This is a genomic window from Rhizobium metallidurans (assembly GCF_014196505.1).
In the GTDB taxonomy this organism is placed as follows: domain Bacteria; phylum Pseudomonadota; class Alphaproteobacteria; order Rhizobiales; family Rhizobiaceae; genus Rhizobium; species Rhizobium metallidurans.
Map to the genome: position 1 here is coordinate 447,170 of NZ_JACIDW010000002.1, position 55,092 is coordinate 502,261.

Below are 55,092 nucleotides of genomic sequence, written 5' to 3' on the forward strand. Positions count from 1 at the left end.
GCCCGCTTGCGGTAGCCCGCATCGCGTTCGCGGAATTGAGCCGACGCTAGATCTAGCCACGCGGCGCGACCGCTTCGATCTCACCAGACGTCGGCCCCTCAAGGCAACCCAGCGAGCGCAGTGTCGCCTTCACGGCCTCATCGATCGGCGTGCGCGGCTCGACACCGAGTTCCGCCACCAGCCGGTCATTGCTCATCCGGACCGGCTCGCGCCAGAGATAGCGCATCTCCTTCAATTCGCGCATGAAGGTCACGAAGGGTGCCGCCAGCGGCACGACGAACCAGGGAAAGCTCCGCACCTTCACCCGCCCGCCAGCGGCGCGCCTGATCGCCTCGACCATCTCTTGCCCGTCGCGATCCCAGAAGCCGTCCATATGATAGACGGCGAAATCGGGCAGCCGGTCGCGGCGCTCGACCAATTGCACCATGGTTTCCGCGACATCGGGCAGATAGGCCCACTGATGCCCCACACCCTTGCGCGCCGGATTGGCCACGGTGGAAACGGGCTTGCCCGGCGTGATCATGCCCTGCGACAACCAGCTGCTCCCCGCGCCCGGCCCAAAGAAGTCGCCGGCCCTGACGATGATCACGGGAGCCCCATCCCGCGATGCCGCGTCCAGCCGCCTCTCCATCTCGACGCGGATAGCACCCTTCCTGGTCAGCGGATGCTGCGGGCTATCCTCGCGAAGCACGGGAAATGCATCCGGCCCGAAATTATAGACCGTCCCTGGAAGCACGACCGTTGCTCCGACCGCTTTGGCGGAAGCAATCGTATTGTCGAGCATCGGCAGCACCAGCTTTTCCCAATCGCGGTAGCCGGGTGGATTGACGGCGTGCACGATCAGGCTCGCCCCTTGCGCGGCGGCCATCACATCGGCCGCACGCATCGCATCTCCCTGCACCCAGTTCAAACAGGGCTCGGCGGCGCGCGCCTTCTCCACATTGCGGTTGAGCGCCCGGACATGCCAGCCGCCAGCCGAGAGCTTGCGGGCAACCGCGCCGCCGATGCCGCCGGTTGCTCCGAGAACAAGTGCGATCTGCTGTGTCATCATCGTCTCCATCGTTTGATGATGTGACGATGCGCTCAAGCACGGATAAACGAAATTGACGAAATTCCTATCTCCTCTATACATATTTGAATGACAACAGAGCCAAGCTGGGATTTCTACCGCACGCTTCTCGCCGTGCTCAACCACGGTTCGCTGTCGGCCGCCGCCCGCGAACTCGGGCTGACGCAACCGACCATCGGCCGCCATGTCGACGCATTGGAAGAGATCGTCGGCGTCCCCCTCTTCGTCCGCTCGCAAAGCGGGCTGATGCCGACCGAGGCCGCCCTTGAAATCAGGCCTTACGCCGAAACGCTGGCATCGACGTCCGCCGCCCTTCTGCGCACCGCCTCCGGCCACCGCGACCGCGTCGCCGGACCGGTCCGCATCAGCGCCAGCGAGGTGATCGGCGTCGAGGTTCTGCCCTCGATCCTGGCACCTTTGATGCGACGATACCCGGAACTCGAGATCGAACTTTCCGCCTCCGACGCCGTCGAGGATCTGCTCAGCCGCGAAGCCGACATCGCCGTGCGCATGAGCGAGCCGGCGCAGGACGCGCTCGTCGTGCGCCGCATCGGTGACATCCCGCTCGGCTTTCACGCCCATCGCCGCTATCTCGACCATCGCGGAACACCACAAACGCTAGCCGATCTCGAGGGCCACCGCCTGATCGGCTTCGACCGGCACACCGGCTATGTCAGAACGATGTTGAAACGCTATCCCGTCTTCGCCGACCTCTCATTCGACTTCAAGGCTGACAGCACGCTGGCGCAGCTGGCGGCGATACGCTCGGGTCTGGGGATCGGAATGTGCCAGACGGGGCTCATGGCGTCGGACCCGGATCTTGTCCACGTCCTGCCGCGGGCGTTTCAAATCCCGCTTGCGACCTGGGTGGTGATGCACGAGGCGATCAAGACCTCGCCGCGCTACCGCGTCACCTTCGATGCGCTGGTCGCGGGCCTGCTCGATTATATCGGGGAAAAAGCGCTCGTCCGCCGGGACTGACGGAACGCCTCATGAAGGGTGCGATCGGTCAGGCGCGCGGCGACGTGGCGGGCTGGTGGGTCTTCCAGTTGCCGTCGACCACCTCGGTCTCCGGACGGTCGCCACCTTCGGCATATTCCTCGTGCCACTTGCCCTTGTCGTCCTGCCAGCTGATCTCGGCGGAATCGCCGCCGACCTGCTGCTCGGCCGCGACGATACGGGCCGCCTCCAAAGCTTCGGAATGTGTCGGAAAGGCCTCCGAATACACGTCTCCAAGCCGGTAGGCCCAGCCGCCATCGTGCTGGACGACTTCATAGACCACCTTGACCATGCACTTCACTCCTCTTTTGCCTGTTGAACACCCGGAGCGACCGGATTGGATCCAGTCCCGCGCGGTGCCATCTGGCAAAAAGACGAGAGGCGCCGCGATATGCTTCCGGCTGACCGATGAGGCAGTATTCCATTAAATGTCCAAGACTGCAAACCTGCCCCGGGGGACCGCCGACTTGATATGTGAAATCATCGCCTTAGACTTGATACATGAATCAAGACCGGAGCCGGACCTTGGGGATCGCGTCACGCCTGAAAACCGAACGGTACCTGCTGATCGCCATTGCCGTCGGCCTCTTCGCCTTTCTGTCCGAACAGGCGATCATGGACATGGGCCGAGGGGCGGCGCTGATTGCCGCGGTCGCGCTGGTGGTGACCATCGTGCTCGCCTCCATGCGTGTCGCCCATCACGCCGAGATCCTCGCCATCAAGGTCGGCGATCCCTATGGCACGATGATCCTGACGCTTTCGGCGGTCGCCGTCGAAGTCATCATCCTCGCCATCATGGTGGCCGACGAAAGCTCGCCGACGCTGGTGCGCGACACGATCTACTCGGCGCTGATGCTCGATATCAACGGCATTCTCGGCCTCGCCGCCCTGCTCGGCGGATTGAAGCACGGCGAACAACCCTATAACGACAATTCCGGCAAGACCTATGGCGTCATGATCCTGACGGCCATCGGCATTTCCATGATCGTCCCGGAATTCGTGCCGTCGGACAAATGGCACTACTACTCGGCCTTCACCATCGTCGCGATGATCGCGCTCTACGCCCTCTTCCTGCGCATGCAGGTCGGCCAGCACAGCTATTTCTTCAGCTACAGCTACCCGCGCAGCGAGCGCAAGGCGGAGGCTTCGGCGCCTCATCCCGACGAAGGATCGACTGCCGCGTCGATCGCCACCATTCTCGCGGGCGTCGTCATCATCGGCGTGCTCGCCGAATTCATGTCGGCCTTCATGACCACGGGCCTCAAGGGCACAGGCGCGCCGATCGGCCTCACCGCCCTCGTCGTCGCCACCATATCGGCCGCGCCCGAGATCCTGACCGCGCTGCGCGCCGCCTTGAAGAACCGCATGCAGGCAACCGTGAACATCGCCATGGGCGCCTCGCTCTCGACGGTCATCCTGACCGTCCCGGTCATGGAGGCGATCGCGCTCTACACCGGCCAGCCCTTCATCATGGCGATGACGCCGGTGCAGACGGTGATGGTCACGATCACCCTGATCGCCGCCGCCATCAACCTCAACGACGGCGAAACCAATGCCATCGAGGGCATGACCCATTTCATTCTGTTCGCGACGTTCCTGATGCTGACCAGCCTGGGGTTATGAAGCGTTCAGGCCGGAACCATTCGAATACGTAAATCAACGGCTTGCGACGAGTGGATGAATCGTTTTGCGAACACCGCACCGCAGCCAACAAAAAACCCGCCGTCGCCGGCGGGTCGCCGTCGCCGGCGGGTTTCGAAGTTCAAAACGAGACTGCTTACTTGCAGGCGCCGCAGAAGCGCTGGATGCGCTTGCAGGCTTCTTCGAGCAGTTCTTCCGAGGTCGCGTAGGAGATGCGGAAGTTCGGGCCGAGGCCGAAGGCCGAACCGTGCACCACGGCGACGCCTTCCGATTCCAGAAGCTCGGACACGAAGTCCTCGTCCGTCTCGATGACCTTGCCCGTCGGCGCCGTCTTGCCGATCAGGCCGGCGCAGGACGGGTAGACGTAGAAGGCGCCTTCCGGGTTCGGGCAGGAAATGCCCTTGGCCAGGTTCAGCATCGACACGACGAGGTCGCGGCGGCCTTCGAAGATCTTCTTGTTCTCGGGAATGAACGCCTGCGTGCCGTTGAGCGCCTCGACGGCGGCCCACTGCGCGATCGACGATGCGCCCGAGGTCTGCTGGCCCTGGATCATGTCCATCGCCTTGATCAGCTGGATCGGGCCGGCCGCGTAGCCGATACGCCAGCCGGTCATCGCGTAGGCCTTGGAGACGCCGTTCATGGTGAGCGTGCGGTCGTAGAGCTTCGGCTCGACTTCGACAGGCGTGACGAACTTGAAGTCGCCATAGGTCAGGTGCTCGTACATGTCGTCGGTCAGAACCCAGACATGCGGATGCTTGAGCAGCACGTCGGTGAGCGCCTTGAGCTCGTCATGCGTATAGGCGGCACCCGACGGGTTGGACGGCGAGTTGAAGATGAACCACTTCGTCTTCGGCGTGATCGCCTTGTCGAGATCTTCAGCCTGGAGCTTGAAGTTGTTTTCCTGCGTCGTCATGACCGTGACCGGCGTGCCGCCGCACAGCGCCACCATCTCGGGATACGACACCCAGTAGGGCGCCGGGATGACGACTTCATCGCCGGCATTCAGCGTCGCCATGAAGGCGTTGAAAAGAATCTGCTTGCCGCCGGTGCCGACGATCGTCTGCTCCCAGGAGTAATCCAGGCCGTTCTCGCGCTTGAACTTCGCGGCGATCGCCTTGCGCAGTTCCGGGATACCCGAAACCGGCGTGTACTTCGTCTCGCCGCGGTTGATCGCGTCGATCGCCGCCTGCTTGATGTTGTCGGGCGTATCGAAGTCCGGCTCGCCGGCGCCGAGACCGATCACGTCACGGCCTTTTGCTTTCAACTCGCGCGCTTTCTGGGAAACGGCGATGGTGGCTGAAGGCTTCACACGGGAAAGAGCATCGGCAAGAAAGGCCATGATATCGGTCCTATACGGTTGATTTTAGCAGACGGCCGGGGCCAGAATTCTGCGCTACGGTCTATGTCCAATGTAGGCAGGCTTTTCAAGGCCAAACGCGTGATGAAAACGATGATTCTTCGTGATCATTCGCGTCATCGGGATCAAGATTCGCCGTGTCGAACTTCGCCTGCCCGGCACCATCCCGATTTACGCCCTGAAATCAAAACCTTCGCCCCATCGGCCCTTTCGCGAACGACCGGCGCGGTTCAGGCCGCAAACACAATGCCGTTATCCCCTACCCTTTAAGGCTTGAAGCCAGGCGCCCCACCCCCAAGTCTCAGGCAGCGGTGATGGATTTGCATTGGTGGGATGGACGATGACATCGGTTTCGACACTTCGGCTCGGTGTGATGCTGGCGGCGGTAGCGGCTGTCGCCCTGTCGATCCCCGCCATGGCGGCCGACACGGTCGACACCAAAAAGGTGCGGGTTCAGGTCGAAACGATAGCCGCGGGTTTGGAAAATCCATGGGCGGTGGCGGCCCTTCCCGATGGCGGCTATCTGGTGACCGAGCGCCCGGGGCGTTTGCGGATCGTCAGGGACGGCAAGCTCTCCGCGCCGATATCGGGCGTACCCAAGGTCAGCGCCAGAAGCCAGGGCGGCCTGCTGGATGTGGAACTGGCGCCCGATTTCGCAACGTCGCGCGTTCTCTATCTCACGGCCGCGACCATCGGCGACGGCGGCTCGGGCACCGAAGCCTTCAGTGCCACGCTTTCCGACGACGGAACGGCGCTTGAGAACGTCAAGTCGATCTTCAAGATGCGCAAGTTCACCAGCGCCGGCCTGCAGTATGGTTCGCGCATCGCCATCGCCAGGGATGGCTCGCTCTTCATCAGCGTCGGCGACCGCGGCGATCGCGACCGCTCCCAGGACTGGGGGGACGATGCCGGCTCGATCGTCCACATCAATGCCGATGGCAGCATCCCCGCCGACAATCCCTTCAAGGACGGAGGCCCCCTCAAGGACGGCGGGAAGCCGCTGCCGGAAATCTGGTCGAAGGGCCACAGAAACCCGCAGGGCATCGCCTTCGACGCCGCCGACGGCAAGCTCTACACCGTCGAGCACGGCGCGCGCGGCGGCGACGAGATCAACGGCATCGAGCCCGGCAAGAATTACGGCTGGCCGATCATCACCTACGGCCGCGACTATTCCGGCGTCGAGATCGGCGAAGGCACGGCCAAGAAGGGGCTGGAGCAGCCGCTCTATTATTGGGATCCCTCGATCGCGCCGGGCGCGCTCGCCATCTATCGCGGCAAGATGTTTCCGGAATGGGATGGCGATTTCCTGGTCGCCGCCCTGAAGTTCCAGATGCTGTCGCGCATGCAGCGCGATGACAGCGGCGCCTTCGTGGCCGAGGAGCGCATGTTCGACGGCGCCTATGGCCGCATGCGCGACGTCGTGGTCGCCCCCGACGGCGCGCTCCTGATCGTCACCGACGAGGATGACGGCGCGCTGCTGCGTGTCTCCAGGGCACCTGCCGACAACGGCTGATCTGTCGGGCGGCTGATCTATCGGGCGGCTGCCTTGCCCTCTTTAGAAGCAACTGCTAACGGTCGCGTCATATCAGACCGCTTGCCCTCTTCGTGAAGGTCAAGCCTCCCGACATCGAGATGATGATGACGCGCATACAGGCGAACCTTGTTCTATTGCTGGCTGGCGCCATCTGGGGCGGCGGCTTCGTCGCGCAGTCGACGGCGATGGACACGATCGGTCCGCTCTGGTTCGTCGGTCTCCGCTTCGCCATTGCCACCGTCGCCGTGCTCCCCTTCGCACTGCTCGAGGCGCGCAAGAGCGAGGTCAAGACCACCAGGCGGCATGGAATGCTCTATCTTCTGATCGGTCTGACCCTCTTCGGCGTCATGATCACCCAGCAGATCGGCCTCCAGACGACGACCGTCACCAATTCAAGTTTCCTCACCGGGCTCTACGTCGTGATCGTGCCGATCATCGCCGTGGTGTTCCTGCGCCGGGCGCCGCACTGGATCGTCTGGCCGGGCGCCTTGATGGCCCTGACCGGCATCTATCTGCTGTCGGGTGGCGACATGTCGGCCCTGTCGCGCGGCGACATCCTGACGATCTTCTGCGCCGTCTTCTCCGCCGGGCAGATCACGCTTGCCGGCATCATCGTCTCCGAGACCGGCCGGGCATTGACGCTCTCGATGGCGCAGTTTGCCGTCACCGCCGTCCTGGCGCTGGCCGCGGCCGTCATTGTCGAACCGATCAGCTGGGCTGCGATCCGGGACGCGGCGCCGGAGATCCTCTATGTCGGCATCTTCTCGTCTGGCATCGCCTTTTCGCTGCAGATCATCGGCCAGCGCTACACCACCTCCTCGCAAGCGGCGATCTTCCTGTCGTCGGAAGCGCTGTTCGGCGCGGCACTCGGCGCCGTGGTGCTGGGCGAGAAGATTTCCACTCTCGGCTATGTCGGCTGCGCGCTGATGTTCGCGGCAATGCTTCTAGTTGAAATCGTCCCCGAAATAGCGCGCCGACGTCGTCAGAACGGCCTGCTTATCAGCCAGAATCCGGGCTGAAACAGAAAAAGTGAAAAAAAGTTTAACATTCGCGAGGTCGCGCGCACGTTGTAATTTTGGCAAAATCTGCTCCTAAAATATATTGCTCACGATACAAAACGTTGATCAGCGGCGGCTGATGAGCGTTTTTTTTCGTCGGAGCGCAAAACCCACCCTGAATTGGCGCGTGGAGCTGCGTTGCGTCAGAAAACTTTTGCTTGCCAAAAGTGAATAATCGCAGCAATCTCGTGGCGTTCGGGCATTTTGCGAGCATGGGAAGTCCTTAAGAATGTGCGCGCCGGAGACGCTAATACTCCGGTCGGCTGGGTCCAGAAAGCAGGCGTAAGTTCTGCGGAGAACCGGGCTGATTTAGAGGGGACCTTTTTCTCAACATTCAATAATTGCCTGCTAGCGTCTCCGTGAGGAGGCAATATCAGTATGCTGCCCGTGTGGATGGCGGGCAGAGATCAAAGGACCTGACGCATGGCCGAGACTGGGACTGTAAAATTCTTCAACACCGACAAGGGCTTCGGCTTCATCAAGCCTGACAAGGGCGGCGCGGACATCTTCGTTCACATTTCCGCCGTTCAGGCTTCCGGATTGGCCGGGCTGACGGAGAACCAGAAGGTAAGCTTCGACACCGAACCGGACCGTCGCGGCAAGGGCCCGAAGGCCGTCAACCTGCAGATCGACGGCTGATAGAGCAAGCCTTCCAATCGCGTTGAAGCCCGGCGGGTCGCCGGGTTTTATCGTTCAGCCTGCATTCAGACGCCAGCCGCTAACTTGCCATCATCAAGGTGCAAAACCGGCTAAGAGTTTGAACAGGACAGAACACATGAATAGCCTTGCCAAGACCCTTTTTCTGACGGCAACCGCGGCTGCCATCACCTTCTCGTCGATCGGTGCCGCATCGGCTAACGACTGGCGCTATCGCGGCCACAACAACAACAACGACGCTTTGGTCGGTGGTGCCGTTGGCCTTGCAACCGGTTTGATCGTCGGCTCGGCGATCGCCAATGCGCCGCGTTACGACGAACCGCGCTATATCGATCCGCCCTACGCCTATGACGACGTGCCGGTCTATCGTGCGCCACCTCCCCGCTATTACAGACCCGCTCCGGTGCGCTACTACCAGCCGGCTCCGGTTCGCGTCGGCGTCGAGCCGTGGACCCCGCAGTGGGAGCGTTACTGCTCTTACCGTTACCGTTCCTTCGATCCGCGCAGCGGCACCTTCATCGGCAACGACGGTCGCAGCCACTTCTGCGTCGCCAACTGATCGAACTGAGATCGGGAATGAACGAAGCGCCGCTTTTCAGCGGCGCTTTTGTTTGCGCGATGTCTTTTGCCGGCCTGATCAAAGACCCTGCAGATAGGGATTGCCGCGCCGCTCGTCGCCGATCCGGCTGCCCGGGCCGTGGCCGCAGATGAAGCCGACCTCGTCGCCCAGCGGCAGCACCTTGTCGCGAATGGAATCGAGCAACTGCTGGTGGTTTCCGCCGGGAAGATCGGTCCGGCCGATCGAGCCGTTGAACAGGACGTCGCCGACATGCGCGAACTTCTGCGCCCGGTTGAAATAGATGACATGGCCCGGCGCGTGGCCCGGCGTGTGATAGACCTCGAACACATGTTCGCCGAAGGACACGGTGTCCCCATCCTTCAGCCAGCGGTCAGGCTCGACATTGCGCATGCCCCCGGCCGGCAGCCCGTACTTCTCCGCTTGCGTCTCGATCCGCTGCAGCAACGGCTGGTCGTCCTCGTGCGGGCCGATGATGTCGACACCAAGCGCTTCCTTGAGCTCCCTGGCGCCGCCGGCATGGTCGAGATGGCCGTGGGTGAGCCAGATGGCCTTGATCTTGAGCCCATTCTGCTCGATCCCCTGCAGGATATTCGCGACATCCCCGCCCGGATCGATCACCACCCCTTCCTTCGTGTCCTGATCGAAAAAGATCGTGCAGTTTTGCTGGAACGCTGTCACCGGAATGATCCCGGCCTGGAGCATGCTCATGGGGTGCCTCGCTTTATGTCTTGCGCAGTTCGTCGGTGTTGAACCGGGTATAGTCGCAAATTCCGGCGCATGCAGCCTCGATTTTCCGCAGGGGGCCGTCACGCTGCAACGACAAGTGTAATGTGCTGTGATCGCCTCCGGCGGAACCTCCCCTTTTCCCGGGCGTTACCAACCCGTCTATAAAAGGAGACCCACGATGACCATGAAGCGAAATCTTTTCCTGGCAGGCGCAATGGTTCTGGCTTCCGCCGGCCTCGCCCGCGCGGAAATGGCCGCAACGGCCATCAACGATCTGACCATTCACGCCGGCCCCGGCACCCAGTATCCCACCGTCGGCGTTGCGACGCGCGGTTCCGAAACCATCCTCGACGGCTGTGTCGCCGGCAGCCAGTGGTGCCGTGTCGATGTCAGCGGCATGCGCGGCTGGGTCTATGCGCAGTATCTGCAGATGGACCGTGGCGGCACCCAGGTGATCGTCGATCAGAACCAGGCCGATCTCGATATTCCCGTCGTGACCTATGAAACCACGGCCGCGACCGGCCCCGCCGAACCCGCTCCGGGCGACGAACTGCTCGGCCCGGTCGGATCGGTCGAGACGATCGAACCGCCGCAGACAGTCACCACCTACATCGAGAGCAACCCCGGCAGCACGGTCGAGGTCGGCGGTGACGTCGTCGTCGGCGCACAGGTTCCCGGTACCGTGACCTTCCAGGAGATCCCTGACTATCAGTACCGTTACGCCCGTATCAACGACCGTCCGGTTCTTGTCGATCCGGGTACGCGCCGTATCGTCTACGTCTACAACTAAGACGTGACGAGACCTGAATTAACCCCTGAGTTCACCACGCGAGGCGGCCACCCGGCCGCCTTTTCCACGCGCCCTTTTGGCCGACGTAACCCACCCCCACGCTTCTCCCGACAAGCAGCCGGATGCGACGCGATTGTGAACTCGCGGCCGCGCTTGCGTCATGCCTGTTGATTGTTGCCGCAAATATGCGTCTTAATCCGATCATGCAGGGGAATTGCGTATCGCATGGGGAATTTTGCGCGGGCGCAGCTCGGTTTTCGTAACAACGCCGATGTCTTTGCACGCGCGAAAGCCGGGCGCCGACGGGCACCGGAATATATGTCATGATTGCTGACATATATTCCCGCGTCCCGGCACGCGGCGACGAGCAGGAAAGGAAATGCCGAATTGGCACGACAGAGCAGCCCGAAAGCCGGCAGGCGGGAGCCCAGGCCGGAGCCTTTGACCAAGCCGTTGGAAAACACCGAAACCATCGACTTCGATATCATCGAGCTCCTGTTTTTCTCCTATCGGGACTTCGTCTCCGATCCTGATGCGATCCTCGCCAAGAGCGGTTTCGGACGCGCCCATCACCGCGTGGTGCATTTCGTTAACCGAAACCCCGGCATGACCGTTGCCGATCTCCTGGATACGTTGAAGATAACCAAACAGAGTCTCGCAAGGGTACTCAAACAGCTTATCGATTCGGGGTATATTCAACAAAAAGCGGGGCCTGAGGACCGGCGCCAGCGCAAGCTCTATCCCACCGCGACCGGGCGGGATCTTGCGCTTGCACTCGCCGAGCCGCAATCGCGCCGTATTGAGAGAGCATTCGACGGGGCCTCTGCGGAAGTAAGGGCCGGCGTCAAGGCCTTCCTTAGTGGCATGCAGAACAGACAAAACTCGAAAGCGGACTGAATGGCGGCGAAGATAGTGATTTCGGACGATGCGGCACACTTGCTCGTTGTGGATGACGACACGCGTATTCGCGCGCTGCTCAACCGCTATCTGAGCGAGAACGGCTTCCGCGTGACGGTCGCGGCCGATGGCGCCGAGGCACGCCGCAAGCTCGGCGGCCTCGATTTCGATCTGATCATCATGGACGTGATGATGCCCGGCGAATCCGGTATCGACGTCACCAGGGATCTGCGCATCATCAAGAACGTGCCGATCATCATGCTGACGGCGCTCGCCGAATCCGACAGCCGCATCGCCGGCCTCGAGGCCGGCGCCGACGACTACCTCCCCAAGCCCTTCGACCCGCGCGAGCTCGTTCTCCGCATCAACAATATCCTGCGCCGCAACGTCTCCGGCGACGCGCCGAAGATCGAGCAGGTGATGTTCGGGCCCTACACGTTTTCGCTGACCCGTCGCGAACTGAAGAAGGCGGCCGAAATCGTGCGCCTCACGGATCGCGAACAGGAAATCATGCTGCTCTTCGCCAAGCGCGCCGGCGACACCATTCCCCGCCATGAACTGATCGGCAACGATGTCGATGTCGGCGAACGCACCATCGACGTGCAGATCAACCGACTGCGCCGCAAAATCGAGGACGATCCGTCAAATCCGGTCTGGCTCCAAACGGTTCGTGGTATAGGATACCGGCTGAGCATCGATTGAAGATCCGGGACCCCGAAAGGCTCTAGATTAGATGGTGACATTCGACTCGTTGAGACGCGAGGACCGCTCGCCGGTTTCCGGCTGGCGTTGGTTTACCCGCCTGCTGCGCCGCCAGCTTCCCAAGGGCCTTTATGTCCGCTCGCTGATCATCATCATCATGCCGATGGTGCTGCTGCAGTCCGTCGTAGCCGCCGTCTTCATGGAACGTCACTGGCAGATGGTCACCCAGCGCCTGTCGATGGCGGTGACCGCCGATATCGCCGCGATCATCCAGATGATCGACACCTATCCGCAGGATACGGACTACAGCGAAATCACCCGCATCGCCCGCGACCAGCTCAGCCTGCAGATCTCGATCGAGCCCGACGGCGAGCTGCCGCCGCCCCGCATCAAGCCGTTCTTCTCCATTCTCGACGGCATTCTCAGCGACGAGATCCGCGATCAGATCAAGCGCCCCTTCTGGATCGACACGGTGGGCGATTCCAACCTCGTCGAGATCAGGGTCAAGCTCGACGGCAAGATCCTGCGCGTGCTCGCCAAGCGCAACCGGACCTACGCCTCCAACACCCATATCTTCATCGTCTGGATGGTCGGCGCGTCGCTGGTGCTGATCACCATTTCCATCCTGTTCCTCAGGGGCCAGATCAGACCGATCCAGAAACTCGCCGCCGCCGCCGAAAGCTTCGGCAAGGGCCAGAAGGCCGACAATTTCTATCCGCGCGGCGCCGACGAAGTCCGCCGCGCCGGCCTCGCCTTCATCCTCATGCGCGAACGCATCGAGCGCCAGATGGAGCAGCGGACGGCGATGCTCACGGGCGTCAGCCACGACCTGCGCACCATCCTGACCCGCTTCAAGCTGCAACTGGCGCTTGCCGGTGACAATCCCGATCTTCAGGGCATGAGCGACGACGTCAACGACATGCAGTCGATGCTGGAGGCCTACATGGCCTTTGCCCGCAGCGAGGTCGAGGAAGATGTCGGCGAGCTCAAGCTCAGCGAACTGCTGCTGAAGCTCGAGCCCGACTTCGCCCTGCACGGCAAGACGCTCACCCACTCGATCGAGGGCGACGACGACATCCAGGTCAGGCCGAACGCGTTCACCCGCCTCGTCACCAACCTCGCCTCCAATGCGCGCCGCTACGCCGGCACTCTCAACATCGAGGCCAAGCACGGCGCCAAGTGGCTGACCATCACCTTCGACGACGATGGCCCCGGCATTCCGGAGAAGAACCGCGAAGACGTCTTCAAGCCCTTCTTCCGCCTCGACGAAGCCCGCAATCTCGATGCGTCGGGCACCGGCCTCGGCCTCGCGATCGCCCGCGACATCGCCCGCAGCCACGGCGGCAACGTCACGCTTGGCGATAGCCCGCTCGGCGGCCTGCGCGCCATCATCCGCGTCCCGGCCTGAGATCACGATGGCGATCGATACCACCGACATGACCTGGCTCAACCCGCCGCCTTTCGACGAGCAGCGCGAAGACGGCCTGCATGTGCGCTCCGGCGAGAAGACCGACTTCTGGCAGGGCACCTATTACGGCTTTCACCGCGACGACGGCCATTTCCTTCATCGCCCCCGCCACGGCGACTTTACCGCCGAGGTCAGTTTTTCGGCGAATTACCGGGCGCTCTACGATCAGGCGGGCATCATGCTGCGCGCAGATGCGACGCACTGGATGAAGTGCGGGATCGAATATACCGACGGTGCCCGCCATTTCAGCGTCGTCGTCACCAACGGCAATTCCGATTGGTCGGCCTTTCGCATCGACCATGATTTTGTAAGGATCGCCGTGCGCGTGACGCGCAATGGCGATGCGCTGTTCGTCCAGTACAGGACGGACATGATGGCGGACTGGCGCATGGCGCGCCTCGCCTGGTCCGACCCGAAGCTTGAGGAATTGATGGTGGGTCCGGTCTTCTGCTCGCCGCAGCGCGCCGGCTTCGAAGCCACGTTTCACGATTTCAGCCTGTCGGACCCGCTCTCGCGCGACATTCACTGAAGACACCGGCACCGGGACACGAGGCCCCGGCGCTACGCCAATCACATGATCTTCTTGCCGTTCGGGACCGGCTTGTCCGGCGCCGCGAGCACGATGGCGCCGGCCTCGTCCTCGAAACCAAGCGTCAGCACCTCGGAGCGGAACGGCCCGATCTGTCGCGGCGGAAAATTGACGACGCACAGCACCTGTCGGCCGACGAGATCGTCGAGCGTGTAATGCACGGTGATCTGCGCCGAGGATTTCTTGACGCCGATCTCCGGCCCGAAGTCGATCAGGAGCTTGAAGGCCGGCTTGCGCGCCTCGGGAAACGGCTTGGCCTCGATCACGGTGCCGACACGGATGTCGACCCGCTCGAAATCGCCGTAGGTAATCTCTTCGCTCATGACGATCAGCCTCAGCCCGCGAGTTCCTCGGCGCGCTTGCGCGCGGCCGAAAGCGCCTTGTCGAACAGCGGCTGCATCGCATCGTCAGCCATCAGCACGGAGAGAGCCGCCGCCGTCGTGCCGCCGGGCGACGTCACGTTCTGGCGCAGCTTCGATGCGTCGTCGGGGGACTGGTGCAAAAGCTCACCAGCCCCCGCGACAGTTTCCCGTGCAAGCCGCATGGCAAGGTCCGCCTGCAGGCCAAGTTTGCGGCCTGCTTCTGCCATGCACTCCACGAGATAGAACACATACGCAGGACCACTGCCCGAAAGGGCTGTAACGGCATCGATATCGGATTCCAAAGGCACCCATTCCACGGGTCCGGAGACCCTGAGCAGCGCGTGCACCTGATCGCGCTGGTTCTGGCCGACGCGCTGGTTAGCGTAGGCGCCGGTGACACCGCGGCCGACCATGGCGGGCGTGTTCGGCATGGCGCGAACCATCGCCGCTTCGCCGAGATGCGTTTCGAGAAAGCCGAGCGTCTTGCCCGCCGCGACCGAAACCACGACGGTATCGGCGCCGACGGCGCTTTTGACGGACGGAAGCACGGCGTCCATGACCTGCGGCTTGACCGCCAGAAACAGCACGCCGGCCTTCAATTCGGCGGGAAGCGCCGTCACATGCCTGGCGCCCGCCTCGCTGATAACAGCCATCATCTGGGCCGAGGGGCCCGGATCGACGACGACCACGGAAGCACCCGGCACACCGTTCTTGAGCCAGCCGGAGAGCATCGCGCCCCCCATGTTGCCGGCGCCGACAAGAACGATTGGGCCCGAGGACGACAGACCGGACATGTTACGCTTCACCCACGGTTTCGAACAGAACGGCTTCCATGGCGCGGTTGGCGTCCATGCCGGACCAGATCACGAACTGGAATGCCTGATAATAAGCCTCGCAGGTATCGAGCGCGCTGGCGAGCAGCACCTCGACCTGGCGGTTCGTCGGCTCGGCGCCGCCGGCCAGCAGCAGCGACTGCCGGAAGATGACCACGTCCTCCTGGCGCCAGACATCGAAGTGGCCCATCAGCACCTGGCCGTTGATACCGGCCAGAAGCTTCGTCACTTCATTCATGCGCTGTTCGGGAATCTTGATGTCGAAGGCGCAGCCGAGATGCAGCGCCTCGAATTCCTCCATCCAGGAAAAGGAGACGTGATAATCCGTCCACTTGCCCTCGACCGTCATCGCGATTTCGTCGTCACCCGACCGCTCGAAAGCCCAGTCGTTGTGGGCGGCGACGTACTCGATCGTATCGACCGGGTTCGACTGACGCTCGACTTCCAATTCCATGAGGCTCATGCAGCACCTTCTTGACCGGAGTGAATGCGTAACGACTTCGTCCAACGAGACACAAGCGAACACACGCAAAACCCGGAAACCACCAACCCAGATGACCGTTGAACCGCTACCAGACTTACGCAGTGAACCTGCCCGGAGCTTACCAACTGCTTCGAATCATCATTTAAAATCAGTGTATAACGCACCCGGTGGTGTGCCAGCCCCCTGAGGGCCGTTTTCGGGAACGCCACTGTGGAAAGGTGTTGGGAATTGGATTCAGAAGGAGGGTATAAACGACTCTGCCCATTGGCTTTTTTGGCAGTGTCCACAGGTGGAAAAACACACCCGCTTTTTTAGCCGAAGCAGCGGTGTGTCTCTCAAAGGCCACACCGCGCCGTGTCCCTAAACGGGATTACTTGCCCTTGGCGGCGGGCTTGGATTCGAGCTTCGCCTCGAGCGCGGCGATACGTGCCAGAAGCGCGTCGTTTTCGTCGCGCGCCTTGATCGCCATCTCGCGCACGACCTCGAACTCTTCCCGCTTGACCACGTCCATGCTGTTCAGCCAGCGCTCGGCCTGGGCATTGAACATCGTTTCGACTTCCTTGCGCACGCCCTGGGCGGCGCCCGCGGCATCGGTCATCAGCTTGGCGAACTCGTCCATGATGCGGTTTGTGCCTGTCGTCATGGCGGTTTACTCCCTTTGAAAGAATGCTTCGGCCGCTCTCGGCCCTCGGCACTGAGGTAGGGCTTCGCCGTTAAGGATGCAAGCGCTTTGCACTGGATAAGCGGTCGCACCTATCTCGCATCACTAACAATCAACTTGACCGGCTGGTGTCGCAAGGCCATCTTCCGCCCACATCAACGGATGGGACGACCTTGCCGACAGCTGCCAACTTCATGGCTATCATGCCTTTTCCCAATATCGACCCGATCGCCTTCGCCATCGGACCCGTGGCCGTTCATTGGTATGGCCTGGCCTATGTCGCCGGCATCATGATCGGCTGGTACTACGCCCGCATCATAGCCGGAAACGACAGCCTCTGGCCCGGCAATGCCTCGCCGATCACCAAGGCGCAGCTGGACGACTTCGTCGTCTGGGTGGCGCTTGGCGTCGTCCTGGGCGGCCGCATCGGCTACATCCTATTCTACGACATGGCATCGATCATCGAGAGCCCGATCCGCGCCATCCAGATCTGGAACGGCGGCATGTCCTTCCATGGCGGCCTCGCCGGCACGACGATCGCCATGATCATCTTCGCCAAGCGCAACAAGATCCCGCTCTGGAACCTCTTCGACATCGTCGCCGCCGTGGTTCCCGTGGGCCTCTTCTTCGGCCGCATCGCCAATTTCATCAACGGCGAACTCTGGGGCCGGCTGACGGACGTGCCTTGGGCCGTGGTCTTTCCGACCGGCGGCCCCTTCGCGCGCCACCCGAGCCAGCTTTACGAGGCAGGGCTCGAAGGCATCGTGCTACTCCTCGTGCTGGCCGCCCTCATCTATGGCGTGCGGGCGCTGAAGACACCCGGCTTCGTCACCGGCGTCTTCGTCTGCGGCTACGCCCTTTCGCGCATCTTCGTCGAGTTCTTCCGTGAACCGGACGTACAACTCGGCTACCTTCTCGGCACCAACTGGCTGACGATGGGGATGGTCCTGTCGTCGCCGATGATCCTGCTCGGCCTCTGGGCCATGATCCGTGCCCGCCTTCAGGCTGCTCCACAGTCCTGATCGCGGCCCGGAGGAGGAGAACATGACCACCGCACTCGGTGAGAAGATCAAGGCGATCATCCAGGCGAACGGTCCGATCAGCGTCACCGACTTCTTTTCGCTGTGCCTCGCCGATCCCGAATACGGATATTACAAGACCAGGGAACCCTTCGGCAGCTCCGGCGACTTCGTCACCGCGCCGGAGGTCAGCCAGCTCTTCGGCGAGATGATCGGCGTCTTCATCGTCCACGCATGGCAGCGCCACGGCACGCCCCCGGGCGTGAAGCTGGTCGAGATCGGCCCGGGACGCGGCACGATGATGTCGGACATGCTGCGCGTCATCGAGCGCCTCGCGCCGCCGCTCTTTGAAACCATGACCATCCACCTCGTCGAGACCAGCCCGCGCCTGCGCGAGGTGCAGCAGGAAACGCTCGCCGCCCATCAGGGCAGGATCAGCTGGCACGACGGCTTCGACGAGATCCCGCCCGGCCTCACCCTGATCGCCGCAAACGAACTCTTCGACGCCATCCCGATCCGCCAGTTCGTCAAGACCGCGACCGGCTTTCGCGAACGCATGGTCGGCCTCGACGTCGATGACGAACTCTCGTTTGGGACCGGCGTCGCCGGGATCGACCCGCGGCTGCTTCCAGAGCAGGCCGCGAGCGTTCCGCTCGGCACGCTTTTCGAGATCGCCCCCGCGCGCGAATCCGTGATGGTCGCCATCGCCGATCGGCTCAAGGCCTTCGGCGGCACGGCGCTGGCGCTCGACTACGGCCACCTGATCACCGGCTTCGGCGATACGCTGCAGGCGGTGCGCATGCACGAATTCGACCCGCCGCTCGCCCACCCCGGCGAAGCGGACCTCACCAGCCACGTCGATTTCCAGGCGCTCGGCGAAACCGCGGTTTCGGCCGGGCTCCACGTCAACGGACAGCTGCATCAGGGCGACTTCCTGGTGGGCCTCGGCATCCTCGAACGCGCCGCCGCGCTCGGGCGTGACCGCGAACCCCGCACCCAGCAGATCATCCAGGCCGCCGTCGATCGGTTGGCCGGCGAAGGCGAGGGAAAGATGGGGGAACTCTTCAAGGTGATGGCCGTTTCCCATCCCGCCATCGATCTGATGCCGTTCCGCTCCGTGGATTGACAGCGCGCGGCGGGCGGGGTCAACATCGCCGCAATCGACAGCGCTTCGCCCGGCACAGGGCCTGGGCGAAGCCGGAACAAATCCTTGGCCAGACACATTCTTGGCCAGGCAAATCTTGACCAGACAGACCTTGGAACCACTGATGACACATGCGCCCTCCCCGGAACCGATCCAAAGCGCGCTGCTGAAAGAAGCGACCGGCGACGCGATCCGGCACGGCTATTTCACCCGCCAGGGCGGCGTCTCGGACGGCATCTATCGCGGCCTCAATGTCGGCCTGGGCTCCAGCGACGAACGCGCCAAGGTCGAGGAAAACCGCAGGCGCGTCGCCGGATGGTTCGACCTGCCGGTCGAGCGCCTGGCAACCGTGCATCAGGTGCATTCGCCCGATGTCGTGGTCGTCGATGCCTCCTATGACGGCACGCGCCAGCCGGCCGACGCGCTGGTGACGGCGACACCCGGCATCGCGCTTGGCGTGCTCGCCGCCGATTGCGGCCCGATCCTGTTCGCCGATCCCGAAAACCGCGTTGTCGGCGCCGCCCATGCCGGCTGGAAGGGCGCATTTGCCGGCGTGCTGGAAAACACCATCGAGGCCATGATCGGGCTCGGCGCCCGGCGCGAGGCGATCGTCGCCTGCTTGGGCCCATCGATCAGCAAGGCGAGCTACGAGGTCGGCCCCGAATTCGTCGAGCGCTTCGTCAGCGAAAACAGCGATTATCAGCGCTATTTCACCCCGTCGCGGAAACCCGGACATTCGATGTTCGATCTGCCCGCATTCACCATCGATCGGCTGCGTGCCGCCGGCGTCAAGGCGGAAAGCCTCGGCGTCTGCACCTACCCCGACAGCGAACGTTTCTTTTCCTACCGACGGACGACACACAGCCAGGAACCGGACTACGGCCGGCAGATTTCGGCGATTGCCATAAGGGAGATGTGACCGGTATGGGCCTACACTTCGAAACCTCCGAATTCGCCGACCGTCTCGCGCGGCTGACGCAGCAGATGCATGAGGAGAGGCTCGACGCCCTCCTCCTCTTCGCCCAGGAAAGCATGTACTGGCTGACCGGCTACGACACCTTCGGCTACTGCTTCTTCCAGACGCTCGTCGTCAAGGCCGACGGCACCATGGCGCTTCTGACCCGTTCGGCCGATCTGCGTCAGGCGCGGCAGACGTCGATCATCGAAAACATTCATATCTGGGTCGATCGCGTCAACGCCGATCCGACCGTTGATCTGAAGAACCTTCTGGTCGAGATGGACCTGCTCGGCGCGCGCATCGGCGTCGAATACGACACCCACGGCATGACCGGCCGCATCGCCCGGCTTCTCGACACGCAGTTGATGGCATTCGGCCAGATCTCCGACGCCTCCTATCTCGTCAGCCGTCTGCGCCTCATCAAAAGCCCGACGGAGATCGCCTATGTCGAGCGCGCGGCGGCCCTTGCCGACGACGCGCTGGACGCGGCCCTTTCGCTGACGAAAGCCGGCGCCGACGAGGCCGCGATCCTTGCGGCCATGCAGGGTGCCGTCCTTGCTGGCGGCGGCGATTACCCCGCCAACGAATTCATCATCGGCTCCGGTGTCGATGCCCTGCTCTGCCGCTACAAGGCCGGCCGCCGCAGGCTCGACGCCAACGACCAGCTGACGCTGGAATGGGCCGGCGCCTATGCGCATTACCACGCCGCGATGATGCGCACGATCGTCATCGGCGAACCGAGCTATCGCCACCGCGAGCTCTACAATGCCTGCCTCGAGAACATCCGGGCCATCGAAACGGTGCTGAAGCCGGGACATACGTTCGGCGATGTCTTCGACGTCCATTCGAAGATCATGGAGGAGCGCGGCCTCTCGCGTCACCGCCTGAACGCCTGCGGCTATTCGCTCGGCGCCCGCTTTTCGCCGTCCTGGATGGAACACCAGATGTTCCACGTCGGCAATCCACAGCCGATCGTGCCGGGCATGTCGCTCTTCGTCCACATGATCATCATGGATTCCGACAGCGGCACCGCCATGACGCTCGGGCAAACCTACCTGACGACCGACGACGAGCCGAAGGCGCTGTCGCGTCATCCGCTCGACTTCATCAACCTATGAGTGACAGCCGATTATAATCGGCAATTGACATCTCCATGCCCCGACCGCCATAAAGTTGGCCGGGGCACATGCCGCGTGGCGACACGCGCACTGAAGAAGGATGACACGAGGGATGACGCGACTTGCGACAGCGTCCACGCTCATCGCCTGCCTTGCCCTGCTTTCCGCTTGCAACACCACGGATGCCCTGACCCCCCTCGTCGACATCGGCGAAACCTCGGGCAGCATCCGTTCGACGCCGGTCACCCAGGGCGAGGTCGAGCGCATGGCAGGCACGCCGCGACGCGGCCAGACCTTCTCGTCTCCGCCGCGTGAGGGCGGCTATCACCCGGCCTATGTGGAACAGGGCGCCCGGCCCGGCTCCGGCGCACCGCCGACGACCATGCAGGCGCAGGCCTATGCGCTCGACGGCCAGACCGAGCAGCCGCGAGCCTCCGCCGCCATCGAGAGCCAGCCCCTTTCCGAACCGGTCTCCGAGCCCGCTTCGGAGCCGGTATCGAACGCGCAGGCCGAAGAGCAGGACATCGCCGACGCCGAGGCGAAGGACAAGGCGGTCGCGCCGAAGCGCACGGCAATGCTGGCGCCATCGGGCGGATCGAGCGTACGCTTCCTGCCGATCATCGGCGCGCCGGTTCAGGCCGTCACGCCCCTGTCGCGGCAACTCGGCGCCGAAGCGCGCTCGCACGGCCTCGCGATCAAGAGCTCCAACGACAACAGCAGCGCCTACATCCTCAAGGGTTACCTCTCGGCCTTCACCGACAGCGGCAAGGTAACGGTGGTCTATGTCTGGGACGTGCTCGACAACAGCGGCGCGCGGCTGCATCGCATCCAGGGACAGGAGAGCGTTCCGTCCGAAGCGCAGGATCCCTGGGCCGTGGTTCCGGCCTCCGTCATGCAGCAGATTGCGTCCAAGACGATCAGCGAATTCTCGTCGTGGCGGGACGCCCGTGGCGGTTAAGCCACAAGCTTTTTGGAAATATAAAGGCGCGAGTCGCCTTTGCCCTTGCATTCGGGAACAAGCTGGCTAAAAAGCGCGGCTATCAGCAGGCAACAGGCGGACCAAGATGAAGGTTTTCGCAGGCAATTCGAACCGGCACCTCGCCGAAGAGATCTGCAACTATCTTAATGTGCCCTTGGGCAGAGCAACGGTCCGAAGATTTGCCGACCAGGAAATCTTCGTGGAAGTCCAGGAAAACGTACGCGGCGAGGACGTGTTCCTCGTCCAGTCGACGTCCTTCCCGACGAACGACCACCTGATGGAACTGCTCATCATGATCGATGCGATGCGCCGCTCGTCGGCCCGCCGCATCACCGCGGTCCTTCCCTACTTCGGCTACGCACGCCAGGACCGCCGCGCTTCGGGCCGCACGCCGATCTCGGCCAAGCTCGTCGCCAACCTGATCACCGAAGCCGGCGCCGACCGCGTTTTGACGCTCGATCTGCACGCCGGCCAGATCCAGGGCTTCTTCGATATCCCGACGGACAATCTGTATGCCGTGCCGATCCTGACGCGCGACATCAAGGCCAACTACGACATCTCCAACGTCATGGTCGTGTCGCCGGACGTCGGTGGCGTCGTGCGCGCACGCTCGCTCGCCAAACGTCTCGACTGTCTTCTGGCGATCGTGGACAAGCGCCGCGACCGCCCGGGTGAATCCGAAGTCATGAACATCATCGGCGACGTCACCGGCAAGGACTGCCTGCTGATCGACGATATCGTCGATTCCGGCGGCACGCTCTGCAACGCCGCCGACGCGCTGCTCGCCAAGGGCGCAGCCAGCGTCACCGCCTACATCACCCATGGCGTCCTGTCGGGCGGCGCCGTTACCCGCATCACCAATTCCAAGCTGCGGGAGTTGGTCATCACCGACTCCATCCAGCCGACGACGGCCGTCCAGTCGGCGCACAATATCCGCGTGCTGACCACCGCGACGCTGATCGGCGAGGCCATCAACCGCACCAGCCAGGAAGAATCCGTCTCCAGCCTCTTCGACTGAGTGAAGACGGAATCCCTGTCCGCCCTTTCTCCCGCATCCCAATTCGGTTAGGATTTCAATGATATCCGGCCGACGGGAGGAAGAAGCATGGCGAAAATCCTGAAATCTCCGATCGGGCTGGCGATGCTGGTCATCCTTCCAGCCCTCTCCGCCTGCACCGCGGATGTCGGTCCCGGCTATGGGCCAGGTCCAGCTTATGGAACCGGACCGGCCCCGGTCCGTCCGGCTCCCCCGCCGCGCCCTCGCCCGCCGCAGCCGCAAATGTGCACGATGGAATACGCGCCGGTCTGTGGTGAGCGCGGTGGCCGCACGCAGACATTCGGCAATGCCTGCCAGGCCAACAACAGCGGTTTCCGGATCGTTGGCCGAGGCGAGTGCCGCGCCGGCCCGCCGATGACGCCGGGACCCGGGCCGGGCCCTCGCCCGCGTCCGCCACGCGAGGAACCGATGCCGCCCCAGCGGCCCGGTGGCATCTGCACACGCGAATACCGCCCCGTTTGCGGCGAGCGCGGCAGAGAGATCAGGACATTTTCGAATTCATGCGAGGCGGGCAATGCCGGCTTCCGCATCGTCGGCCAGGGCGAATGCCGCCGCTGATGGCTGGACCTTGGCGGACGTCGGGTTTCCGGCCCCCGAACGGGGCCGGAAACGACTGGGGGCTCAGTTCGCGCCCTTGACCACCTGGCCGTTGACCGTGATCGAACCGTCGCGAGCAACGCTCACGTCCCAACGCTGACGGCCGTCGGGATCGGTCTTGCCGAAGCCCTTGACCATCATCAGGCCGAACGACACCTGGTTGAGCTCGGGATTGCTCTTGGCCAGTTCCTGGATGGCGGTGATCGTCTTGTCGAAGTCGCGTGCGAGGATCGATGCGGTCATCGAATATTCCGTGGTCGACTTCGGAACGCCGCGAACCTCACCTGAAATTTCGGCATCATAGACGCTGGAACGCGCCGAAATCTTCGGGAAGGCAACGACCATCTCGCCATTGGTCATGAGCTTCGCGAAAGCCTTGTCGCTCTCCTCGCTGCTCTTCTTCTCGTCGGTATAGTCGACCTTCATCAGCTCTTCGCCGAGTGCGGCGACGTTGAGCTCGGGGAAGCCGAACTGGAGCTCCAGCTCCTCGGGAACGAAGGGCGCGTACATCTCGGGCAACAACGCGGTATCAAGGCTGATCCGCTTCGCCGCCATGCCGACATCGAACCGCATCGCGTCGCTCGGGCCGCTCACGCCGATCGTGTAATCGATGCTGTCGGCGCCGCCGCTGCCGGCCACGCTCGATACGCTCACCTTGTTCAGCGTTATCGTCTCGTTCAGGCTCGTCAGCAGCGGGAACGACTTGCGCAGCAGTTCCTTGATCTTCTCGCTGTCGGCGCGCTTGAGCTTCTTGTCGTCGGCGTGCTCGATGACGAAGGCGAGGATCTCGCGGAAATCGTTGATGGAAACGCCATTCACCGCGGCGGCGAAATCCACCGAGTCGGCGCGGATCTCGACGGCCGGTACTTCCTTGCCGCTGATCGTCTCGACGAAGGCGTTCATCGTGCCGCTGCCGGCGAAATTGGTCCGCCCCTTCAACTCGGCATCAGACGAGGTCATCTTGTAGGTCGAGGGGCCGGTCTCGACGCTCACCTCTTCCTTCTCCGTCTTCGAGGAGAAGCGAAGCGCCTTGCTGGAGAAGTCGCCAGACTTGAGATAGCTGATCGCCGGATCGAAGACGCCGTTGGAAATCAGGGAATCGATGACATAGGTGAACTCGGTGTTCGGCTGGCCGGGCGCCTTGAACGCGCCGGTGACGTCGAGCGAGTTGTTGCCCTCGATCGTCCACAGGCCGCTTTCTTCAGGCGTTGCGAAGATCGACCACGGGTTCAGGCCCTTGATGGAAAAGTTCTTCGGATCGGCCTTCTTCAGGAGCGCCGCGAAGTCATAGACGATCTCGTAGCGCGTGCCCGCCGGGTTGACGGTCACGAAGCCCTTGGCCGCGTCCTTCGGCAGAAGCCGCGACAGGTTCGCCTCGATTTCCTTGGCGCCCTGCTGGTTGATATCGACCGCCTGGGCCGTCGAGATCAAGCCGAGAAGAACGACAGCGGTCGCCGTTAGGGTCTTGAGTTGCATGCTGAATTTCTCCCGTACCATTTGAGGTCGCATGTGAAGGCTCGGGCCCCGCCCTGTCAACCCGGCAGTTGCATGGGCGATTTCAGGCGGCGATCTTGCGCGAGCGCATCGGCATCGGCCGGCCGAGAAGATAGCCCTGCGCCTCGTCGCAGCCTTCGTCGAGCAGTATCCCGAGCTGGACATCCGTCTCGACGCCCTCGGCAAGCACCGGAATGCTGAGGCTTTGCCCGAGCGCCAGGATCGCGCGGATGATCGCCTTTGCTTGCTCGCTGGTCTCGACCTCGTTCATGAAGCTGCGGTCGAGCTTGATCTTGTCGAACGGGAAGGAGCGCAGCGTCTCCAGCGACGAATAGCCCGTGCCGAAATCGTCGATGGCGATGGACACGCCGAGGTTCTTCACCTGGCGCAGCGTCAGCAGCGCCCGGTCTTTGTCGACGATGATCGACGATTCGGTGATCTCGAGCTCAAGGCGCCACGGCTCGAGCCCGGTCTCGAACAGGACCGAATGCACGAGATGCGCGATATCCTGGTGGCCGATCTGGACTGGCGACAGGTTGACGGCGATCTTGTGCTTCTCGGCCCATCCGGCGGCCTCCTTGCAGGCCTCCCGCAGCACCCACTCGCCGATGGGCACGATCGCGCCGCATTCCTCGGCGACCGAGATGAAGTCGGCCGGCGGCACGTTACCGCGTGTCGGATGTTCCCAGCGCAGCAGAACCTCGTAACCGGTAATCTCGCCGGTCGAGACCGATTTCTGCACCTGGTAGTGCAGATGCAATTCGTTCCGATCGATGGCCGACCAGAGATCGCTCGCCATCTTGCGTCGGTCGCGCGCCGCCTCGTCCATCGCCACTTCATAGAAGCAGATGCGCTCGCTGAGCGTCGCCTTGGCGCGGTACATGGCCAGATCGGCGTTGGCCAGCAGCATCTCGCCGGTCGATCCGTCCTGCGGATAGATGGCGACGCCGATGCTGGCGTCGGGATTGATGTCGAAGCCGTCGATCTTGAAGTCATCCGTCAGGCTCGCCTCGAGCCGCGACACGAAATCATGCAGGTCCGCGATGTCGGAGAACTGCTTGATCGCCGCGAACTCGTCACCGCCGAAGCGGGCGACGAACTCGTCTTCGCCGAGACGCTGGCTCATTCGCTCCGACAGGGTGACCAGCACCTGATCGCCGGCGCTGTGGCCGCGCTGATCGTTGATCTCCTTGAACTTGTCGAGATCGATGCCGATGACCGCGACCTGCATTCCCGCGCGCTTGGCGACCGCCAGGTCCTGCGACAGGCGCTCGGAAAACGCCGAGCGGTTGGGCAATCCCGTCAGCGCGTCGTGGCGCGCCATGAACGCGATCCTTTCTTCCGAAAGCAGCCGCTCCGTGATGTCCTCGTAGGTCGCGACCCAGCCGCCATCGGGAAGCTCGTTGAGGTTCAGCTGGATCGACCGGCCATGCGCGATCTTGTGAATGATCGAGTGTTCACCCAGCCTGAACGCGCGCTTCAGCTTGTCGTAATGCTCGGACGAGCGCGTCGCCACCAACTCGGGATCGGAAAAGTGGATCTCGTATCCGAGCGCGATGATCTGCCTGTAGCTCATGCCGGGACGGATCGTTCCCGGCTGAAATTCGAAGATCTCGCTATAGCGGCGGTTTGCGAGAACGAGGCGCTCCTCGGCGTCGAACAGGCAGATGCCCTGGGAGACGTTCTCAAGCGCGAGGTCGAGATTGCGCGAGACTTGCTTGATGCGGTCGCGGTCGGCTTTCTGCTCGGTCACGTCCCTGGTGATCTTCGCGTAGCCGGCGATCTCGCCGTCGGCGGCCCAGATGGGATCGATCACGACGTGAGCCCAGAACGAGGTTCCATCCTTGCGGAAGCGCCAGCCCTCCGCCTCGAATTTGCCCTCCGTACGCGCCTTCAGCAGGGCACGCTGCGGCAGGCCGGCGGCGCGCTCCTCCTCGGAATAGAATCGTCCGAAATCCTCGCCGATGATTTCGTCGGCGGTGTATCCCTTCGCGCGCTGCGCGCCGACGTTCCAGTTCGTGACGCGGCCGTCCTTGTCGAGCATGTAGATCGCGTAATCGGTCACGCCCTGCACGAGCATCTCGAAACGCGCCTCGCTTTCCTTGGTCGAGCTTTCCGCCCGCATCGCGAACAGCGCCGCGGCGAAGCCGGACGCGATCATCGACAGCGACACGGAGAGAAGGGTGACGACCATGAAGCCCGTCGACATGGTTTCGCTCGGATCGACCGTCGGGCCGGGACCGGGTACGATCGTCAGCGCCGCCATGGCGGTGAAATGCATCGCCACGATGGCCGCGCAGACGGTGGCGGCCGGCACGAGCAGCTTGCGGCCCGCGGCCTTGATGTCGGGAAGCAGGTAGAAGCCGATAGCCGAAATGACGACGGCAAGGGTCATCGAGGCGATGACGAACGACCGGTCCCATGTCATGCTGCCGGCAAACCGCATCGCCGCCATGCCGAGGAAGTGCATCGACGTGACGCCGATGCCGAACAGCACCCCGGCGAACGCCCTGCGCGCCCTGCTTTCGGCCCCGGCCGCGAAGGTCACGGCCGCAAGCGTGGCAACCAGCACCAGCGCCAGCGATGTCAATGTTCCGGACGTATCGTAAGTGACGACCACGCCGCCGCTATAAGCGAGCATCGCCACGAAATGCGTCGCCCAGATCCCGAAGCCGCCGGCGGCACCACCCATCAACAGCCAGATCAGGCGCGCCACCTTGACGGTGTTTCGCGCCCGCTGCAGCAGCGTCAGCGCGGCAAGGCTCGACAGGAAGCACAGGCACGCGGCCAGCACGACCAGCCTGAGATCGTGCATTTGGGCAATGCAGTTAAAAACGGTAAACATGACTTATCCGGACCAATTTGCCGTTCCGCTTTCATACGCGGCGGCTTAAGAAAGCGATAATGCCGGCGGTCCGCGCGGTCCTGGCGATGGCTAATCGCGACTGTTATTAATGCCGCGTCAACGGCGGGTGATCCTGGGTTTTGATTGGCCTTCGCGGCGAATGCCCAAGTTGCATCAGGCCATGCTAAAAGACTCACGCTAAAAGACAGGGGCGGTCTCGCCTGCGTCCGTGCCCCGCCGGATGACGACCCTTGCCATTCCACCGCAACTAGACTATAGCGCACGCGTCCGCACAGACACCCTTGGAGGCAATGCGGATGAGGATGGGGAAACCCGCCTCCAGTTCAGCGACAGGCGATGCCTGCGCCGAGCTCTCCAAATAACCTCGGAAGGAAAAGTCATGAGCCACGAAAGCTACGAGCTCAAGGCCGAGGCGCGCGAACGGGTTGGTAAGGGGTCCGCCCGTGAACTTCGCCGCAATGGTCTCATCCCGGCTGTCATCTATGGTGACAAGCAGGCCCCAATTTCGATCTCCCTCAGCACCAATGAGGTAACGAAGCGCATCCACGCTGGCGGTTTCATGACCACCATCGCTACGATCGACGTCGACGGCAAGAAGTACAAGGTTCTGCCGAAGGACTACCAGCTCGATCCGGTCCGCGACTTCACGATGCACGTGGATTTCCTGCGCGTATCCGGCAACACCCAGGTCTCCGTCCAGATCCCGGTTCACTTCATCAACGAAGAGAAGTCCCAGGGCCTCAAGGTCGGCGGCGTTCTGAACATCGTTCGTCACGAAGTCGAAGTTCATTGCCCGGCCGATGCGATCCCGGAATTCTTCAACGTTGACCTCAGCGGCAAGAAGATCGGCGACAGCATCCACATCTCCGAAGTCACCCTGCCGAAGGGCGTGACCACGGTTATCGACCGCGACTTCACGATCGCCACGATCGTTGCTCCGGCAGCAGGCGTATCGGAAGAAGAAGAAGCTGGCGAAGCTGAAGCTTGATCTTTTGAACGCTTGAACGCTTTGTAAAGTATAAGACCCGCTTTCTCCGGAAAGCGGGTCTTTTCATTTCCGCCGGCCGAAGCATTTCAACTTCGATTAAGACATTTCGTGGAAGCATGCCCCATCGTTTCAGAACACGTTCCGTTCCGAACGAAGACATTGCGCGGTAAGGGGCAAACGCAGGAAAATGCATAATTCCGTCCAGAACAGATTTCTAGGAATTGTGTTCGCCGCGCTTCTTCTGCTCGTAACCCCGCTTTTTGTTCTCTTCCTTTTCCTCTCCTCGGAACGAGCCGAAAAGGAAATCCGCGACGGCATCTCTGTTCTTCTCGTCGCCAACGCGCAGGCGCTTGCAAAGCCGCTCTGGGATCTGGATGAAGACAGCGTCACGCAGATCAGCGCCGCCGTCGTCTCGCAGGGCAGCATCGTCAAGGTTCAGGTCCGCGACGGCTCGGGCCAGCTCGACGTCAGCCAGTCGACCATCCCGGCATCCTACCGGGGCGGACTGGTCGAGGTATCGCGCGCCATCACCTACACCACACTGGACGGCCCGAAGAAGCTCGGGACCATCTCGGTCTTCTATCCCGCGCCCGACCTGTTTTCCGGCCTGAGGAACGAAGAGATCATCTTCCTGTCGATCTTCGTCTTCGCCGTTCTCATCGTCTTTTGCGCCGGGCTCATCGGCAACCGCATCGTCCTCATCAGACCGTTGATGCGCCTGATCGCGGCCATCGAGGCCACCGGCCAGCTCGGTTCTCGCCATCATGTCGACTGGCGCTCCAACGACGAGATGGGCCGCCTGGCCCGCAGCTTCAACACCATGCAGTCCAAGCTGGAGAGCGAGGAGCAGGAACTGAAACTCGCGCATCGCCGCGCCATCGACATCTACAATCTGACACCGGCCATGCTGTTCTCCCTCGACGAGGACGACCGCATCACCGCCGTCAGCGACTACTGGCTCGCCGCCACCGGCTACAAGCGCGAGGACATCGTCGGCAATCGCTTCGCCGATCTCGTCACGCCCGACACGCGCGGCGCGTTCCTCGAGCGCAAGGACGACCTGAATGGCGGCGTGACCGTCGATGTCACCGTCAAGTTCCTGTGTGCCGACGGTTGCGTCATGGACGTGCTGATTCTGGAATCGAAGGCCGCGACCGGCGGCCAGGACTTCCTGTCGCTCTCCGTCATGACCGATGTCACCGCGCTGAAGGCCTCCGAAGCCCGCAACCACAAGCAGGCGATCACCGACCACCTGACCGGCCTTCTCAATCGCCAGGGCTTCGAGACCGTACTCGACGGCAAGATCCGCGAGGCCGACGCCGCCAGCCAGGAGCTCGCCTGCCTGTTCGTCGATCTCGACCGCTTCAAGTGGATCAACGACAATCTCGGCCACGCCGAGGGCGACAAGGCGCTGCGCGAGTTCGTCGGCCGCCTGAAGAGCAAGCTCGCGCCATCGGACGTGGCAGCCCGCCTCGGCGGTGACGAGTTCGCGATCCTGCTGCCATCGCAAGACGCCGCCCGGCGCGCCGATCTGATGGCCGAGATGCTCGCCGCGATCTTCGACGAGCCTTTCGGTACCGACATGCATCTGAGCGCCAGCGTCGGCATCGCCATCTATCCGCGCCACGCCGACAATGCCGCCGAGCTGCTGCAGAAATCCGACATGGCGATGTATGCCAAGAAGCGCGACGGCAAGAACGGCGCCCAGCATTTCGACAACGAAATGGTCGACCACGCCCGCGCCCGCGCCGAGATCGAGAGCTGCATCGAGATCGGCCTGATCGAGGACTGGTTCGAGGCCTATCTCCAGCCGATCGTCAATCTCAACGGCCGAGGCGTCGCCGGCTTCGAGGCACTGATGCGCCTCAATCATCCGGTCAAGGGCCTGATGGCGCCGGCCGGCGTCATCAACGTCGCCGAGGAGACGGGCAAGATCATCCGCGTCGGCAATGTCATCATGGAAAAGGCGATCGAGCATCTGGCGGCGCTCTCGGCGCTTCCCGGCCTGGAAAACAGCTACCTCGCCATCAACTTCTCGCCGCTGCAGTTCGAGCCGTCGCTGCCGGCGCGGCTGGCATCGCTGCTGATGCGCCACAATATCCGCCCCGAGCGGATCGTCGTCGAGATCACCGAAGCGGTCTTGATGCACAACAACCCCGAAATCCGCAAGATCGTCAGCGATATCCGCCAGTTCGGCTGCCGCATCGCGCTCGACGACTTCGGCACCGGCTACTCCTCGCTCAGCTATCTTAATCGCTTCCCTGTCGACATCATCAAGATCGACCAGTCCTTCACCCGCTCGATCAACGACGCCAACGAGGATATAAGGCGCAAGAGCCGCACGCTCGTCGAGAGCATCACGACGCTCTCACACAAGATGGGCTGCAACGTGATCGCCGAAGGTATCGAGACCGAGCAGGAGTGCCATACGCTGTGCGAGATGGGCCTCGACTACGGACAGGGCTATCTCTTCCACCGGCCGCAGACCGTCGATCAGCTGATGATCCGGCTGGCGGATGCTCAAACGCTCGCCCGCGCCTCCTAGACGCAAGAGAGAAGCCGAGATGATAAAACCGCTGCTGCTTCTCGCTCTCCTGAGCTTGCCCTTCGCCGGCCCGGCAAGTGCCGCCACCGTCAATTTCGTGACCGAGGAATACCCGCCCTTCAGCTACCACGAAGGCAAGGACCTGAAAGGCGCGGCCATCGAGCAGGTGCGGATGTTGATGCGGAAGGCCGGGATCGATATGAGCGTCGAGATCATGCCCTGGAGCCGCGCCTACGCCGCCACCCAGGCCACCCCGATGACCTGCCTCTTCACGACCGCGCACAGCCCCGAGCGCGACCAGCTGTTCAAGTGGGTCGAGCCGCTGCTTGTGGACGACAACATCCTGGTGGCGACGGCTTCGTCGGGCATTCCCGCAACCGATCCGGACAGCACCCGGCGTTACGTCGTGGGCACCCATCGCGGCGACTACACCGAGAAGCTGCTGAAGGAAAAGGGGTTCACCAGGATCGATGTCGCCAGCGACTTCCCGTCGACGCTGCGCAAGCTGCTGAGCGGCCGCATCGACCTGATGCCCATCTCGTCGATCTATTTCGAGAAACTCAAGCTCGAACACCCCCTGGTGCGTATCGCGACGCTCTCTTCCCAGTCGCTCGGGATCGCCTGCGAGAAGAGCTTCCCCGAGGATTTGAGGGCCAGGATGCAGCAGGCGCTCGACGAATTGATCTCCGACGGCACCCAGCGGGCGATCTTCGAGAAATACGGCCTGCGCCCGCGCCCCTGATCGCGCGCTCCAAATCTTGCTGGCCCGATCTCGCTGGCCCGATCTCGCGCGCCCGATCTAGCTTGCCCGATCTCGCTTGATTGATTCTGGCCCTCATCGGCACGCGCGCGCTTGACTTCGGCGCCGTTTCGCGGTGGTGAACGTGCTCGGGAAATCGAAACGCTCAGGAATGAACGCGCCATGCTTGTTATCGCCGGCCTCGGCAATCCCGGCAGACAATATGCCGGCAACCGCCACAACATCGGCTTCATGGCCGTGGACGCCATCCACCGCCGCCACTCGTTTTCGCCCTGGTCGAAGAAGTTCAAGGCCGAGATCTCCGAAGGCGAGATCGCGGGCGAAAAGGTGCTGCTGATCAAGCCGCAGACCTACATGAACCTGTCGGGCGAATCCGTCGGCGAGGCCATGCGCTTCTACAAGCTGCAGCCATCGGACATCGTCGCCATCTACGACGAACTCGACCTTTCGCCCGCCAAGGCCCGCATCAAGGTCGGCGGCGGCCATGGTGGCCATAACGGCGTGAAGTCGCTCGACGCCCATTGCGGCAAGGACTACCGGCGCCTGCGCCTCGGCATCGGCCATCCCGGCAACAAGGATCTGGTGCACAACTACGTACTCGGCGATTTCGCCAAGGTCGACCAGACCTGGCTGGAACCGATGCTCGACGCGCTCGCGGACAATCTCGACATGCTGGTCAGACGCGAGGATTCGCAGCTGATGAACAAGCTGGCGCTCGCCGTCGGCGGCAAGGAAGACGAGGACAAGCCGAAGCCCGCCAAGCCGTCGGGTGCGAACGCCGCCAGTCAGCAGCCTGCCGGCCAGAAATCCGATGGCCAGAAGCCCGCCGGCAAGTCGCACATCCACCAGGCCCGCAACAGCGCCCAGCCGAAGAAGCTGCCGACGACGGGACCGATGGCCGAGATGCTGAAGAAGATGTTCGGCAAGAAGGAAGACTGAGAAGCGCCCTCGCCTCTTGCGATCCGCACCGCTGAGCCTATTCCTCGGGCTCTGTCGTGAACATCAGCGGGAAGCCCGCTTCCTTGCCGAAATCGATGGCCTCCTTGGCCTTGGTCTCGGCGATATCCTTGGCGCAGACGACCACGACGGCGGTGCCGAGCTTGTGCGCGGTCATCATCACCCGGTATCCGGCCTCCTCGCTCATCCGGAAGACGACCTTCAGAACCGCCGTCACGAATTCGCGCGGCGTGAAGTCGTCGTTGACGAGAATGACCTTGTAGAGCTTCGGCCGATCGAGTTTCGGCTTGGCCTTCACTTTCGGTGTCAGGGCGACGTCGTTGTCACTCATCGGGCAGTCCATCCGTTGATGACAGGAAAGGGGCGAGCCTGTGCTCAGCTCCCATATTATATTGCACCGCAAGCGCCGCTTTCAAGCCAAAGCCGCTTTGATCACGCAACATCGCTCGAAAAGCTTGACCCGGAGGCGGCTTTTACCCCATACGCACGGCCAAGGAATTCAAGAACAGCAGGTTTCAGCCATGGGCTTCAAATGCGGTATCGTCGGTCTGCCGAATGTCGGCAAGTCGACCCTCTTCAACGCACTCACCAAGACGGCGGCGGCGCAGGCGGCGAACTATCCCTTCTGCACGATCGAACCGAACACCGGCGAAGTCGCCGTTCCCGATCCGCGCATGCAGAAGCTGGCGGGCATTGCTGGCTCGAAGGAAATCATCCCGACGCGCATCTCCTTCGTCGACATCGCCGGCCTCGTGCGCGGCGCGTCCAAGGGTGAAGGCCTCGGCAACAAGTTCCTCGCCAACATCCGCGAAGTCGATGCCGTCGTCCACGTGCTGCGCTGCTTCGAGGATGACGACATCACGCACGTCGAAGGCCGCATCAACCCTGTCGGCGACGCCGACACGATCGAGACCGAGCTGATGCTCGCCGACCTCGAAAGCCTGGAGCGCCGCGTCGAGCAGACCCGCAAGCGCGCCACCAGCAAGGACAAGGAAGCGCTGGCTCAGCTTCCGGTCATGGAAGCGGTGATCAAGCTGCTCAACGAAGGCAAGCCCGCCCGTCTTCTCCTGAAGACGCTGGCGCCCGAGGAGATCGAGATCCTGAAGGGCCTCAACCTCCTCACCTCGCACCCCGTCCTCTACGTCTGCAACGTCGCCGAGGGCGATGCCGTCGATGGCAACGAGCACACCAGGGCCGTCGCCGAAATGGCCGAGAAGCAGGGCGCGGAATGCGTCATCATCTCGGCGGCGATCGAAGCCGAAGTGGCGCAGCTGCCGGAAGAAGAAGCAACCGAGTTCCTCTCGGCGCTTGGTCTTACGGAAGCCGGTCTCGACCGCCTGATCCGCGCCGGCTACCATCTGCTCGACCTGATCACCTATTTCACCGTCGGCCCCAAGGAAACCCGCGCCTGGACCATCCGCCGCGGCACCAAGGCCCCGCAGGCGGCAGGCGTCATCCACACCGATTTCGAGCGCGGCTTCATCCGCGCCTTCACCATCGGCTACGACGACTACATCAACTTCAAGGGTGAAGTCGGCGCCAAGGAAGCCGGAAAGGGCCGCGACGAAGGCAAGGAATACGTCGTCCAGGACGGCGACGTCATCCACTTCCGCTTCAACACCTGATTTCGAGACGAGAAGACTGCCGCCTTGAGCAGGTCGCGCAAAACTGTGCAGCGGTTTTGCGGCACCGACATGCGACAAAACCAAGACTTGAAGCGTGATGCGCGAATCCGAGGGATCACGACACGCTCTAAGCCGGCGGCAGTCTCTTCTGCATGCCATCAGGCAGACGGCGCACGACGGAACGCCGGAGCGGCATCCACCCCGTGCCGATGACAAGAACGATCACGCCCACCGCAAGCAGCGTGATGAAGATGTAGGTATCGACCTGCGCATTGCCCTGGCGGAAGATCCCGTAGAGCGCGGCGCCCAGCGATACCAGCCCCGACGTCACGAAGGCGCGGCGGTCGATGATCAGCCCCACCAGCATCAGCGCTATTACGGTAACGACCACCACGGGCGTGCGCATCGACACCGTGTCGAGGCCGCCGAGCGCGCCGCCTCCGCCGCCCGACAGCCACAGGATGCTGTATAGAAGCGCCGGCGCGGCGCCGAGATGCAGCCAGAAGGCAATGTCGGAATTGACCGTGCGGCGCAGCGGGTCCATCAGATCGAAGCGCATCGCCAGCGCGAACAGCCCGACCGCGCAGACGACCGCCAGCACCGACAGGACCCCGCCATGGGTGACGGCGAAGAGCGGATCGCCGCTCAGCCAGCCGAGCAGGCGCAGGATGAGCTGCAGCGCCACGACCACCGCCCCCATGATCGCCAGCGCGAAGGCAAGCGGTATCCGGTAGAGCAGATAGAAAAGCCCGAGCACGACGGGGAAGGCCAGCGTGTATTGCAGCCCCTCGTTGTTGTCGCCGAGCCCGATGATCTGATGCGATCCCTGCAGCAGCAGGGCCGACACGGACGCCGTCCAGAAGGCCAGCGCGATGGTCAGCGCCACCGCCGGCAACGCCAGCCGCTGGCGGCGCACGAGGATTTCCGCGAGCACGATGATGGCCGGCAGGACCGCGTAGATGGAGCCGACGCCCCAGAGCCCCGCAAGCGCCACCACGATACCGATGGTGATCAGCACGTCGTGAAAGCCGCGCACGAAGCTCGGCGTCTCCGTATCCGAAAATGCCGCCCCTCCCGTTGCCTGGTCCCGTACCGCCGACACCGTGGCATCCGCGCGCACGCCGCGGGCGACGAGAAACGACAACAGGCGCTCGGAAGCCTGCGACGGGATGATCCCCTCGCGCTCGGCCTCGTCAAGGATCGACTTCAGTTCGGACATGCGGAATTCTCGCTGGAATCGTTGAGTGACGCCGCATGCTATTGTAATCATGACGAAACGCCTATGACGTGGAGACGAATTTGTCCGATCAGATACTGGCCTACGAGGATTTTCAACCCGGTCGCCGCTTCCCGCTTGGACCGACAGCCGTCTCCGCCGAGGAAATCGTCGAATTCGCCCGCGAGTTCGACCCGCAACCGATGCATACGGACGAAGCGGCCGGGCGCGCGAGCATTCTCGGCGGGCTCGCCGCCTCCGGCTGGCACACATCGGCGATGCTGATGCGGATGATGATCGACAGCTACCTGCTGCATTCGCTGTCGGAAGGTTCACCGGGCATCGACATCATGGAATGGCGCAGACCCGTCATCGCCGGCGACACGCTCGCCGGCCACTCCACCGTGCTCGAGGCGCGCGCGTTGCGCTCGCGTCCCGGGATCGGCATCGTCAAGTTCCGCCACGAGCTGGAAAACCAGCGCGGCGAACTGGTCTGCCTGTCGGAAAACGCGATCATGTTCCGAATGGCCGTCCCGGCGCAGGCACGCACGGGAGCAAGCGCATGAGGATGCTGGATCGCTACGCGCTCGGTGAAAGGACCGAGACGGGAAGCTACGCCTTCACCGAGGAAAACATCATCCGCTTCGCGACGCGCTACGATCCGCAGCGCTTCCATGTGGACAGGCAAGCCGCGCGCGAAAGCCTGTTCGGCGACCTTTGCGCCTCGGGCTGGCATACATGCGCCGGCTGGATGACGACCTTCGTCGCCTATTGGCTCGCCGAAAGCCGGAAACTGGCGAGCGAAGGCCACACGCCGCCCAAGCTCGGCCCGGCCGCCGGCTTCAAGGACCTGCAATGGATACGCCCGGTCTTCGCGGGCGAAACCGTCGATTACGCCGTCACCCTGCTGTCGAGCCGGCCACTGGCCTCGCGCCCGGGACGCATCCTCAACACCATCCTCTGCGAGGGCCATGTCGCGGGCGTCCCGGTTGTCCGGTTCGAAAGCAGCGTGCTGGAATTCGAATAGGGCTCGGATCGCGCACCGGACAGAGCCTTTCCTGGAAGCCCGCTCAGTGGCCCGGAAATTCGACGAGCGTGCGCACGTCGACGCCGAGCGCTTCCAGTTTCGCGCGCCCGCCGAGATCCGGCAGGTCGATGACGAAGCAGGCAGACACCACCTCGGCGCCCATCTGGCGCAGAAGCTGGGTGGCGCCGACGGCGGTTCCGCCCGTGGCGATCAGATCGTCGACGAGGATCACCTTCTCGCCCGGCTTCACCGCATCGACATGCATTTCCATTTCGTCAACGCCGTATTCCAGGCTGTAGGCGATGCGCACGGTCTCATGCGGCAGCTTGCCCTTCTTGCGGATCGGCACGAAACCCGCCGAAAGCTGATGCGCCACGGCGCCGCCGAGAATGAAGCCGCGCGCCTCCATGCCGGCGATCTTGTCGATCTTCGTCCCGGCATAAGGCTGCACCAGCTCGTCCACCGCGCGCCGGAAAGCCCGCGCATTGCCGAGCAGCGTGGTGATGTCGCGGAAGATGATGCCGGGCTTCGGGTAGTCCCGGATGGAGCGGATGGCGGCGGCGAGCTCCGAGGTCGTGTCGGTCATGGAATGTCCAGTTTGTAGGCATGAAATCGGCTGCACCCTATCAACTGCATCCACGGGAACCAACAAAAAAGGCGCCCCGGGGAGCGCCTTTCCAATCAAGCCTTTGCGATACCCTACTGCTCCTTGCGGGCGTAGACCGACCGCTTGGTGAGGTAGATGAGGACGGTGAAGATCAAAAGGAACACCATGACCATGAAGCCGGTCTGCTTGCGATCGACCAGATGCGGCTCGGCGGCCCACATCAGGAACGAGGCAACGTCCTTGGCGTACTGATCGACCGTCCCCGGGGTGCCGTCGTCATAGGTCACCTGCCCGTCGGACAGCGGCGGCGGCATGGCCAGAACCGAGGCGGCATTGAAATAGGGATTGTAGTGCTGGCCCTGCGACACCGTCGTCCCGGCCGGCGGGTTCTCGTAGCCCGTCAGCAGCGAGTAGATGTAATCCGGCCCGCCTTCCTGGTACTGCGTGAAAATGTCGAAGATGAACTTCGGGAAGCCGCGTTCGATTTCACGGGCCTTGGCGATCAGCGAGAAGTCAGGCGGCGCCGCACCGTTGTTGGAGGCCGCTGCCGCTTCCGCGTTGGGGAACGGCGACGGGAAGTAGTCGGATGGCACGGCCTTGCGCGTATACATGTCGCCCGCCGCGTTCGGTCCGTCCTGGACCTCGTAATTGGCGGCGAACGCCTTGACCTGCGCGTCCGAATAGCCGAGGTCGCCGAGCATGCGGAACGGCACCAGCTTTATCGAGTGGCAGGCCGCGCAGACCTCGCTGTAGACCTTCAGGCCGCGCTGCAACTGGCCCTTGTCGTAATAGCCGAGAGGACCGGCGAAGGTCCAATCGACCTCCTTGGGCTCCTTCATCGGATAGTGCGGGGCGGCCGCGGTCTCCTGCTGCGCGCCGGGCTTTGGGTCCTGGGCGAGCGCCGCGGTCCCGAGACAGCCGGCGAATGCCAGTGACAGTATGCTTGCAACAAGCTTTTTCATGATGTGTGTTCCCTCTCGCCGCCCGCTCATGCCTTGGCCGCTTGGGCAGCGACTGACTTGTTGCGTTTCTCCAGCACCGCCTCGGTGATCGAGTTCGGCAGCCGGCGCGGTGTCTCGACGAGACCCAGGACGGGCATGACGATCAGGAAGAAGGCGAAGTAGAGCAGCGTGCTGATCTGCGAGATCGTGGTGTAGAGGCCTTCCGCCGGTTGCGAACCGAGCCAGCCGAGGATGATCGCGTTGATCACGAACAGCCAGTAGGCCATCTTGTACCACGGACGATAGACGGCGGAGCGGACCTTCGACGTGTCGAGCCACGGCAGGAAGAACAGCACGATGATGGCGCCGAACATGACGAGCACGCCGCCCAGCTTGGAATCGATCGGGCCGATGTTGAAGGTGATCGAGCGCAGCATCGCGTAGAAAGGCAGGAAGTACCACTCCGGCACGATATGCGCCGGCGTCTTCAGCGGATCGGCCGGGATGTAGTTGTCGGCGTGGCCGAGATAGTTCGGCAGGTAGAAGACGAAATAGGCGTAGACCAGGAGGAAGACCGAAACGCCGAGCGCGTCCTTGAGCGTCGCGTACGGCGTGAACCGCACGGTGTCGGTCTTGGTCTTGATTTCGACGCCGGTCGGATTTGTCTGGCCGGTGACGTGCAGCGCCCAGATGTGCAGCACGACCACGCCGGCAATGACGAACGGCAGAAGATAGTGCAGCGAGAAGAAGCGGTTAAGCGTCGGATTGTCGACCGCGAAGCCGCCGAGCAGGAACTGCTGCACCCATTCGCCGATCAGCGGGAATGCCGAGAAGAAGCCGGTGATGACGGTGGCGCCCCAGAAGGACATCTGGCCCCAGGGCAGCACGTAGCCCATGAAGCCGGTCGCCATCATCAGGAGATAGATGAGGACGCCGAGAATCCAGAGGATTTCGCGCGGCGCCTTGTACGAGCCATAGTAGAGGCCACGCGCGATGTGCAGGTAGACAGCGACGAAGAAGAACGACGCGCCGTTGGCGTGCATGTAGCGCAGCAGCCAGCCGTAGTTGACGTCGCGCATGATCTTTTCGACGGAATTGAAGGCAACCGACGTTTCCGCCGCATAGTGCATGGCGAGCACGACACCGGTCATGATCTGCACGACGAGCATGACCGAGAGCATTGCGCCGAAGGTATAGGCGTAGTTCAGGTTGCGCGGAACCGGATAGGCGACGAAGCTGTCATAGACGAGACGAGGCAGCGGCAGGCGCGCATCGATCCACTTCTCAAGGCCGGTTGATGGCTCGTAGCTGGATTGGCCACTCATAAATCAGTCCCCCTCAACCGATTTTGATAACTTTGTCGGAAACGAACGAAAAGGTCGGAATCGCGAGATTCTGCGGCGCCGGGCCTTTGCGTATGCGGCCGGCCGTATCGTAGACCGAGCCATGACAGGGACAGAACCACCCGTTGTATTCGCCGGCCTGGCCGAGCGGAACGCAACCGAGATGGGTGCAGGACCCGATCATGACGATCCAGTTCTCCTTGTCCTTGCCGGCCGAACGGTCGACACCCGTCGCCTGCGCGTCGGCGGCGAGGTTGGCGTTGCGCGCGACCGGATCCTTGAGATCCGCCATTGGAACGTCATTCGCAGCCTTCACTTCCTCAGGTGTACGGTTGCGGATGAAGATCGGCTTGCCGCGCCACTTGGCGGTGAGCGACATGCCAGGCTCGAGGCTCGATACGTCGACTTCGATCGAAGCGAGCGCGAGCGTCGAGGCATCGGGACGCATCTGGTCGATAAACGGCCATGCGACAGAGACGGCGCCGACGGCGCCTGCCATACCCGTGGTTAAATAAAGGAAATCTCGGCGTGTGGGCTCGCTAGAGACCCCGCCTGTCGTTTCGTGTTCGCTCACGGCTTAACATCCTCTGCCCAAATTTCGCGGAATTTTCCACGCCATCCCTCCAAGGCGACGAATCTGTCTTACATATATTCGAACTTAGATTCCCCACCCACTAAGCCGCGTTCTATTATTGATCATCAATTATGTCCAGCCTTGGCAAGGCAAGATGGCACAATGTCGCGGCCCTTGAGAGTTGATTCTTTAGGACAATCGCGCCGCCGCAACAGTGTTGCATTGCAACATATCAAGCTGCGTGTTAGGTGGCCGGACGAATACTCGCTCACGCCCGGTACCAGCCAATGAGACACACTTTATTCTGCGTGGGCAGTGTTCTAGTCTCGCTGTTACTTGCCGCCATTTCTTTGCGTTACGTCACGCACGCCTGGCTGCTTGCCTTCGTCTACAGCTTTCAGGTCCACTTCGCGCTCGCCGGCCTCGCCGCGAGCCTCGTCCTGATCCTCATCAAGCGCCACTGGTACGCCTATCTTCTGGTCGCCGTTTCGGTGGTGCTCGCCACCCACGGCGTGCTGATGATGAAGGAATTCGAGGCCGCCCCGGCGACCGCCGCATCGCGCCCGCTGCTGCGCCTGATGTCCTTCAACATCGAGAACGACAATATCGAAAACAGCGGCCGCATCGCCGAGACCGTGATCGCCTCCGGCGCCGATCTCGTCACAATACTGGAGGCGGCGCCGCTGCTTCGGGAGCTCTCGCGCATCTCGGCGACCTACCCCTACCGCATCGGCTGCGGCGTCGGCACGCCTGGCTGCGATACGCTGGTACTCTCCAAGCGGCCCTTTATCGATCAGGCGGTCAGCACATTGGGCGATCTGTGGCCAAACCGTCTCGTCCAGGTAACGATAGATGTCGACGGCACGCCTGTTCACCTCGCCTCGGTCCACCTCGCCAAACCCTATTTCGACGATTTCCAGGTCGGCGAGCTCTGGGATCTGCGCAACGCCGTGAAGTCGGTGGACGGGCCGCTCATCGTCGCCGGAGATTTCAACTCGGCCATCATCGCGCCGCGTATCCAGGACTTCGTCCGCGCCACCGGCCTGAACGCGGCGTTTCCGCAACCCTCCACATGGCCGGTCAGGGCCGGCAAGCTCGGCATCGCCATCGACCACGTGCTGGCCCGCCCGCCGCTGCGTCTGATGTCGGTCAGCCAGGTCGCGGACAATGTCGGCTCCAACCACTACGGACTGATGGCCGAGATCGCCATCGACCGCTGACGGCAGGCAGCCAACCGCGACTGATCCTCTACGCCTAAACCTCTTCCAGATCGGCCGCCAGGAAGCCGCCCGATTGCCGCGCCCACAGTTCGGCATAGAGCCCGCCATCGCGCAGCAGCGCCTCGTGCGTCCCCTCCTGGATGATGCGTCCCCTGTCGACGACGATCAGCCGGTCGAGCGCCGCGATCGTCGACAGCCGGTGCGCGATCGCCAGGACCGTCTTGCCGTCCATGATCCTATTGAGGTTCGTCTGGATCGCCTCCTCGACCTCGGAATCCAGCGCCGACGTCGCCTCGTCGAGCACCAGGATCGGCGCATCCTTGAGCATCACCCGGGCGATGGCGATCCGCTGTCGCTGCCCGCCCGAAAGCTTGACGCCGCGTTCGCCGACATGCGCGTCGAACCCCTTGCGCCCCTGCTGGTCCTCCAGCCGCTGGATGAAGCCCAGCGCCTCGGCGCGCCGCGCCGCCTCGATCAATCCGGCCTCGCCGGCATCCGGCCGGCCGAAGAGGATGTTGTCGCGCACCGAGCGGTGCAGCAGGGAGGTGTCCTGGCTGACGACGCCGATCTGCATCCTGAGCGACTCCTGCCGGACATTGGCGATGTCCTGCCCGTCGATCAGGATGCGGCCACCCTCGAGGTCGTAGAGCCGGAGCAGAAGGTTCACCAGCGTCGACTTGCCGGCGCCTGAGCGTCCGACAATGCCGACCTTCTCGCCGGGTGCGATGCTGAGCGAGAAACGGTCGATCACGCCGCTTCCCTTTCCATAGTGGAAGGACACGTCGTCGAAACGGATGCCGGGCTCGGCGATGACGAGATCCGGTGCATCCGGCTTGTCGACGAGGGCGAGCGGCTTGGAGATGAGTTCAGCCGAATTCTGGATGGTGCCGAGATTGCGCATGATGCCGTTGAACTGCGTCATCAGGCGTCCGAGCAGGAAGTTCAGCCTGAGCACCAGCGCCAGCGAGAACGCGACGGCGCCCGAGCTGATCAGCCCCTGCAGCCAGAGATGCACGCTGAGGCCCGCCATCGTCACGATCATGATGCCCGAAAGCAGCGCCATGGAGGCGCGCACGCCGGTGATGAAGCGGGTGAAGAGCAGCACCGTCGCCTGGAACGTGTCGAAGCCCTGCCGCATGTAGCGATCGGTCTCCTCGTCCCTGGCAAACAGCTTCAGCGTCTGGATGTTACTGTAGGCATCCACCATGCGACCGTTGAGCATCGAGGCGGATTCGGCGGTATCGCGCGAGTGGCGGCGGATGCGCGGCACGAAGTAGCGCGCGAGAATGCCGAAAGCGACGAGCCAGCTGAGCACCACGATCGCCAGCGACAGATCGAGACGCGCGACGAGAACCAGCGTCGTCGCCGCATAGATGCCGACGAACCAGACGCTCTCCATCAGCGAGGTCACGAGGTCGCCCGTCGCCTGCCCCGCCGACCACACCTTGGTGACGATCCGCCCGGAGAAATCGCTCTGGAAGAACGACAGCGATTGCCGCGACACATGCAGATAGGATTGCCAGCGCGCCAGATTGTAAAAGCCGGGCGTGATCACCTGCTGGTCGACCAGCGCGATCAACAGCTGCACGACGAAGCGCACGAGGCCGATGAGGAAGAGCATGCCGAACAGCTCGAAGCCGTAGGTCGCCAGGAGCCCGTTCCAGCCGACGTCAGGCGTGATGCTGGCGAGAATGTCGACGACCCGGCCGACGAACCAGAACAGCGCCGCCTCGATCGCGGCCGACATCCCGCCGAGAACCAGCATAGCGATGAAGGGCAGTTTCGCCTGGCCGATGTAGAACCAGACGAAGCCGCTCGTCGACCGCGGCGGCTGGATGTTGTCGCGCGGTTGGAAGGGGTCGATCCAGGTCTCAAAGGCACGAAAGAGTCGATTTAGGAGCATATTTGCGATATAGGCTTATCCGCCGGATGGGGAAAGCAATCCGCTCGCCGGACCAACCTTATATTTTCGTAATGATTGGTAACATCGACGGCATCGTCGTTGAATGAGACATGTCCCGCCACAATGTGGGAATAGCATGAGATTTCACGGGAGACGGCCACAATGCAAAAGAGGACACTCGTGTCGAGCATACCGTTGCCTTTGGCGGAAAGACTCGATGCGGTCACGGAGCAGCTCGGCGTACCGCACGACCAGGTCGTGGCGGAAGCCGTAGCCGCATGGATCGATACGGAAGAGCAGCGTCGGCTCATGGCGTTGCGCACGTTGGCCTTCGCCAGCAGCATGGCGGTCGAAGGTCATCGCGTCATCGACTGGGCGGACAGCCTGAGTGCCGACAGGCACTGAACAGACACAGCCAAGCGACTGATTGGAAACAACAACGCCCTCCCGATATCCCAGGGAGGGCGTTTTCAGTTGATGGCGGGCGTGGTCACTCGGCGGCCGCTTCCGCCTCCTCCGAGTGATCGGCGAGGAAGCCGCCCGACTGGCGGTTCCAGAGATCGGCATAGACGCCGCCCTGCCCCACCAGCTCATTGTGCGAGCCGGCCTCGATGATCTTGCCCTTGTCGAGCACGACCAGCCGGTCCATCTCCGTCAGCGTCGACAGCCGGTGGGCGATGGCGATGACGGTCTTGCCCTCCATGAGCGCGAACAGGTTCTCCTGGATCGCGGCCTCGACCTCGGAATCGAGCGCCGAGGTCGCCTCGTCGAGAACCAGGATCGGCGCGTCCTTGAGGAACACGCGGGCGATCGCGATACGCTGGCGCTGGCCGCCGGAGAGCTTCACGCCGCGCTCGCCGACCTGCGCGTCGAGCGCCTTGCGCCCCTGCATGTCGACGAGACCCTCGATGAAGTCCCAGGCGTTCGCCCGTCTGGCCGCCTCGATCACCTCCGCATCCGTCGCATCCGGGCGGCCGTAGGCGATGTTGTCGCGGATCGAGCGGTGCAGCAGCGACGTGTCCTGCGTGACGACACCGATCAGTTCGCGCAGGCTCTCCTGCGAGACATGCGAGATGTCCTGGCCGTCGATGGTGATGCGGCCACCTTCCAGATCGTAGAAGCGTAGAAGCAGGTTCATCAGCGTCGTCTTGCCGGCGCCGGAGCGGCCGACCAGACCCACCTTCTCGCCCGCCCTGATGTCGAGCGTCAGGTTCTCGATGATGCCCTTGCCCTTGCCGTAGTGGAAGCCGATCCGGTCGTAGTGGATCGCACCCTTCTTGGCCGATAGCGACGAGGCGCCCGGCTTGTCGGTGATGTCGTGCTGCTTCGCCATCATCTCCATGCCGTCATAGACCGTGCCGATATTCTCGAACAGCGCCGAGACTTCCCACATGATCCACTGCGACATGCTGTTGACGCGCATGGCAAGGCCGATGGCGATCGCGATCGCGCCGACCGAAATGCCGCCGTTCAGCCAGAACCAGATCGACAGGCCCGAGATCACGAACAACGCCACGCAGTTGTTGAAGTAGACCAGTGCGTGGAACATCGTGACCTTGCGCATCTGCTGGTGCACGGTCTGCAGGAACTGGTCCATGCCCTCCTTGGCGTAGGTCTCCTCGCGACCGGCATGCGAGAACAGCTTCACCGTCGCGATGTTGGTGTAGCTGTCGACGACGCGGCCGGTCATCAGCGAACGCGCGTCCGCCTGCATCGCCGCGATCTTGCGCAGCCGCGGCACGAAGTAGGCGACGATGGCGATATAGACGCCGAGCCATGCCAGGATCGGGATCATCAGCCGCCAGTCGGCCGCCGCGATGACGATGATCATCGAGATGAAGTAGCTGACGACATAGACGAAGACGTCGAGGATCTTCATCACCGTCTCGCGCACGGCGAGCGACGTCTGCATCACCTTGGTTGCCACGCGTCCGGCGAACTCGTTGGCGAAGAAGGTCATGCTGTGACGCATCAGGAAACGGTGCATCTGCCAGCGGGCGATCATCGGGTAGTTGCCCATCAGCACCTGGTGCATGATGACGGAATCGGCCACCGCCGCCACGGGCAGGCCGATCAGGATCAGCGCGCCCATCCAGTAGAGCTTGTAGCCCTCGGTATCGAGGAATGTCTTCGGATCGGCCTGCGTCAGCCAGTCGACGATGTTGCCGAGGAACCGGAACAAGGCGACTTCGCCGACCGCGATCAGCATCGTCAGCACCGCCATGGCGGCAAGCCAGGGCGCCGCCGGCTTCGTATAGTGCCAGCAGAAGGCAACGAGCCCCCTGGGAGGAACGCCGGGTTCCTCGTCGGGGAAGGGATTGAGACGCTGTTCAAACCAGCCAAACATGAAAATGCTCCGAACTTCAGCGTTCCGGCCCTGGCCGGCGCGGACGCGCAACGGCTTATATGGGCAGCGGACGTTCAAGGGACGAGGCCAATATGGCCGCGCAATGGATTAACGATGGGAAATCAGAAAGAAGAAGACGCTTAGGAGCGTCGGGTCGCCATGATCCGCACGATGACGGACGGGAGGCTGACATACGGCAATGCATTCATCTTGGCGCTCCCTCGTTGGCGATTGAAGATATGCACCGATAACGCGAAATCGGCCGGAATTCCAGCCCCTACTTGCCGAATATCGAAGATTCGCGCCCAAAAACCAGGCTGTTGCACCAAAACCGCACTCGCGCTAGGTCAGGCCGGACGGAAGCGATCAAACGGCGGCGATCATGGCGGACCTCAGAATAGCACTCTATCAGCCCGATATAGCAGGCAATACCGGCACGATCCTGCGGCTGGCCGCCTGCCTCGATTTCGCCGTCGATATCATTGAGCCCGCCGGTTTCGACATCTCCGACCGCAATCTCAAGCGCGCCGGCATGGATTACATCGCTGCCGCCGCCCTCACCCGCCATGTCAATTTCGAGCGGTTCGAGGACTGGCGCAAAACCACCGGCCGCCGCCTCGTGCTCGCCTCCACCAAGGCCTCCGGCCGCTACACCGACTTCCGCTTCCGCCCTGATGACATCCTGCTCTTCGGCCGCGAAAGCGCCGGCGTTCCCGATCATGTGCATGACACAGCCGATGCCCGCATCCTCGTGCCGATGGTCGAGGGACAGCGCTCGATCAATGTCGCCGTGTCGGCGGCGATGATCACGGGCGAAGCCATGCGCCAGACCGTCTGGTCCTGACCCCGCCATCGAAATGCCGGTTCGGCGGCGGATAATGTCGCGAACGGCGTTGTGAAATCGCCGATCAGGCGTATAATTTTTAGCCGGGCAAACAAAAAATCGGACGATGTGCCGATATTTCAATGATTTGCCATCAGGAAAGAGTCGCAGAACGCGCCACTTAGGACGCCAAGAGATAGAAAAAGACCGGCCCGCATGGAATCCACCATCGTCATGATCAACCTGTTCGGCGCCGTGGCCTTGCTGCTGTTCGGCCTGTCGCAGGTCAAGGATGGCGTCAACAGGGCCTTCGGCGCGCGGCTGCGGACCGGGCTCGCATCAGGCACCAAGAGCGGCCTGCGCTCCTTCCTCTCCGGTTTCCTCGCGACCATCGCCCTGCAAAGCTCCACCGCGACCGCCCTGATGGTCGCCTCCTTCGTCGAGCGCGAGCTGGTCAAGCCGCGCATGGCGCAGATCGTGCTTCTGGGCGCCAATGTCGGCACCGCCGTCACCGCCTGGATCGTCGCAACCGGCATCGCCTGGCTGTCACCGCTGGTCATCCTCGCGGGCATCGTGCTCTATCGCGGCGGCTCGACCTCCCGCCAGGGCGGCGGCCAGGCGCTGATCGGCATCGGCCTCATGCTGCTGTCGTTGCATCTCCTGAGCAGCGCCACGGAGCCGATGCGCCAGTCGCCGGCGCTCTCGGCCTTCATCGGCCTGCTCGACAATGCCTGGCCGGTGGCGCTCGCCTTCTCGGCCGGAATCGCCTTCATCTCCTCCTCCAGCCTCGCCGCCGTCGTCCTGATCCTGTCGCTCGCCTCGACGGGCATCCTGTCGGCCGGCCTCGTGATCGTATTGGTGCTCGGCGCCAATCTCGGCGGCGCCATCCCGCCGGTCATCGCCTCGCTTTCGGGCCCCGCCTCGGTCAAGCGCGTCACGCTGGGCAACCTGATCGTGCGCGCCATCGGCTGCCTGATCGCGCTGCCGCTCGCGGGTTTCGCCGCCGAGCTCCTGGAAACCCTGCCGCTGTCTCCGGCCAAGCTGCCGGTCGATGCCCATCTCGGCTTCAACCTCATCCTCGCGGCGCTTGCCTGGCCCTTCTCGCGTCTGCTGTCGCGCCTGATGTTGAAGATGGTCCCCGAGGACGAGCAGGCGGATAACGCCCCGCGCTATCTCGATCCGCAGGAACTCTCCACGCCTGTCGTGGCGCTCGCCAGCGCCACCCGCGAAGTGCTTGGCGTCGGAGACCTGATCGAGCGCATGCTGCATCGCGCCGCCGATGCCTTCGAACGCAACAACATGGCCAAGCTGACGGAGATCGGAGCCCTCGAAAAACGAGTCGACAGCCTGCAGCAGGACGTGAAGATCTACCTCTCCAAGCTCGGCCGCGGCGGCCTCAGCGAAGAGGACGGACGCCGCTCCATCGTCATCATCGACTACGCCATCAACCTCGAGCATATCGGCGACATCATCGAGAAGGGTCTGCTGCCGCAGGTCGCCAAGAAGGTCTCGCTCGGCCTGAAATTTTCCGAGGACGGCTATGAGGAGCTCAGCAAGCTCTTCCACCTGACGCTGGAAAACCTGCGCATCGCCCAGACGATCTTCGTCACCCGCGATTTCAATCTCGCCCGGCAGCTGATGGAAGTGAAGGTGGAAGTGCGCCGCATGGAGAAGCAGTCCTCCGAGCGCCATCTGGAACGCCTGCGCGACGGCCGCGCCGACAGCCTGCAGACCAGTTCGCTGCATCTCGACATGCTGCGCGACCTCAAGCGCATCAACGCCCACATCGTCTCCGTGGCGCACCCGATCCTGGATGAAAGCGGCCTGCTGATTGAAAGCCGCCTGCGCAACGCCGCCGAATAAACGTCAATCGGCCGATGGCAGGCGCCGCATGGTGAACTCGATCTGGTCGCCGTCGAGCTGTCGCCAGCTCTCGACCTCGGTCCAGTAGGCGGCCTTGGGGTACTCGTCGAACCACTCGCGGGCCTTGGCGCGCGCATCGAGCAGCGCCAGGCAATAGGTCTGCCGCACGAACCGGTCGTTCTTGCGCGGCGTGCCCTCGGCCCGGTGCGTGGCAATCCTTCGCTTCAAACCGTCAAATGACGGCGGTCCTGGGATCTTCGTCATACAACCTACCTCTAATGGAAAGGTAGTATCGAAGCCTGAACATTGCGAGTCGAATCTGAAGCCTGCTCACGAACAGGATGGCGCGGTTGGCGCTCCGCCGGACGACCTGCTATCAGGGGCGATTGAAGCGGGCACGACTCGAAATTGGCCCGCGCGCGTACCGGAGACGACGACTATGGAACGACCCGAACTTCCGATCGGCCTGCCCGCGGATATCGAGGACAAGAAGGAGCTGGCCCGCAACTGGTTCGAGGGCCTGCGCGACCAGATCTGCGCCTCTTTCGAAGCATTGGAGGATGAACTCGCCGGCCCGCTCTCGGATCGTGAGCCCGGCCGCTTCGTCGCCAAGGACTGGCAGCGCGAGAACGGTGCGGGTGGCGGCGGTCGCATGTCGATGATGGAAGGCCGCGTCTTCGAGAAGGTCGGCGTCCACACCTCCACCGTCTATGGCGAGTTCAGCGCCGACCTGCGCGCCCAGATGCCGGGCGCCAAGGACGATCCGCGTTTCTGGGCCTCCGGCATCTCGCTGATCGCCCATCCGGTCAATCCCAATGTCCCCGCCGTGCACATGAACACCCGCATGGTGGTGACCTCGAGCCGCTGGTTCGGCGGCGGCGCGGACCTGACGCCGGTGCTCGACCGCCGCCGCACCCAGGAGGACGACGACACAAGGCTGTTCCACAAGGCGATGGAGATCGCCTGCCGCAGCCACGCCGGCGTCGCCGATTACGACGCCTACAAGACGTGGTGCGACGAATACTTCTTCCTCAAGCACCGCAACGAGGCGCGCGGCATCGGCGGCATCTTCTACGACTGGCTGCATTCGGGCGAGGAAGCCGGCGGCTGGAGCGCCGACTTCGCCTTCACCCGCGATGTCGGCCGCGCCTTCGCGATGGTTTATCCACGGATTGTTCGCTCCAACTTCAATAAACAGTGGACAGAACAAGATCGTGAAGAACAATTGATTCGCCGTGGGCGATATGTCGAGTTCAATCTGCTATATGACCGGGGAACGATCTTCGGTTTGAAAACGGGTGGGAATGTCGAGTCCATTCTCTCATCGCTGCCCCCCGCCGTTCGCTGGCCGTAACTGGGAGGAAAGATCGGCGGTTAGCTTGGTAAATTGCACGTGAGAGGCTTTTAATAAGCGGACCGGATACCCATTTCATGCATGTACGCGCCTAACAATCGGAGGAGGATTGTCATGACGATACAGAGTGGAACACCGGCGGCGACAGGTGTCCAACAGCCACCCCGCCCAATCGATACGCCCGAGCTGCTCACAAGGCTGGCCGAGGCGCTGAAAGCCAAGAGCGGCTCCGACCTGCCCCTTTCCTGCTTCGTGGAACAGGTAAAGCTTCAACTCGCCGGCGGCCTTTCCGCCGAGGAGCTGTCGCGCCGCGCCAGGAGCCAGCACAGCGGCGCACGCACGGATTGCTACCGTGCATGGGCGATGCCCGAATAATCGGCCCGAATAATCGGGTTGAGGATTCAGGCCCTCACGCTTTTGATGATGTGGCCTGAACAGTCCGGGGACCGGACACATCGATGATCGCGAAATGGCGATCCCTACGGCCGGTGCGGCAACCGGCCGGAACCTTCCTGTCCCTGGAGCATTCCCACAGAACGCAAGAGCGGAACTCAAGTCAGGAGGAGACGATGAGACTTTTCGAATGTGGAACGCTGGTCCCCGGATGCAGCTGGCACACCCGCGCAAGCGACGACGCCGAAGTCGTGCGCCGCGCCGTCGATCATATGAAGTCCGCGCATGGTGAAACCATCATCCGCGAAAACATGGTCGACAACATCAAGGCCCGCATCCGCAACGAAGCGAACGCGGCCTGATCTTGGCGATCTGCCTATTTTACGCGATCTGAAAGCCGGGCGAGCAATGTCGCCCGGTCGGAGGCGAAGTTCTCCTCCACCCACTGATGCTCCAGAGCGGCCAGCGTCTCACCCACCTGCCGGCCGGCGGCGATCCCTGCCGCCATCACATCCCCGCCATTCACTGGAAAACTCGGCTTCACCCAGGCATTGGCATGGTCGAGCAGCCTGTTCAGCCGCGCCGATCGCGCCATCTCCGCCATGTCGCCCTCGGCCTTGCCCCGCGCCACCGCGAGCGCCAGCCGCAGCCGCGTCGTGATGCCCTCGGCGCTGTTGCGATAAAGCAGACGGTCGAAGGCCGCCATCGACATCTCGTCGTTGATCGGTGCTGCATTCGCCCACGCCTTGAAGACCGCCGCTTCCGCATTGGCAAGCTTCAGCCGCGCCGCCATCGCCTCGAGCCGTTTGGCGTCGGGCGGTACGATCGAGGCCAGCCGCAGCAGCGGATCGGGCGTCCACCTAAGCGCCTTCTCGGTGGCGACAAGCGCCGGGATCGCGTCGATCCCCCACTTCTCCGTCTCCGGCAGGATTTCCGTCAGCGCGCCGACCGTGCGCATCCACAACAGCGCCCGCCCGGGATCTTCCGCTGACAACAGCTTGCGCATCTCCGACCACACCCGCTCGGCCGACAGCGTCGCGAGCTTGGAGCGCGCCGCCGCCGCCGCCCGCAACCCATCCGCATCCGGCCGTCCCGAACCGTAATAGGCGAAGAAGCGGAAGAAGCGCAGGATGCGCAGATAGTCTTCCTTGATCCTGGTCGCGGCATCGCCGATGAAGCGAATGTTGCGCTTCTCGATATCGGCAAGCCCGCCGACGAGATCGACCACCTCGCCGCTTTCGCCGACATAGAGCGCGTTGATCGTCAGGTCGCGCCGCTCGGCATCCGTCTGCCAGTCGGTGCTGAACGCCACCGTCGCCCGTCGCCCGTCGGTCTCGACATCGGCGCGCAGCGTCGTCACCTCGAACGGCTTGCGGTCGATCACCAGCGTCACCGTGCCATGCTCGACGCCCGTCGGCACCGCCTTGATCCCGGCCGCCCTGGCACGCTCGATCACCACGTCGGGCGTCAGCGTCGTCGCCACGTCGATATCGCTGACACCGAGCCCCATCAGGCTGTTGCGCACGGCGCCACCCACCACGCGCCCCTCGCCGCCATCGGCATTCAGCAGCGAGAAAACGCGCTTCAGCGCCGGGTCGTTGAACCATGCTTCGTGAGCAAGGTTGGTCATGCGTAGAGCCTTTCGTAGAGCGTGCGGACGATGCCGGCGGTGATGCCCCAGATCATCCTCGTTTCATAGGGCATGCGATAGAAATGTCGGTCGAGCCCGTCGACCATCCGCTTGTCGCGGATGTGGTTGCCGGGCGCCATCAGGAAGGAGAGCGGCACCTCGAACACGTCGTCGACCTCATCGGGATTAAGCTTGAGATCGAAGCCAGGGCGCACCACCGCCAGCACGGGCGTGATGCGAAATCCGGTCGAGGCCAGGTAGTTCGGCAGCCGCCCGACGGTCTCGACGAAGGAACCCTTGAGCCCGATTTCCTCGTCGGCCTCGCGCACCGCCGCCTGCTCCGGCGTCTCGTCCTCGCCGTCGATCTTGCCGCCGGGAAAGGCGATCTGGCCGGAATGCTTGCGCAGCGTCGAGGTGCGCTGCGTGAAGATCACCCGCGCCTCGTCGCCGTCGTCGATCACCGGCACCAAGACGGCCGCGTCCCTGAGCTTGAACGTTTCCACCTTGGCGACGATCTCGGGGTTCAGGATATGGTCGCCATGCTCGCGCCACGACAGATCGACCGGCCCGCCCATCTGGTGCATCGCCCGGCGTCTGAATTCGGCGGCGGAGTAAAGCGCGACCTCCCTGGTATGGACCTTTGTCATCGCGACAGCGTATCCAGCTCGGCGGCCGGCATGACGGGAAAAATCTCGCCGCCCGATCGCAGGCAGAACATCGCGACCCCGTCGACATCGATCGTCTCGCCGAGTTCCACGAGCTGGTACATCACGGCCCGCGACACCAGCGCTTCCAGCCGGCCACGCACATGCAGGTAGGGCTTCAACTCGTTGTTATCGCCGTGAATGACGAACCGGAGCGGATGCTCGCCGCCAGCCTCCACCACGTCGCCGACATTGGTGCGGAAGGTCAGCACGGCCTGCCCGTCCTTCACGGAGGCGTTCATCTCGACAGCCAGGAACGGCGCATCGACGATCCGGATGCCGACTTTTTCCACAGGAGTTACGAGGTAGGTCTTGCCGTCCTCATCCTTGCGCAGAACCGTGGAAAACAGCCGCACCAGCGGCGCGCGGCCGATCGGCGTTCCCATGTAGAACCACGTCCCGTCGGCGCGGATTTCCATGTCGATATCGCCGCAGAAGGGCGGATTCCATTTCTCGACGGGCGGAAGACCGCGTTTCGCGTCGCCATTATCACCCGCGGCGCGCGAAATCAGCGCGGCCAGATCCGCGGCATCGGTCGCTGCCTTGATCTCTTCGGTTGCCATTGTTCCGTCTCTGTTTGCACTTAACCCAGGAAATGTCACGAGATAGTCATTCGAAACGAACTTGTCAGCCCGCAACATCTTCATAACTCTATCGGGTATGAGGCACACGTGTAAAAGTCCGACGATTCGCGACGAATGAGATCAGCCGCTGGAGAGATGCCTGATGGGTATGATGAAGACCGAAGCCCCCCTCGATGAAAAGGCGATCGTCGCCGCGGCGGAAAAGGCGCTTGCCGATATCGCCACGGTCAGGAGCGAGGTCTCCAAGGTGATCTTCGGCCAGGAGAGCGTCGTCGAGAACACGCTGCTTGCCGTGCTCTCGGGCGGCCACGCCCTGCTCGTCGGCGTCCCCGGCCTCGCAAAGACCAAGCTGGTCACCACGCTCGGCGAAGTGCTCGGCCTCGGCGCCAACCGCATCCAGTTCACGCCCGACCTGATGCCGTCTGATATCCTCGGCTCCGAGGTGATGGACCAGGACGAGACCGGCCGCCGCTCCTTCCGCTTCGTCAAGGGCCCCGTCTTCGCCCAGCTCCTGATGGCCGACGAGATCAACCGCGCCTCGCCGCGCACCCAGTCGGCGCTGCTGCAGGCGATGCAGGAGTACCACATCACCGTCGCCGGCCAGCGCTACGACCTGCCGACGCCCTTCCACGTGCTCGCCACCCAGAACCCGCTGGAGCAGGAAGGCACCTACCCTCTTCCCGAGGCGCAGCTCGACCGCTTCCTGCTGCAGGTCGACGTCAACTACCCCGAACTCGCCGCCGAACGGCAGATCCTGCTCGACACCACGGGCCTGGCCGAAACCAGGCCGCAGGCGGTGCTGAGCGCCGAGCGCCTGATCGAGATCCAGACGCTGATCCGCCAGATGCCGGTCAGCGACAAGGTGGTCGACGGCATCCTGGCGCTCGTCCGCTCCGCCCGTCCCGGCCAGGGCAACGCCGCCACCGACAAGAACGTCGCCTGGGGCCCCGGCCCGCGCGCCGGCCAGGCGATGATGCTTTGCGCCCGCGCCCGCGCGCTCTATGAGGGCCGTCTCGCCCCGTCGCTCGACGATGTCCACGCGCTGGCCGAGCCCGTGCTGCAGCACCGCATGGCGCTGACCTTCGCCGCCCGCGCCGAAGGCATGTCGGTGCGCGACGTGATCGCCGGGCTGGTGAAGCAGGCCCAAGGCTAGGCAGACAAGGCTGAGCGAACAGGATCAGGCCGACAAGGATCAGGAAGGAAGCCTCACGCGTGGCATCGATCGGACAGACCGTCACTCCGACCCCAGGCAGCGATGCCCTTGCACGCGCAAGGCAGCGCGCCAGCCTGCTGCCGGATTGCCTCGTCGAGGCCAAGCGGATCGCCAACACCGTGATCGCCGGCTGGCACGGCCGCCGCAAGCGTGGGATCGGCGAGAATTTCTGGCAATTCCGGCCCTATAGCGAAGGCGAAAGCCTGGCGCGCATCGACTGGCGCCGCTCGGCGCGCGACGACCACACCTATATCCGCGACCGCGAGTGGGAAGCCGCCCACACCATCTGGCTCTGGGCCGATATGTCGCCGTCGATGATGTACAAGTCGACCTTCGGCAACGCCTCCAAGGAAAGCCGCGCGCTGGTCATCATGCTGGCGCTCGCCGAAATCCTCGCCCGCTCGGGCGAGCGCGTCGGCTGCCCCGGCGTCATGGAGCCGATCTCCGCCCGCAACGCCGCCGAACGGCTGGCGGTGGCCCTGATGCACGCGCCGCTCACCGGCGGCCTGCCGGATACCGCGATGATCCGCGGCTCGAGCGACCTCGTGCTGATCGGCGATTTCCTCGACGATGCCGGCGCCGTGATGGCCCGCATCGGCCCGCTCGCCCGGCGCGGCCTGCGCGGCCACGTCATCGAGGTGGCCGATCCCGCCGAGGAGCTGTTCCCCTATACCGGCCGCACCGAGTTCACCGACCCCGAGACCGGTTCGAAGCTCACCTCCGGCCGCGCCGAAAATATCCGCGAAGCCTATACGCACGCCTATCTCGGCCGCCGCGATGGCCTTGGCCAGAGCCTGCGCCATCTCGGCTGGACCTTCATCAGCCACCGCACCGAT

The 55,092-nt window shown here is 63.2% G+C and carries 56 protein-coding genes and 1 pseudogene (2 of these 57 only partly in view); 35 read left to right on the top strand and 22 right to left on the bottom strand.

What is annotated here, in order from left to right:
* Window positions 1-50 carry the 3' end of an aminoglycoside phosphotransferase family protein gene (locus GGQ67_RS06130; protein ID WP_183899296.1) on the top strand. It extends 754 nt beyond the left edge of the window, so only the last 50 of its 804 coding nucleotides appear in the window; its start codon lies beyond the left edge, outside the window; its stop codon occupies window positions 48-50.
* Between the two features lie 2 nt (window positions 51-52).
* Here the strand turns inward: GGQ67_RS06130 and GGQ67_RS06135 are convergent, their stop codons facing one another.
* On the bottom strand, window positions 53-1,048 hold the full coding sequence (locus GGQ67_RS06135) for an NAD(P)H-binding protein (protein ID WP_425503753.1): 996 nt from the start codon (window positions 1,046-1,048) through the stop codon (window positions 53-55).
* Window positions 1,049-1,138: 90 nt separating this feature from the next.
* Between GGQ67_RS06135 and GGQ67_RS06140 the strand changes: the two genes are divergently transcribed.
* Window positions 1,139-2,050, top strand: a complete 912-nt coding sequence (locus GGQ67_RS06140; RefSeq protein WP_183899298.1) for a LysR family transcriptional regulator — start codon at window positions 1,139-1,141, stop codon at window positions 2,048-2,050.
* Window positions 2,051-2,078: 28 nt separating this feature from the next.
* On the opposite strand, the gene GGQ67_RS06145 is transcribed toward GGQ67_RS06140, so the two are convergent.
* The gene (locus GGQ67_RS06145; protein ID WP_183899299.1) at window positions 2,079-2,360 is read right to left on the bottom strand and encodes a DUF2188 domain-containing protein; all 282 of its coding nucleotides are present in this window, start codon (window positions 2,358-2,360) and stop codon (window positions 2,079-2,081) included.
* A gap of 233 nt (window positions 2,361-2,593) precedes the next feature.
* Between GGQ67_RS06145 and GGQ67_RS06150 the strand changes: the two genes are divergently transcribed.
* A complete protein-coding gene (locus tag GGQ67_RS06150) occupies window positions 2,594-3,691 on the top strand; it encodes a calcium:cation antiporter (RefSeq protein WP_183899300.1) in 1,098 nt (365 codons plus the stop codon).
* 154 nt (window positions 3,692-3,845) lie between these two features.
* Here the strand turns inward: GGQ67_RS06150 and GGQ67_RS06155 are convergent, their stop codons facing one another.
* Window positions 3,846-5,048: a pyridoxal phosphate-dependent aminotransferase gene (locus tag GGQ67_RS06155; RefSeq protein WP_183899301.1), complete on the bottom strand. Its 1,203-nt coding sequence runs from the start codon at window positions 5,046-5,048 to the stop codon at window positions 3,846-3,848.
* Between the two features lie 358 nt (window positions 5,049-5,406).
* Between GGQ67_RS06155 and GGQ67_RS06160 the strand changes: the two genes are divergently transcribed.
* The 4 genes from GGQ67_RS06160 (at window position 5,407) to GGQ67_RS06175 (ending at window position 8,874) form a co-directional block, all read left to right on the top strand.
* Complete coding sequence (locus tag GGQ67_RS06160) at window positions 5,407-6,579, top strand: PQQ-dependent sugar dehydrogenase (RefSeq protein WP_183899302.1); 1,173 nt, start codon at window positions 5,407-5,409, stop codon at window positions 6,577-6,579.
* A 125-nt stretch (window positions 6,580-6,704) separates the two neighbouring features.
* Entirely contained in the window at window positions 6,705-7,619 is a 915-nt protein-coding gene (locus GGQ67_RS06165; protein ID WP_183899303.1) for a DMT family transporter, read from the top strand.
* Window positions 7,620-8,081: 462 nt separating this feature from the next.
* Window positions 8,082-8,297, top strand: a complete 216-nt coding sequence (locus tag GGQ67_RS06170) for a cold-shock protein (RefSeq protein ID WP_018897410.1) — start codon at window positions 8,082-8,084, stop codon at window positions 8,295-8,297.
* A 136-nt stretch (window positions 8,298-8,433) separates the two neighbouring features.
* Complete coding sequence (locus GGQ67_RS06175; RefSeq protein ID WP_183899304.1) at window positions 8,434-8,874, top strand: BA14K family protein; 441 nt, start codon at window positions 8,434-8,436, stop codon at window positions 8,872-8,874.
* Between the two features lie 78 nt (window positions 8,875-8,952).
* Here GGQ67_RS06175 and GGQ67_RS06180 read toward each other — a convergent pair whose 3' ends face one another.
* Window positions 8,953-9,603 carry an MBL fold metallo-hydrolase gene (locus GGQ67_RS06180; RefSeq protein ID WP_183899305.1) on the bottom strand — a complete coding sequence of 217 codons (651 nt, stop codon included), beginning with the start codon at window positions 9,601-9,603 and terminating at the stop codon, window positions 8,953-8,955.
* A gap of 196 nt (window positions 9,604-9,799) precedes the next feature.
* Between GGQ67_RS06180 and GGQ67_RS06185 the strand changes: the two genes are divergently transcribed.
* The 5 genes from GGQ67_RS06185 (at window position 9,800) to GGQ67_RS06205 (ending at window position 14,007) form a co-directional block, all read left to right on the top strand.
* A complete protein-coding gene (locus tag GGQ67_RS06185; RefSeq protein WP_183899306.1) occupies window positions 9,800-10,411 on the top strand; it encodes a DUF1236 domain-containing protein in 612 nt (203 codons plus the stop codon).
* Window positions 10,412-10,798: 387 nt separating this feature from the next.
* Window positions 10,799-11,308 (top strand): MarR family winged helix-turn-helix transcriptional regulator, encoded by a 510-nt coding sequence (locus GGQ67_RS06190; RefSeq protein ID WP_183899307.1) that lies wholly within the window; start codon window positions 10,799-10,801, stop codon window positions 11,306-11,308.
* A complete protein-coding gene (locus tag GGQ67_RS06195; RefSeq protein ID WP_183899308.1) occupies window positions 11,309-12,010 on the top strand; it encodes a response regulator in 702 nt (233 codons plus the stop codon).
* A gap of 31 nt (window positions 12,011-12,041) precedes the next feature.
* Window positions 12,042-13,418, top strand: coding sequence for an ATP-binding protein (locus GGQ67_RS06200; protein ID WP_183899309.1), 1,377 nt, complete (start codon window positions 12,042-12,044; stop codon window positions 13,416-13,418).
* 7 nt (window positions 13,419-13,425) lie between these two features.
* Complete coding sequence (locus GGQ67_RS06205) at window positions 13,426-14,007, top strand: DUF1349 domain-containing protein (protein WP_183899310.1); 582 nt, start codon at window positions 13,426-13,428, stop codon at window positions 14,005-14,007.
* 41 nt (window positions 14,008-14,048) lie between these two features.
* Here the strand turns inward: GGQ67_RS06205 and GGQ67_RS06210 are convergent, their stop codons facing one another.
* The 4 genes from GGQ67_RS06210 to GGQ67_RS06225 form a co-directional block, all read right to left on the bottom strand.
* Window positions 14,049-14,390 carry a tRNA-binding protein gene (locus GGQ67_RS06210; RefSeq protein ID WP_183899311.1) on the bottom strand — a complete coding sequence of 114 codons (342 nt, stop codon included), beginning with the start codon at window positions 14,388-14,390 and terminating at the stop codon, window positions 14,049-14,051.
* An 11-nt stretch (window positions 14,391-14,401) separates the two neighbouring features.
* Complete coding sequence (gene proC / locus GGQ67_RS06215; protein WP_183899312.1) at window positions 14,402-15,223, bottom strand: pyrroline-5-carboxylate reductase; 822 nt, start codon at window positions 15,221-15,223, stop codon at window positions 14,402-14,404.
* A 1-nt stretch (window position 15,224) separates the two neighbouring features.
* Entirely contained in the window at window positions 15,225-15,725 is a 501-nt protein-coding gene (locus GGQ67_RS06220) for a type III secretion system chaperone family protein (protein WP_183899313.1), read from the bottom strand.
* A gap of 391 nt (window positions 15,726-16,116) precedes the next feature.
* Window positions 16,117-16,389, bottom strand: coding sequence for an accessory factor UbiK family protein (locus tag GGQ67_RS06225; RefSeq protein ID WP_183899314.1), 273 nt, complete (start codon window positions 16,387-16,389; stop codon window positions 16,117-16,119).
* Window positions 16,390-16,580: 191 nt separating this feature from the next.
* Here GGQ67_RS06225 and lgt point away from each other — a divergent pair, with 191 nt between their 5' ends.
* From lgt to GGQ67_RS06260, 7 genes and pseudogenes are all read left to right on the top strand, one after another.
* On the top strand, window positions 16,581-17,429 hold the full coding sequence (gene lgt / locus GGQ67_RS06230; protein ID WP_183899315.1) for a prolipoprotein diacylglyceryl transferase: 849 nt from the start codon (window positions 16,581-16,583) through the stop codon (window positions 17,427-17,429).
* Between the two features lie 22 nt (window positions 17,430-17,451).
* A complete protein-coding gene (locus tag GGQ67_RS06235; RefSeq protein WP_183899316.1) occupies window positions 17,452-18,552 on the top strand; it encodes a class I SAM-dependent methyltransferase in 1,101 nt (366 codons plus the stop codon).
* Between the two features lie 142 nt (window positions 18,553-18,694).
* Complete coding sequence (pgeF, locus tag GGQ67_RS06240; protein ID WP_183899317.1) at window positions 18,695-19,489, top strand: peptidoglycan editing factor PgeF; 795 nt, start codon at window positions 18,695-18,697, stop codon at window positions 19,487-19,489.
* A 5-nt stretch (window positions 19,490-19,494) separates the two neighbouring features.
* Complete coding sequence (locus GGQ67_RS06245; protein WP_183899318.1) at window positions 19,495-20,646, top strand: M24 family metallopeptidase; 1,152 nt, start codon at window positions 19,495-19,497, stop codon at window positions 20,644-20,646.
* Between the two features lie 112 nt (window positions 20,647-20,758).
* Window positions 20,759-21,604 carry a hypothetical protein gene (locus GGQ67_RS06250; protein ID WP_183899319.1) on the top strand — a complete coding sequence of 282 codons (846 nt, stop codon included), beginning with the start codon at window positions 20,759-20,761 and terminating at the stop codon, window positions 21,602-21,604.
* 106 nt (window positions 21,605-21,710) lie between these two features.
* The gene (locus GGQ67_RS06255) at window positions 21,711-22,643 is read left to right on the top strand and encodes a ribose-phosphate pyrophosphokinase (protein WP_183899320.1); all 933 of its coding nucleotides are present in this window, start codon (window positions 21,711-21,713) and stop codon (window positions 22,641-22,643) included.
* 87 nt (window positions 22,644-22,730) lie between these two features.
* Window positions 22,731-23,237: pseudogene (locus GGQ67_RS06260) on the top strand (Kazal-type serine protease inhibitor family protein); the annotation flags it as partial.
* 66 nt (window positions 23,238-23,303) lie between these two features.
* On the opposite strand, the gene GGQ67_RS06265 reads toward GGQ67_RS06260, so the two are convergent.
* On the bottom strand, window positions 23,304-24,755 hold the full coding sequence (locus GGQ67_RS06265) for a hypothetical protein (protein ID WP_183899322.1): 1,452 nt from the start codon (window positions 24,753-24,755) through the stop codon (window positions 23,304-23,306).
* An 82-nt stretch (window positions 24,756-24,837) separates the two neighbouring features.
* Window positions 24,838-27,618 carry a bifunctional diguanylate cyclase/phosphodiesterase gene (locus tag GGQ67_RS06270; protein ID WP_183899323.1) on the bottom strand — a complete coding sequence of 927 codons (2,781 nt, stop codon included), beginning with the start codon at window positions 27,616-27,618 and terminating at the stop codon, window positions 24,838-24,840.
* 400 nt (window positions 27,619-28,018) lie between these two features.
* On the opposite strand from GGQ67_RS06270, the gene GGQ67_RS06275 reads away from it, so the two are divergent.
* From GGQ67_RS06275 to pth, 4 genes are all read left to right on the top strand, one after another.
* On the top strand, window positions 28,019-28,627 hold the full coding sequence (locus GGQ67_RS06275; RefSeq protein ID WP_183899324.1) for a 50S ribosomal protein L25/general stress protein Ctc: 609 nt from the start codon (window positions 28,019-28,021) through the stop codon (window positions 28,625-28,627).
* Between the two features lie 187 nt (window positions 28,628-28,814).
* Entirely contained in the window at window positions 28,815-31,172 is a 2,358-nt protein-coding gene (locus tag GGQ67_RS06280; protein ID WP_183899325.1) for an EAL domain-containing protein, read from the top strand.
* Window positions 31,173-31,194: 22 nt separating this feature from the next.
* On the top strand, window positions 31,195-31,914 hold the full coding sequence (locus tag GGQ67_RS06285; RefSeq protein WP_183899411.1) for a transporter substrate-binding domain-containing protein: 720 nt from the start codon (window positions 31,195-31,197) through the stop codon (window positions 31,912-31,914).
* A gap of 180 nt (window positions 31,915-32,094) precedes the next feature.
* Window positions 32,095-32,871, top strand: coding sequence for an aminoacyl-tRNA hydrolase (gene pth, locus GGQ67_RS06290; RefSeq protein WP_183899326.1), 777 nt, complete (start codon window positions 32,095-32,097; stop codon window positions 32,869-32,871).
* A 37-nt stretch (window positions 32,872-32,908) separates the two neighbouring features.
* On the opposite strand, the gene clpS is transcribed toward pth, so the two are convergent.
* Window positions 32,909-33,220: an ATP-dependent Clp protease adapter ClpS gene (gene clpS / locus GGQ67_RS06295; protein ID WP_183899327.1), complete on the bottom strand. Its 312-nt coding sequence runs from the start codon at window positions 33,218-33,220 to the stop codon at window positions 32,909-32,911.
* Window positions 33,221-33,410: 190 nt separating this feature from the next.
* On the opposite strand from clpS, the gene ychF reads away from it, so the two are divergent.
* Complete coding sequence (ychF, locus tag GGQ67_RS06300) at window positions 33,411-34,514, top strand: redox-regulated ATPase YchF (protein ID WP_183899328.1); 1,104 nt, start codon at window positions 33,411-33,413, stop codon at window positions 34,512-34,514.
* 127 nt (window positions 34,515-34,641) lie between these two features.
* Here the strand turns inward: ychF and GGQ67_RS06305 are convergent, their stop codons facing one another.
* Window positions 34,642-35,733: a hypothetical protein gene (locus GGQ67_RS06305; protein WP_183899329.1), complete on the bottom strand. Its 1,092-nt coding sequence runs from the start codon at window positions 35,731-35,733 to the stop codon at window positions 34,642-34,644.
* A gap of 80 nt (window positions 35,734-35,813) precedes the next feature.
* Here GGQ67_RS06305 and GGQ67_RS06310 point away from each other — a divergent pair, with 80 nt between their 5' ends.
* Window positions 35,814-36,296: a MaoC family dehydratase gene (locus GGQ67_RS06310; protein WP_183899330.1), complete on the top strand. Its 483-nt coding sequence runs from the start codon at window positions 35,814-35,816 to the stop codon at window positions 36,294-36,296.
* The gene (locus tag GGQ67_RS06315; protein ID WP_183899331.1) at window positions 36,293-36,757 is read left to right on the top strand and encodes a MaoC/PaaZ C-terminal domain-containing protein; all 465 of its coding nucleotides are present in this window, start codon (window positions 36,293-36,295) and stop codon (window positions 36,755-36,757) included. Before GGQ67_RS06310 ends, GGQ67_RS06315 begins: the two co-directional genes overlap by 4 nt.
* A gap of 43 nt (window positions 36,758-36,800) precedes the next feature.
* On the opposite strand, the gene GGQ67_RS06320 is transcribed toward GGQ67_RS06315, so the two are convergent.
* From GGQ67_RS06320 to petA, 4 genes are all read right to left on the bottom strand, one after another.
* Entirely contained in the window at window positions 36,801-37,343 is a 543-nt protein-coding gene (locus GGQ67_RS06320) for an adenine phosphoribosyltransferase (protein WP_183899332.1), read from the bottom strand.
* A gap of 113 nt (window positions 37,344-37,456) precedes the next feature.
* Window positions 37,457-38,326 (bottom strand): cytochrome c1, encoded by an 870-nt coding sequence (locus GGQ67_RS06325; RefSeq protein WP_183899333.1) that lies wholly within the window; start codon window positions 38,324-38,326, stop codon window positions 37,457-37,459.
* Window positions 38,327-38,352: 26 nt separating this feature from the next.
* Window positions 38,353-39,630 carry a cytochrome b gene (locus GGQ67_RS06330; protein ID WP_183899334.1) on the bottom strand — a complete coding sequence of 426 codons (1,278 nt, stop codon included), beginning with the start codon at window positions 39,628-39,630 and terminating at the stop codon, window positions 38,353-38,355.
* A gap of 13 nt (window positions 39,631-39,643) precedes the next feature.
* Entirely contained in the window at window positions 39,644-40,222 is a 579-nt protein-coding gene (gene petA / locus GGQ67_RS06335; RefSeq protein ID WP_183899335.1) for a ubiquinol-cytochrome c reductase iron-sulfur subunit, read from the bottom strand.
* A gap of 287 nt (window positions 40,223-40,509) precedes the next feature.
* Here petA and GGQ67_RS06340 point away from each other — a divergent pair, with 287 nt between their 5' ends.
* Entirely contained in the window at window positions 40,510-41,442 is a 933-nt protein-coding gene (locus tag GGQ67_RS06340; protein WP_183899336.1) for an endonuclease/exonuclease/phosphatase family protein, read from the top strand.
* 34 nt (window positions 41,443-41,476) lie between these two features.
* Here the strand turns inward: GGQ67_RS06340 and GGQ67_RS06345 are convergent, their stop codons facing one another.
* Complete coding sequence (locus tag GGQ67_RS06345; RefSeq protein WP_183899337.1) at window positions 41,477-43,345, bottom strand: ABC transporter ATP-binding protein; 1,869 nt, start codon at window positions 43,343-43,345, stop codon at window positions 41,477-41,479.
* A 162-nt stretch (window positions 43,346-43,507) separates the two neighbouring features.
* Between GGQ67_RS06345 and GGQ67_RS06350 the strand changes: the two genes are divergently transcribed.
* Window positions 43,508-43,750 carry a hypothetical protein gene (locus tag GGQ67_RS06350; protein ID WP_183899338.1) on the top strand — a complete coding sequence of 81 codons (243 nt, stop codon included), beginning with the start codon at window positions 43,508-43,510 and terminating at the stop codon, window positions 43,748-43,750.
* A gap of 85 nt (window positions 43,751-43,835) precedes the next feature.
* Here GGQ67_RS06350 and GGQ67_RS06355 read toward each other — a convergent pair whose 3' ends face one another.
* Window positions 43,836-45,692 (bottom strand): ABC transporter ATP-binding protein, encoded by a 1,857-nt coding sequence (locus GGQ67_RS06355; RefSeq protein ID WP_183899339.1) that lies wholly within the window; start codon window positions 45,690-45,692, stop codon window positions 43,836-43,838.
* A 382-nt stretch (window positions 45,693-46,074) separates the two neighbouring features.
* Here GGQ67_RS06355 and GGQ67_RS06360 point away from each other — a divergent pair, with 382 nt between their 5' ends.
* Together GGQ67_RS06360 and GGQ67_RS06365 are read left to right on the top strand one after the other, a co-directional pair.
* On the top strand, window positions 46,075-46,536 hold the full coding sequence (locus GGQ67_RS06360; protein ID WP_183899340.1) for a tRNA (cytidine(34)-2'-O)-methyltransferase: 462 nt from the start codon (window positions 46,075-46,077) through the stop codon (window positions 46,534-46,536).
* 195 nt (window positions 46,537-46,731) lie between these two features.
* Window positions 46,732-48,378 (top strand): Na/Pi cotransporter family protein, encoded by a 1,647-nt coding sequence (locus tag GGQ67_RS06365; RefSeq protein WP_183899341.1) that lies wholly within the window; start codon window positions 46,732-46,734, stop codon window positions 48,376-48,378.
* Window positions 48,379-48,381: 3 nt separating this feature from the next.
* On the opposite strand, the gene GGQ67_RS06370 is transcribed toward GGQ67_RS06365, so the two are convergent.
* On the bottom strand, window positions 48,382-48,642 hold the full coding sequence (locus GGQ67_RS06370; protein ID WP_037058665.1) for a hypothetical protein: 261 nt from the start codon (window positions 48,640-48,642) through the stop codon (window positions 48,382-48,384).
* A gap of 175 nt (window positions 48,643-48,817) precedes the next feature.
* On the opposite strand from GGQ67_RS06370, the gene hemF reads away from it, so the two are divergent.
* From hemF to GGQ67_RS06385, 3 genes are all read left to right on the top strand, one after another.
* Window positions 48,818-49,732, top strand: a complete 915-nt coding sequence (gene hemF, locus GGQ67_RS06375; protein WP_183899342.1) for an oxygen-dependent coproporphyrinogen oxidase — start codon at window positions 48,818-48,820, stop codon at window positions 49,730-49,732.
* Between the two features lie 114 nt (window positions 49,733-49,846).
* Entirely contained in the window at window positions 49,847-50,107 is a 261-nt protein-coding gene (locus tag GGQ67_RS06380) for a hypothetical protein (RefSeq protein WP_183899343.1), read from the top strand.
* 194 nt (window positions 50,108-50,301) lie between these two features.
* Window positions 50,302-50,487, top strand: a complete 186-nt coding sequence (locus GGQ67_RS06385) for a DUF1059 domain-containing protein (protein WP_018897362.1) — start codon at window positions 50,302-50,304, stop codon at window positions 50,485-50,487.
* A 14-nt stretch (window positions 50,488-50,501) separates the two neighbouring features.
* Here GGQ67_RS06385 and GGQ67_RS06390 read toward each other — a convergent pair whose 3' ends face one another.
* The 3 genes from GGQ67_RS06390 to GGQ67_RS06400 are packed head-to-tail and all read right to left on the bottom strand — an operon-like array spanning window position 50,502 to window position 53,022.
* A complete protein-coding gene (locus GGQ67_RS06390; RefSeq protein ID WP_183899344.1) occupies window positions 50,502-51,755 on the bottom strand; it encodes a CCA tRNA nucleotidyltransferase in 1,254 nt (417 codons plus the stop codon).
* The gene (locus GGQ67_RS06395; protein ID WP_183899345.1) at window positions 51,752-52,402 is read right to left on the bottom strand and encodes a CoA pyrophosphatase; all 651 of its coding nucleotides are present in this window, start codon (window positions 52,400-52,402) and stop codon (window positions 51,752-51,754) included. Before GGQ67_RS06395 ends, GGQ67_RS06390 begins: the two co-directional genes overlap by 4 nt.
* Complete coding sequence (locus GGQ67_RS06400) at window positions 52,399-53,022, bottom strand: DUF1285 domain-containing protein (RefSeq protein ID WP_183899346.1); 624 nt, start codon at window positions 53,020-53,022, stop codon at window positions 52,399-52,401. Before GGQ67_RS06400 ends, GGQ67_RS06395 begins: the two co-directional genes overlap by 4 nt.
* Window positions 53,023-53,185: 163 nt before the next feature.
* Here GGQ67_RS06400 and GGQ67_RS06405 point away from each other — a divergent pair, with 163 nt between their 5' ends.
* Both GGQ67_RS06405 and GGQ67_RS06410 read left to right on the top strand, forming a co-directional pair.
* Window positions 53,186-54,196: an AAA family ATPase gene (locus GGQ67_RS06405; protein WP_183899347.1), complete on the top strand. Its 1,011-nt coding sequence runs from the start codon at window positions 53,186-53,188 to the stop codon at window positions 54,194-54,196.
* 59 nt (window positions 54,197-54,255) lie between these two features.
* Window positions 54,256-55,092 carry the 5' portion of a DUF58 domain-containing protein gene (locus GGQ67_RS06410; protein ID WP_183899348.1) on the top strand. 102 nt of this gene lie beyond the right edge of the window, so the window shows 837 of its 939 coding nt (coding positions 1-837); it begins with the start codon at window positions 54,256-54,258; its stop codon lies beyond the right edge, outside the window.

What these genes read in the sequence shown, in the direction of transcription:
- GGQ67_RS06135 (WP_425503753.1), bottom strand. Translation starts at nt 1,048, where the DNA reads ATGACACAGCAGATCGCACTTGTTCTCGGAGCAACCGGCGGCATCGGC.
- GGQ67_RS06140 (WP_183899298.1), top strand. Translation starts at nt 1,139, where the DNA reads ATGACAACAGAGCCAAGCTGGGATTTCTACCGCACGCTTCTCGCCGTG.
- GGQ67_RS06145 (WP_183899299.1), bottom strand. Translation starts at nt 2,360, where the DNA reads ATGGTCAAGGTGGTCTATGAAGTCGTCCAGCACGATGGCGGCTGGGCC.
- GGQ67_RS06155 (WP_183899301.1), bottom strand. Translation starts at nt 5,048, where the DNA reads ATGGCCTTTCTTGCCGATGCTCTTTCCCGTGTGAAGCCTTCAGCCACC.
- GGQ67_RS06160 (WP_183899302.1), top strand. Translation starts at nt 5,407, where the DNA reads ATGACATCGGTTTCGACACTTCGGCTCGGTGTGATGCTGGCGGCGGTA.
- GGQ67_RS06165 (WP_183899303.1), top strand. Translation starts at nt 6,705, where the DNA reads ATGACGCGCATACAGGCGAACCTTGTTCTATTGCTGGCTGGCGCCATC.
- GGQ67_RS06170 (WP_018897410.1), top strand. Translation starts at nt 8,082, where the DNA reads ATGGCCGAGACTGGGACTGTAAAATTCTTCAACACCGACAAGGGCTTC.
- GGQ67_RS06175 (WP_183899304.1), top strand. Translation starts at nt 8,434, where the DNA reads ATGAATAGCCTTGCCAAGACCCTTTTTCTGACGGCAACCGCGGCTGCC.
- GGQ67_RS06180 (WP_183899305.1), bottom strand. Translation starts at nt 9,603, where the DNA reads ATGAGCATGCTCCAGGCCGGGATCATTCCGGTGACAGCGTTCCAGCAA.
- GGQ67_RS06185 (WP_183899306.1), top strand. Translation starts at nt 9,800, where the DNA reads ATGACCATGAAGCGAAATCTTTTCCTGGCAGGCGCAATGGTTCTGGCT.
- GGQ67_RS06195 (WP_183899308.1), top strand. Translation starts at nt 11,309, where the DNA reads ATGGCGGCGAAGATAGTGATTTCGGACGATGCGGCACACTTGCTCGTT.
- GGQ67_RS06200 (WP_183899309.1), top strand. Translation starts at nt 12,042, where the DNA reads ATGGTGACATTCGACTCGTTGAGACGCGAGGACCGCTCGCCGGTTTCC.
- GGQ67_RS06205 (WP_183899310.1), top strand. Translation starts at nt 13,426, where the DNA reads ATGGCGATCGATACCACCGACATGACCTGGCTCAACCCGCCGCCTTTC.
- GGQ67_RS06210 (WP_183899311.1), bottom strand. Translation starts at nt 14,390, where the DNA reads ATGAGCGAAGAGATTACCTACGGCGATTTCGAGCGGGTCGACATCCGT.
- proC (WP_183899312.1), bottom strand. Translation starts at nt 15,223, where the DNA reads ATGTCCGGTCTGTCGTCCTCGGGCCCAATCGTTCTTGTCGGCGCCGGC.
- GGQ67_RS06220 (WP_183899313.1), bottom strand. Translation starts at nt 15,725, where the DNA reads ATGAGCCTCATGGAATTGGAAGTCGAGCGTCAGTCGAACCCGGTCGAT.
- GGQ67_RS06225 (WP_183899314.1), bottom strand. Translation starts at nt 16,389, where the DNA reads ATGACGACAGGCACAAACCGCATCATGGACGAGTTCGCCAAGCTGATG.
- GGQ67_RS06235 (WP_183899316.1), top strand. Translation starts at nt 17,452, where the DNA reads ATGACCACCGCACTCGGTGAGAAGATCAAGGCGATCATCCAGGCGAAC.
- pgeF (WP_183899317.1), top strand. Translation starts at nt 18,695, where the DNA reads ATGACACATGCGCCCTCCCCGGAACCGATCCAAAGCGCGCTGCTGAAA.
- GGQ67_RS06245 (WP_183899318.1), top strand. Translation starts at nt 19,495, where the DNA reads ATGGGCCTACACTTCGAAACCTCCGAATTCGCCGACCGTCTCGCGCGG.
- GGQ67_RS06250 (WP_183899319.1), top strand. Translation starts at nt 20,759, where the DNA reads ATGACGCGACTTGCGACAGCGTCCACGCTCATCGCCTGCCTTGCCCTG.
- GGQ67_RS06255 (WP_183899320.1), top strand. Translation starts at nt 21,711, where the DNA reads ATGAAGGTTTTCGCAGGCAATTCGAACCGGCACCTCGCCGAAGAGATC.
- GGQ67_RS06265 (WP_183899322.1), bottom strand. Translation starts at nt 24,755, where the DNA reads ATGCAACTCAAGACCCTAACGGCGACCGCTGTCGTTCTTCTCGGCTTG.
- GGQ67_RS06270 (WP_183899323.1), bottom strand. Translation starts at nt 27,618, where the DNA reads ATGTTTACCGTTTTTAACTGCATTGCCCAAATGCACGATCTCAGGCTG.
- GGQ67_RS06275 (WP_183899324.1), top strand. Translation starts at nt 28,019, where the DNA reads ATGAGCCACGAAAGCTACGAGCTCAAGGCCGAGGCGCGCGAACGGGTT.
- GGQ67_RS06280 (WP_183899325.1), top strand. Translation starts at nt 28,815, where the DNA reads ATGCATAATTCCGTCCAGAACAGATTTCTAGGAATTGTGTTCGCCGCG.
- pth (WP_183899326.1), top strand. Translation starts at nt 32,095, where the DNA reads ATGCTTGTTATCGCCGGCCTCGGCAATCCCGGCAGACAATATGCCGGC.
- clpS (WP_183899327.1), bottom strand. Translation starts at nt 33,220, where the DNA reads ATGAGTGACAACGACGTCGCCCTGACACCGAAAGTGAAGGCCAAGCCG.
- ychF (WP_183899328.1), top strand. Translation starts at nt 33,411, where the DNA reads ATGGGCTTCAAATGCGGTATCGTCGGTCTGCCGAATGTCGGCAAGTCG.
- GGQ67_RS06305 (WP_183899329.1), bottom strand. Translation starts at nt 35,733, where the DNA reads ATGTCCGAACTGAAGTCGATCCTTGACGAGGCCGAGCGCGAGGGGATC.
- GGQ67_RS06315 (WP_183899331.1), top strand. Translation starts at nt 36,293, where the DNA reads ATGAGGATGCTGGATCGCTACGCGCTCGGTGAAAGGACCGAGACGGGA.
- GGQ67_RS06320 (WP_183899332.1), bottom strand. Translation starts at nt 37,343, where the DNA reads ATGACCGACACGACCTCGGAGCTCGCCGCCGCCATCCGCTCCATCCGG.
- GGQ67_RS06325 (WP_183899333.1), bottom strand. Translation starts at nt 38,326, where the DNA reads ATGAAAAAGCTTGTTGCAAGCATACTGTCACTGGCATTCGCCGGCTGT.
- GGQ67_RS06330 (WP_183899334.1), bottom strand. Translation starts at nt 39,630, where the DNA reads ATGAGTGGCCAATCCAGCTACGAGCCATCAACCGGCCTTGAGAAGTGG.
- GGQ67_RS06340 (WP_183899336.1), top strand. Translation starts at nt 40,510, where the DNA reads ATGAGACACACTTTATTCTGCGTGGGCAGTGTTCTAGTCTCGCTGTTA.
- GGQ67_RS06345 (WP_183899337.1), bottom strand. Translation starts at nt 43,345, where the DNA reads ATGCTCCTAAATCGACTCTTTCGTGCCTTTGAGACCTGGATCGACCCC.
- GGQ67_RS06350 (WP_183899338.1), top strand. Translation starts at nt 43,508, where the DNA reads ATGCAAAAGAGGACACTCGTGTCGAGCATACCGTTGCCTTTGGCGGAA.
- GGQ67_RS06355 (WP_183899339.1), bottom strand. Translation starts at nt 45,692, where the DNA reads ATGTTTGGCTGGTTTGAACAGCGTCTCAATCCCTTCCCCGACGAGGAA.
- GGQ67_RS06360 (WP_183899340.1), top strand. Translation starts at nt 46,075, where the DNA reads ATGGCGGACCTCAGAATAGCACTCTATCAGCCCGATATAGCAGGCAAT.
- GGQ67_RS06365 (WP_183899341.1), top strand. Translation starts at nt 46,732, where the DNA reads ATGGAATCCACCATCGTCATGATCAACCTGTTCGGCGCCGTGGCCTTG.
- GGQ67_RS06370 (WP_037058665.1), bottom strand. Translation starts at nt 48,642, where the DNA reads ATGACGAAGATCCCAGGACCGCCGTCATTTGACGGTTTGAAGCGAAGG.
- hemF (WP_183899342.1), top strand. Translation starts at nt 48,818, where the DNA reads ATGGAACGACCCGAACTTCCGATCGGCCTGCCCGCGGATATCGAGGAC.
- GGQ67_RS06380 (WP_183899343.1), top strand. Translation starts at nt 49,847, where the DNA reads ATGACGATACAGAGTGGAACACCGGCGGCGACAGGTGTCCAACAGCCA.
- GGQ67_RS06385 (WP_018897362.1), top strand. Translation starts at nt 50,302, where the DNA reads ATGAGACTTTTCGAATGTGGAACGCTGGTCCCCGGATGCAGCTGGCAC.
- GGQ67_RS06390 (WP_183899344.1), bottom strand. Translation starts at nt 51,755, where the DNA reads ATGACCAACCTTGCTCACGAAGCATGGTTCAACGACCCGGCGCTGAAG.
- GGQ67_RS06395 (WP_183899345.1), bottom strand. Translation starts at nt 52,402, where the DNA reads ATGACAAAGGTCCATACCAGGGAGGTCGCGCTTTACTCCGCCGCCGAA.
- GGQ67_RS06400 (WP_183899346.1), bottom strand. Translation starts at nt 53,022, where the DNA reads ATGGCAACCGAAGAGATCAAGGCAGCGACCGATGCCGCGGATCTGGCC.
- GGQ67_RS06405 (WP_183899347.1), top strand. Translation starts at nt 53,186, where the DNA reads ATGGGTATGATGAAGACCGAAGCCCCCCTCGATGAAAAGGCGATCGTC.